Here is a 57,671-nt window from a genome sequence, read left to right as displayed (position 1 = left end):
GCTTGCCCTGCGATATGCGGACGATACGATTCAACACTATCTGGCCTCCTTGCGTCACTTTACGCATCGGCTGAACAAGAACAAGCGGTTGACCCTTGCCGATATCGATGATGCTCTCGTGACGGAGTTTGTCGATGTTCATTTGCCGCATTGCAGATGTCCGCGACCGTGTATGCGCCATGTCAACACGGTACGCGCGGCTCTCCGCCATCTTCTGGCCGTTCTCAAGGAGGAAGGGTTGTGCAGCACCGTACGACCTCAGTTGCATACGCCGGTCGACATCGAACTAGAACTGTACAGGCATTATCTGGTGGATAGTTGCGGTTACGCGCAGACCACTTGCCGTAACCGCCTTTGGCGGATTCGCCGCTTCCTCGACTCTGTCTTCGGTCAGGGTCAGGGGTCCGTGTCTGCCGGTCACCTGACTTCAATGGATATTGAGGACTTCACCGCACGCTGTTTCAAAGGCCGGAGTCACGGGACACGTCGTAGCTACTGCGTTGATCTCGCAAGTTATCTGCGCTTTCGTGGCTTGAACGGAGATGACACTCGTGCTCTCTTCGCTGCGATCCCGAAGATGGCGCCACCAATGCCGGCGCCTCTGCCGATTGCGATGACCGAGAGGGAACTGGATCTCTTTTTCGCAGCGTTCGATTTGACCAAACCGATTGGCATGCGCGATTTCGCAATTGCACGGTTTTTGACCGATTTGGCGCTACGTCGCATGGAAGTCGTGCGACTGCAGTTGGAATCATTCGATTGGCAGAATGGAACGGTGACGCTGACTCATAACAAGGGCGGACGAGAACGCAAGCTACCGCTGCCGGTACAAACGGCCCACGCACTTGTCCGCTATTTACAATACGGACGGCCCGATACGAGTAATCGTGCCGTCTTTGTCCGGCAAATCGCGCCGTACGACATGCCGATTGACGCCGTTGCCATCAATCACCTCATCAGAGGCGCCTTTGTACGTGCAGGCCTCGACGAGCGATTTCATGGCGTCCACGTGTTGCGACGCACGGCAGCAACCCGCCTCATTCAAGGTGGGGCATCGCTAAAAGAAGTTGCCGATGTACTGGGGCACAGACATCTCAACACGACGACGCTTTACACCAGGGTTGATCTTGATCGTCTGCGCAAGGTAGCGCAACCATGGCCGGAGCATCGATCATGAATGCGCCCCGACTTTGGACCGAGCGCATCGAAGACTACCTTGCGTATCGGCGCAACGCTGGATTTAATGTCGTGGGCGACGCGCCCAGACTGCGGCAATTCGGGCGGTTCGCTGATCGGCAGACGCCCCCGCAGTCACACCTTGTCGTCGAACTCGCCGTGGCATGGGCTCAATCGACGAAACGAAGTCAATACTTTACTTGGGCTCGGCGTCTTGAGCTGCTGCGGGGTTTTGCGCGGTACTGGCAGCGTTTCGATCCAGTGACCGAGGTGCCGCCAGGAAGGTTGCTCGGCAGAGCCTATCGCCGATTGACGCCACATATTTTCACTCAACAGGAAGTATCGATGCTGATGGCAGCTACCGCCGGCCTGCAGCCTCGGGATGGCCTGCGTCCTGCGACCTGCAAGACCATGATCGGGCTGCTCGCAGCAAGTGGACTACGCCCGATAGAGGCCACACGCCTGACACGTAATGACGTCGATCTTGATCAGGGACTGCTGTTGGTCCAGGAAGCAAAAGGGCATCGAAGCCGCTTGATTCCATTGCATCCGAGCACCACAGAGGCACTACGCACGTATGCTCAACAGCGTGATCGCCTCGTGCGCCAGCCAGGCAGCGACCGTTTTTTTCTGCTCGACAAAGGTAAGGCAGCCGGCGTACCAACGCTCCAGTGCGCGTTGGAAACCCTATGCCGTCGACTCGGGTGGTTGCCACGAGGCGATTATGCGCATCATCGCTGTTATGACTTCAGACATAGTTTTGTCGCCAACAGTCTGTTGCGCGCCGACCGCCACGGGATCGATGCTGACCACGCAATCCTCGCGCTCTCGACTTATCTCGGCCACGCTTCAGTTGCCCACACTTACTGGTACTGTACGGCGGTGCCGGAACTGATGGCAATCGTTGGAGAGCGCTTTCATCAGTATGCCAAAGGAGAATCGACATGAGCCTTGTCACCAGCCAGCCACAGGAGTTTGCCTCGCTCCTCCAGCGGTTCTTCGTCGAGCGGCTAATGCAGCAGCAGAATGCGAGTGCAAGAACGGTCGAATCATACCGTGACACCTTCCGTATGCTATTGACCTACGCTCAGCAAGTGTTGCATAAGCCGCCCGAGAAGTTAACTCTCGACGAGCTCGACGTCACATTGATCACTGCCTTTCTGGACCACCTCGAAACTGCACGATCCAATAGCATTCGCAGTCGCAATGCCCGGCTTTCCGCAATACGGACCTTCTACCACTATGTCACGATGCGATGTCCGCAAGCACTGCACCTGGCTCAACAAATTCTCTCGATCCCAACGAAACGTTTCGAGAGACCGCTTCTCGGATTTCTCTCACGTGAGGAAGTTCACGCCTTGTTGGGTGCGCCCGATCCGGATACGTGGTTCGGGCAGCGCGACCGTCTATTGCTCGCACTGCTGTACAACACTGGAGCCCGAGTGTCGGAGCTGACAGGAATGCGGGTAGCCGATGTAACGCTCGCTGCGACGCCGTGGGTACGCCTGCATGGCAAGGGGCGGAAGCAGCGTGCCGTACCCCTATGGCGTGAAACTGCGGCAGCGATACGCACCTGGATACGTAACCAGCGTTTACAACCGGAACAGCCGCTGCTGCCAAGTCGCCATGGCGGACCAATGACGCGCGCAAACGTGGCTGAACGATTTTCGCTGGCACTGACGGCAGCAGCGAAGACCTGTCCATCGCTTCTGAAGCGCCATATTACCCCGCATTCCATGAGGCACACGGTTGCCACGCATCTCTTGCAGGCCGGTGTAGGTATCACCGAGGTTGCGCTCTGGCTCGGACATGAAAGCCCCCTGACGACGCACGGCTATGTCGAGGCAGATCAGGCAATGAAGCGCCGAGCACTTGCGGCGGTGAAAGCGCCCAGAGTCAAGGTGCCTTTTTATCGCCCACCCGATTCACTGCTCAAATTTCTGGAAAGCCTTTGAGTTTATTAGGTGAAGCATTCGAGCGAGTGACCTCGCTCCCAAGTTCCCTTCCCGGGCCAGACGATAGCCTCACAACCCCGGGAAGGGCCTCCCCAATCCGCTGCCTCATATTCAACCGAACCTAATTTTCTGACTTACCTAACGAACCTCCGATTGGCCACGGCCTCTCCCGGCAAAAGGCCGGGAGTCTAGCCGATCAATGAAGTTCGAACCCTCGCTGCTCGTCATCTGGGTGGCGCCATTACGCCGCAAAACTACTGGCGCCTTTACGCCGAAAACGCCGTGGCTCCATTACGCCGGAAATCCGGTGGCGCCATTACGCCGAAAACGAAATGGCGCCTATATGCCGGAAATTCACAGCTGTAGAACGCGACGGGCTTGCCATGACGTTCAATGTACGCGCGCGTCGCCTCGAAGTAGCTGAAGGTCGACTCAGTGGCTGTGAAATGCAGCATCATCAGCCGGCTGGTCGCGTCGTCGACGTACACCAGCAGCGAGCAGGCCGGTGCCCGGTCCTCAAACCACCGGTGATCGCTGCCGTCGATCTGGATCAGTTCGCCCAGGCACGCGCGCCGCGCGCGTGGCTGGTAGATCTTTGGCGGCCGCTGCCGCCGGGGCACCCAGAGACCTGCATCCGTCATCAGGCGCCTGACGGTCTCCTTGGCAAGCCGGATGCCGTGAGATTCGACCAGCTTCTCGCAGGCCAGTGTCGGCCCAAAATCGGCATAGCGGTCACGGATGATCGAGAGCGCCTGATCGGCCTTCACTGAATCCAGGCGGTTGTTGCTGGGCTTCGCGCGCCGACGCGACACGAGACCTTCCGGTCCATGCTCGCGCAACCGGCCAACGAGGCGGCGAATCTGCCGCGTCGTCAGCCTGAGCCGTTCTGCCGCGCGCCACGGCTTGAGCCTGCCGTCGGCGACGTCCTGAATGACCTTGAACCTGTCCAGTTCGCGCATCGTCATCGTTATCCGTTCGCTCGCAGCCATCAAAGCCTCCCGCGCCGGAACCCCGGCGGACGGTCAGCTTACGCTGCGGAAAAGCGGACATTTGAACTTGGCTAAAAGCGGACATTACAACTTAGCCTCTACACTGTCGATGGGTGCTCACCAGGTTTTATGTCAATTTCTCAAGACGGCAGTGCCCTTCGAGCCAACCCGAACCTCAGCAGTGTTGGGCATATGTAAGATTGTCTGAAACTGAACCATACATTGCGTTCACCGCGGCGCCAAGCAAGTCTAAAATCTGCCAAGCGCTGACGTGCAGAGGCTCAGAGCGTTTTAAACTCAAACAAGGGTACGGCCATGGATGGTTTGCTGGCGATTCTTCGCGAGGCAATCAAGCAGGTACCGGCGATGAGGTTTGCGCTGGCTGTTGTCGCGCTTGTTGCCGTTGTCGCGATTGTCCTGAAGTTCAACATCGGTACTGCGCAGACAATTGTCGGCGGTGTGGTTGTACTGATCGGCATGGTACTGTTGTTTGTGTTTTCGACGCTCACGTCGTTAGACAAAAGCGCGCTTCGCCTACCCTCCATGGTAATGGTTTGGGCTGTCTTGTTCTTTGTGATCGCAGGGGGAGCCGTAGAGTTCTGGAGCGTGTTTTTCGGGCCAAACAAGATCAATCTTGCAACATTGTTCGACTCTTCTGCCAGCGTCTCCACCTCAGCAGGCGCGGTCGACACAGATAACGCGGGCAGTGCAGCCATTGAGGCAGATCTCGCAAGCGCCGGTTATGCAGCCGCGGTGGCCAAAGCCCAAAATCACAGCGAGGCAACCCAGAAATTCTTCCAAGGCCAAGGCCCTCTTCCAGCGGACGCGGGAGGTGCATCTCAGTGAGGCTACGCCCGTGACGGGCCCATCGTCGGCACGCGCAAGCAGCTGTTCGCAATAAGGGCGCCAATGGTAGGCAACGACCGTCACTATTAGCATGAAAATGCCCGGTGCGAAAAAGTGGGGATTGGACGCCCGACTTTTTCGCGATTTCATTCTGCGCGTACAACACAGGTGTTGGACGTCAGTGTCGTCCTGGGCAGGGATCGCAGAGAGTTGACAGATCTTCAATAGCATCGTCGGGTAGACAAAGTATTGGCTCGTTCAGTCCGCATCGACGTCTTGCTGCAACGGTACGCTTTGCCATGTACCGCGCGCATCCTTCTCCGCTGTTGTACCCAGCCCTTGGCATAAAGGGCCTTCACCGGTTAAGCAACAGTACAAACTGGCACGAACCAGCCGCCCTCGGCGCGCCGGCAGGGCTAACTTAACTAGTACCGTCGCGCTCCGTAGTCTGCGCCGCGCTATTGGCAAGGTCACGGCGAAGTCGCTCGTTCTCGAGTCGAATTCGTTCCATCTCAAGCTTGTCGCGTAAGGCGTCACGTTTGTCTCTCCGCCAGTTCGTCACTGTCGTTATGACCAGACCGATCAAACTGACTAGGACCGCTGCGCCTGAGACCACGATCGTACCGTCAGAACTAGGGCCAGCAGTGCCGATGAACCAAAGGAAGGAGGCAATCGATGCCACAACTGATACAAAAAGCGCGATACGGAAGAACCGCCGGTATTTTCTCAGTTGCTCCGATGTCACTGCCATGATGCCCCTCCAAATTACTCCAGTGTAGGTAGAGGCGCAGACTGAGGAAGGAAGAAAGCCGTTTCGTCTCAGCATACGCAGACCAAATTTATGCTGCGCTGCGAATTGATAGGCTCGAACGGTCTGCATTTCTGACACATGACTTACTTAACACAGGTCGTATGTTAGGAAGCGCACGATACAGTCAGTCTGTACTTTGAAATACCTCAATCTTTCCCTATACCAAATAGTCAAAACGTCAGTTTGACCTCGAGAGTTAAGATAATGGTGTACATACATACCTGAACCGGAACTGGAAAAATGTATCGAGCGGAAATTGGGCGAGTCGTGATCATTCGGCGAAAATCTGACGAGCGGAAAAAACACGGTCCTGAAATTTAATTTAAATACGAATCCCAAAGTTGCCGCTACCCGTGACCGCACGGCATCCGGAGTAATACTGGCCTCAGTTTATAAAACATGCCAGCGACGCGCAAATAACGAACTTAAAATGATTACCAATGAAGCGACTATTTGCAATGTCTATCATTCTGGTTCCAGGGGTAGCATCTGCTGGCAATAGTGATATTTCTCAGGCGTCGTCGTTTGCGGTAGGGTTTGTCATATTCATGACGTATGTCATTTCCTTTTTTGCGATTCTAATTGTCGCCAGAAGTCTGACTAGAGATCCGAGCTGGTCGCTGGCAGCCGCGTTGTCGGAGGAGGCCATTGTCAGCAAACCACCGCCCGAACCAATAACAACGACCACGGTGCAACCGGACGGCACAAGAGAGCAGGTCGTTTCACACGAGCCTGCTGATTATTCCGTATTGGCAGGAAGCACAAGCAGAATAATTGCCGTATTTGGCATGATCGTCATCTTGGCAATGTTTCTGGGCTTTGGGGCGATAGCCATGTGGCGGTACGGTGTTGACGGCGATGCGTCAGAAGCGGCGATGACAGGTATGATGAAGTATTTATTTGGTGGCATTGCATTGTTTGTCCCGTACGCATTTAATCAGATACAGAAATGTTTTTCGGTATTGGGTTTTAGCAATGGAAAATGATTTAGTGCAGTCTCAACGAGGGATGCTCATGTGGTTCAATCACCAGACCTTCTTCCTGGCTTACGGCAAGCAGTTCTCGCCTCTATCGTCGCCCAAGCTATCGGGGCTTGATCGCCTGCTGGGATTCGTGCAACTGGATCCAGATATAAACGATGTTCAATGGGTAGCGTACATGTTTGCCACCGTGAAACACGAGTGCGCTGATTCCTGGCAGCCTATTACGGAGTTTGGTGGTGAATCATATTTTGGAAAATATGATCCGCCGGGCAGCCTCAGTGTGGAATTGGGCAACACCCAGCCAGGCGACGGCGCAAAATTCAAAGGGCGGGGTTATGTACAGCTTACCGGTCGAGGCAACTATGCTCAACTGGGTGATTGCCTTGGCCTCGGCGGAGCTTTGATTGCTGATCCCGAACGAGCCCTCGATCCGCTCACTGCCTATCGCGTAATTTCGATCGGGATGCGCGAGGGCTTGTTCACCGGAAAGGCACTTAAAACATACATTAATGCCAGCGGCGTCGATTACGTTGGCGCTCGCAGGATTATTAACGGTCAGGACCAGGCTGACCTCATCGCTGGATATGCCAAGTCGATCGAGCAGGCATTAAGGGCCGCACTGAATTAGCGGCCTCTGTACACGCTTGCCTCTGCCTAGTGAGATACGCCGCGGCGCACTATTTGTTTTGCTTGGACACTTGTGTCTCACGGAAGAGGTAAGGCGATGGAAGAGCTTGGACTATTCTGTATAGGCGTTTTTGTCGGTTCAATCGCGACGGTAAGCCTGACGTTCATCCAGAACGCAAGTGACTGGCGCATGACCCTTGCTACCGTGTTGCCGGCCGTGTTCTCAGGAGTTGCGCTGGGCTTTGTAAAGCGTTTCAGGACCACTGCGCTTGGCTGTTACCCCCTCGGGCTGGTCATCGCTTTGATGTGGCACTTTATGGGCATCGCAACGACTTACCTTGAAAGTGGCGCTGGAAAAAAGGGGCTGTCGGGCGCGATGGACTTTTTCTTGGGCGGAGCGCAGCTACTCGGTACTGCCGCGCTTACGGCGGCAGCTATTGTGGTCGCGGGTATTCCAGCCTGGCAATATATACGGAATGTGTGGAAATCAAAGTCCAAGGGATAAGCGTCGAAAACTTATGGACGCCGGGGGTTTCAGGTCCTACTGTTTAGCAGCCGAACGACCCTAATTGTCGTTGTCGCAGGTGCCGACGCAACGTCCGCGGCAATCGAAGCGAAAGAGACAAGAAATAAAAGTGTAAAAATGTTGGCGCCCACGCGCGTACTTTAATATGAGCGTTCACGATTACCTCTCCTCATGGAGATCATTCAGCGCAGCTAGGGGAAAGCGCCGGCAAAAGCGAGCGACTATCTGAAGCGTTTTAGAACAGCGGCATACGCAATGCCGAACGCGGCGATGAGTGCCGGGACTTTTGAAATCAGCTTGATGAGATGCTCGATCAGCTTGCGGAGAGCCTCGAGCAGATTGTCACCTTGCGTGACCATTGTCTTCATGATGACCAGATTCGATTTTCCGGCGTCCAGCACCTTGTTGGCGCCGTGTGCACTCAATGGATCGGGAACGTCTGAACCCTTGAATACAAAATATGCGGCTGCGTAGAGCAGGGCAATCGCGAAAATGATAACGACTGGCCATGCGCTCAGGAGCCACGGTCTCCGTGGTGGAGGTGGCGGTATAACGGATGCAGGCGCCTTCAGACCCGCTTCTGTTTTCTGCATCTGGCGTAAGGCCTCAACGGCAGTTCGGAGGTCAGCTTCTATTACAGGGATCGCTTTGGCAACCGCCATGTCCGGATTGCTACCGCCGGTTTTTAGGGTTTCTCGCATCTGCTGGATGTCATTCGGTACGTCCGCATAGTTGTTCCCTGAAAGGGCTTGGATCGCTTTCCCGACAGGCCGATCAAAGACGTCCGGATTATTTACCCCGATCACTTTCAAATCTAAATGAACTTTGGCATCGATTTTCGATATGGCGATATGAGTCTCCCGCAGTTTATTGATCGCACTGTCACGACGGTGCAACGTGGTCGGCAGCTTATCCAGCTGTTTAATGGCGCGGTCCATCGCTGTCGTTGCCTTGTCTCGCTGGGTTGTGATGGCGAGTGCCGCTGCAGCAATGGCCTTTTCTTGCTTGGTTTCTATCGCGTTCATGTCACCGCCGTTGGGATTGCCCAAGGTTGCATCTGTATACGAATCAGGCTGCGGGATTTGTAGGCTGTCTACGCTGTAAGACAATCCTGGGCGGTAAGAGTCCTAACTGCAAGAAATAGTCTTATATATGATAATGTCCTTTATCACATATAGGAGAGACCATGTTTGCCGATGCCCTCGCGCTCACTCTGTTGCCCGGCCCGCCCGAGCTGACGGTGTTCAGCCCACCCTGCCAGGCGGAACTGCACCGGTTCCATGCCCGGCTGCGGGTGGACGGTACGGTGGTCGAGGCGGTCACGTTCCGCACGGCGGACGGCACCGGGCTGACCGGCGAATTCGTGATCCCGCTCGCGCAGGCGCCAGGCCCCGCGCTACCGGAGGTCGCCATCAGCTGGCTAGACGGGGGCGCCGGCCGCACGCTGCGGATCAGGATCGGGGGCGTCGAGGCCGCAGCCCGCACGCCGGAGGCCGTCACGCAGCTCCTGCAGCAGACCCGGACCTTCCAGACCATCCAGACGCGGCCCACGGGTTCGGCGCCGGCGCATGACTGAGACCCTGCTGCCCCGCCGGTCGCCGGACCCGTTGCCCGCACTGGTGACCTGCGCCGGCGAGCGCGCCAGCGTCCGCTTTGTCGAGTTCTTCGCGGCGGCGATCCGCAATCCGCACACGCGCCGCGCGTATGGACGGGCCGCCGCCGACTTCCTCGCATGGTGCGCCAGCGCCGGCGTGCCGTCGATTACTGCCGTGCAGCCGCTGCATGTCGCCGCGTGGATCGAGCGGCAGACGCAGACGTTATCCGCGCCGACCGTCAAGCAGCGCCTCGCGGCGATCCGCCACCTGTTCGACTGGCTCGTCACTGGCCAGATCGTCCCGCACAACCCGGCCGCGTCGGTGCGCGGTCCGAGTCACACCACGAAAAAGGGCAAAACGCCCGTGCTCGATGCGACCGAGGCGCGGCAGCTGCTGGACAGCATTGATGTAACGACGCCGATCGGCCTGCGCGATCGCGCGCTGATCGCGCTGATGGTGTTTTCGTTCGCACGGGTGGGTGCGGCGCTCGCGATGCGCGTCGACGACGTCTATGTGCAGCAGCGGCGGCTGTGGGTCCGTCTGCGCGAAAAGGGCGGCAAGCGGCATGAGATGCCGTGTCATCACACGCTCGAGGCGTACCTGCACGCGTATCTGGAACAGACCGGCCTGCGCGATGAGCCGAAGAGTCCACTGTTCCGCACGATCGCACGCGGTACCGGGCGGCTGAGCACGCGGCCGCTGCCGCAGGCAAACGCGTATGAGATGGTGCGGCGCCGCGCGCTCGCCGCGGGCATCGGCACGGTGATCGGCAACCACACGTTCCGGGCCACCGGCATCACCGCCTATCTGAAAAACGGTGGGACCCTTGAGAATGCTGCGGCGATGGCGAACCACGCGTCGACGCGCACCACGCAGCTGTACGATCGCCGTCGGGACGACGTCAGTCTCGATGAAATCGAGCGCATTCTCGTCTGAAACGCACTGCAGCTCTCTGCATCCACGGCCGAAATTATTCCATACAGAACGATGCCAAACTTCGTTTCGTGTGCGAGCCTGCCAGACTAATTTCGCGCCCGTATCAAATTGCCAGCTGGCAGCTGGTCGGTCGGGATCATCAACCTCGATATATTTCAACCGGAAGCATAAAGTCGCAGCATGCTATGCCGTAATTGCTACTACGAGGTAGCTGGTCCTACCTCGTATGTTTGACGCCGTAGTAAGTTGCGCCAACGCCCAGCCTTGTGGGGCGTTGGTTTTTTTAACCGGAGACGACATGTGAACTGTGTGTCTCATCGCCGGCCAGCGTGATTGCCAGTCTAGAAATGATAGGAATTATGCCGCTTCGCCACTCATGAGAGTCAGGGCAGACGGCCGTCCGGGTTCACGACGCGGCATAATGCCGGAGTCGGCATAACGCCCTCGAGCGTCAGATTCGCCCTATCGCCCTAGGGAGAGCCAATTGGACATTCGCGGGCTCGCCGCGTGGCGCCCTGCCGCCGCTACGATGTATTCGCTGCTCGGCACGGCTCGGCTGAACGACTTCGAGCCGATGCACGGCTCAAGGACACACTTGAGAAGTTGCCGTCGTGTCGATCACGTGCAGGAACTGTTGCCGCCCGCCCGTTAAACGCCTACCCATTCATGGACATTCTCGACTCGCTTCGGCAGGCGCCCAGCGCCGAGTTGTATCGCCTCTATCTCACCATCGGCAAAATGCTGGACGACCCGCGACGCATTCTCGAAGTACGTCAACACTTGCACCTGGGAACGGAGGTCAGTTATATCGGGGGCGATCCGCTCGCACCACCTTCGCACGGCACGGTGGTGGAGCTGAGGCAAACCCAGGCGGTGATCCAGGACAACCAGAGCCGTCAGCGTTGGTCGGTGCTATACGCAGCGGTTATCCCCGACACTGCGCGCGGCCCAACTCCCGCTCCTGCGTCGCCGCCACCGCGAGCACGACGGGAGGAATTTTTCATCGGCGACACCGTCGGCTTCACCGACAAACATCTGAGCGAGCGGGTCGGCATCATCGTCCGGCTCAACGCGAAAACTGCGTCTATCGCCGTTAATGATTCGGAAGGCCATTGGCGGGTCTCTTACGCTTTGCTGCGAAAGATTGTTGACATCTAACCGCGCGACACTGTCAACACGGGTGCCGCTAACGGATAGGTTGATGCAGTCCTGCAGTACCTCAAGACGTTACAGCACGCGAAGGTCACCAGGTCACCGGTCATTTCGACACGGTATTGGCGTTACCCTGGCGTGCATGGACGATGTGGCGTTGCCCGCCGTATATCACTCGGCACTGCTTGAACTCACCCAATGCTATCCTCGCCGCACTGGGGCCGGAATCAGTCACACGCTAATAGCTTTATACGCTTGTTACAGCGCGACGCGCGTCAGGGCATTCGCCAGTCAACTGGGTGTTTGATACAGAGGTAAGGGTTCGGGCAGGATGCAACATTTTTTCATGACACGAGCGAGCGCCGTAGCGTATCTGCTTGGGGTGCGGCGCGCGATGCCAGAGGGGATTGACCATCTGCGGGTTGGCGAGGCTGACGTAAGGCTACAGGAAGTGGATACGCTAAACCGCTTGCTGCTCGATGTCCGCGCGGGCCGGATTCGCGAATTCCGGCTGGACAAGCCCGAGGCAATTGAAGTAATGGTCACAGATTGAACAACCACAATCGCAGAACGGCACCCAGACTAACCGCCGCGCGGCAGGTATCCCCTAAGGCCGCCTGGCAAAAGCCGTATCGGCGATGATCGAGCCGCTGCCGAGATACTCTTCGAACGAACTCCAGAGAAGCTTATCGACCTCCGTGTCGTCGAGATCTTCTGGCTCTACCCCTCGAATCCTGCAGAGGAGTTTCAGGGTTTGTACCGCAGCATCGATGATCGCGGCTTCGGATGGTTTCGGCGTGTTCATGATGACGTTTTCGGCAAAACGCGCGCGGACTTTAGCAAAATCGCGCTTTGAAAAAACCGGTTGAAAATGTGCGCAATGAAGGCGTGAACAGTACTTTCTGTCCGGAGCAACATCCAGCACCGTCGCGAACTGGGAGTTAATGGTTAATATCACCAATCAATACGTTATCTCCGCCACAGAATCCCACAGGCACTCCCAGTAATTCACCAAGACCTCAAACCACCTGAAATGCCACCTGGATTCTCGTTGACATGGGCAGGTCGTAGGCACCAGTTGTTTCTGTGCCAGCGTGACACCTGATCGCTTGAAAAGTGTGCGTGCGGTGCGGTCTTGCGTCAGAATTACTGCGCTTTCGCAACCCGACGCACCAGCCAGTCACTTTACCGATGTTGCATCGTGGCACGAAGACATGATTGGAAAAACAGGATCCAAATATGGCCCCTATTCGTGACTTTGCGCTGGTGGGGGCACTCGGCGGACTAGGCCGCGTGTGGCAAGCCGCCCAGAGACGCGGTACGCCGTAGCGTGGGACGGCTGACCGACGCTGCTGTGAATGGTTATGGCGAAGCTATCGAACGGACCAGGGTGTAACTTTGGTTGAGCGCGTGCGAAAGCAGGTCACGGTTGGCTCGCGGGTACGCAAGCGGACCGCGGAAATCAGGGTTAAATGTGCGTGGCGTTCGGTAAAAACGGTCATCGCGCAGGTGCGCACGCGCCTGACGGAATGGATACTTGCGCCGAAGCGCACGCTGCTGTTCGCACTCGCGCTGGCCAAAGCACGCTGCCGAGATGATGCGCACCGAATCCACCACGTAGTCCATGTCGTCGCTGGATTGACCGCTATCCGTTTCGGCGCAGCCGTCGTCAGGTTTTCTTCATCGCCGTCACGATGCACTGTGCCAGCCAGTCCAGATGCAGAAGCGCAGCGGGCGTGAGTTTGAGCTGCTTGCGCCTGCTGTCCTCGGTGTCGCCCAGCCGAATCCAGCCCTTTTCGCGCATCGATTTCAGACGTGCATGCAGCGTGGCCGGCGAGCCGAGTTCGCTTTTCGCCATCATGTCCCTGACCGACAGACGTTCCCCAGTCTGTCGGGAGAGGGCAACCGCTTGCAGGATGCGTGCCTCCAGCGGATCAAGCGCCGATAAGCCCGGCGACGCGCGCAATGGCTCTGCCGCCAGTTGCAGAAAGCGCATATAGACGTCGGCCGGACGCGTCATTGCTGGCCAGCGCGGCGCGCGTACGCTTCGACGCTGCGCCCGGAGAGCCGTTGAACACGCCGCTGACGGAGCGAGCCCATGTCGGCGTGATCAGCTTGCACCGGCTGGCCCTTCAAGGAGTTTTTCGAGGTCGCTTGCGAGCACCGCTGCGCTCAGGTCACGGATTACCTGGCGCGCGTGCTCCGCTGTCAAAACAAAGCCGTGTTCGCCTGCCGTGACCGAACCGTCCGGGGACCCTTCTGCACAGAAACGCAACGCGACGCGCAGATCTGTCGTGTCAATGTGCCAGTCGTGTACCGGTAATAGCGAAGGAGTGTTCATGTTTGCTTCGTTTGGCGTAAATGGTTCTTTAGGCGCAGCATATTTGCAACTCTCAAAACGGGGCGGCACGGCAGGTGAACGGCGGTTTATCTGACCTTGCCCCCGTCTGGCGAATTTCGTAACCGAGGATGTTATGCAGCGTCGCCTTGCTGTGCTGTGAACCAGGCCTTCTCGAAAGTCGTGGGGCTGACGTAGTCGAGCGTCGAATGAAGTCGATAGCATTGTACAAACCGGTCAACACAACGCCCATATTACCGAGTCAAGGGAAGTTCTATATCGCTGGCACCCGTAAGTCCAGTCCGGGCGGTGCTCACGCAAATCGGCTGCCCATTCGCTGGCGCGGACAGGGCCGAGTGAAACTAGATTAACCAGGCATGTCCGGGTCAGTTGTCCTTCCCATGTAAGCAGTCGCCCCACTCGGCAAGCCGTCGTGGAAGACCGATGAGAGGTTCTCCTGGCCTGCGTCCTCGAACTCGTAGTGGGTCGCTCTCTCGTGGTTTTTCGATTTTGGAATCTGCCATTGTTCGATAATTGTTGTTGTCGGAGATTCTCACCGATCGCACTCGAGGCGTTGACGTAAATACAACGACGTCGTCTCTCGGGCGCTACGTACAGGCACCAATGTGTGCGGCAACTTTCGGCGATTGGGATAGTGCGGGACGTTAGCTAAGCCGTCGAACAATGCGAACCACAAACGCCATTCTTTGTCGGTTCTTCTGAAGGTCGTGGAGCAAGTTGAGGCGATGGTGTACGCGTCAGCTATCGCAGCATGCCTGGTTTTCGAACTTACACTTCCGTCTGCAGCAACCTCTGCTCAGAGGACGTGTTGCCCGCAAGCGACTTCTCCAATATCGAAACGATGCGCGCCGAAGCGTGACCGTCTCCATAGGGCGACGCGCCAGTCGCCATGCGACGATACGCATCCTTGTTCGAAAGCAGGTTCTGCGCTCGCTGGAAGATCCGGTTCGTACCCGTGCCAACCAACTCTGCGACGCCAAAAGAAATAGCTTCAGCACGCTCGGTTTCTTCTCGCAAGACCAGCACTGGCTTTCCGAGCGCGGGCGCTTCCTCCTGAATGCCCCCGGAGTCGCTCATCACGAAGTAAGCCGCGTCCATGGCCGAAATGAATGACAGGTAGTCAAGCGGTTCACACAAGGTGACACGAGGATGGTCCGCGAGCACGGCGCGCACCACCGCCGAGACATTGGGATTCGGGTGAACAGGAAACAGCACATCCAGGTCGGGATTGGTTTCCAGAAGTCGAAGAACAGCAAGGCAGATATTCGCGAGCGGCTCCCCGAAATTTTCACGGCGATGCGCCGTTACCAGAATCATTCTGCGGCCCTGCGCCACCGTGCGCGGCGCCGCCTCCGGCTTTTTACGCGCTTCGAGCAGCGCATCGATAACCGTGTTCCCCGTCATGAACACGGAGTCCGGCCTCACACCTTCCTCGAGCAGATTATCCACAGCCGATCTCGTAGGGGCAAAATGCCAGTCCGCAAGACGCCCCGTCAAAACGCGATTCATCTCTTCGGGAAACGGATTGCGCATGTCGCGGGTCCGCAAGCCGGCTTCTACGTGGCCCACCGGAATACGATGATAGAACGCCACCAACGATGCTGCGAAGACACTTGTTGTATCGCCTTGCACGAGCATCGCATCTGGTTTCACATCCTTCAGGACGTCGTCGAGAGAAAGCGTCAGCCGCGCAGTCAGTTCGCTGAGCCCTTGATTCGGACGCATCAGATCCAGGTCGTAGTCGGGAACGATGTTGAAAATCCCGAGCGTCCGATCCAGCATCTCCCGATGCTGCGCAGTCACGATGACCACCGGGTTCAGATGGCGCGATGCACGGAGCGCATGGACGAGTGGGGCCATTTTCACGGCTTCAGGCCGCGTTCCGAACACGACAGCGACATCCTGTTTCTTCACGATTGTCCTTCCCGGTTGCCTGGTGTTGCATCGAGCTGCATGCGGGTCGACTGCAGCGCAGCTGGAAGCCGGCGGGATCGCATGCGTCCGGCCGCCGCCGGGGCAAAGCCAAGGCGTTCATAGAGCGCTCTGGCTGGCTGATTGCTGATGAGCACATCGAGCACGAGCTGCTTGCCGTTGTCGAGATTGACCATGCCAGTCTCGATGGCATGCTGAAACAGTGCGCTGAACACACCTCTGCTCCTTGCCCTTGCCACTGTCGCGCAATGCGCCATCAGCAGCTGGTTGCGCCGGGGCTTCGGTAACTCGCTTTCGAGGACGACGCCTCGCAGCAACATGCCAACGGCACGTCGCACGCCGAAGAAGCGCACAAGCGCCCACACAATGTGCGGATCGTCCCAGAGGATTGCGCAGCCGTCATGCGCCGCCAGTATCCCGAGAACGGCGCCGCTCGAATCGGCGGCGACGTAATGCCGTCGATACGAGAAGCGTCCCGCCGATGACCGGAACGCCGATTCCAGAAACGCGATACACGCGCCGGGCGGCACGCCGAGAAAGTAATCGAACTCGTGCTCGCCCGATGCGTAGATCAGCGGCGCGCATTGAACGGCATCCTCAATGCGAGCGCGACGGCACCTTAGTCCGCTGATGCCGGAAGCCGGCTTTGACGACTCGACGATCTCGACGGCTTTGTACGCCGCATTCAGCACAGTGCTCATCGTCTCGCGATCCGCGCCAGCGTCGCGATGGTGCGACTGATCTGCTCAGGCTGATGCGTCGAGCAGATGAAGAAGCGCAGGCGCGCAGCCCTTTCTTCGACAGCCGGATAGAAGATCGGCTGCACGTTGATGCCTTCGTCGAACATCGCATTTGCCCACTGCGCCGCCTTCACCGAACTGCCCGTGATGATGGGCACGACGGCAAAACCCGCACCCTCGCCAGTGTCGAAGCCAGCCGCGCGCGCTTCGGTCAGGAACTGCTGCCCGCGCGCCTGGAGTTGCGCGACGCGTTCGGGCTCCGACAGAAGCCGTTCCAGCGCGGCCAGCGACGCCTCGGCAAGGGTCGGCGCGAGCCCAACGCTATACAGGAAGCCAGGCGCGAGGTAGCGCAGCATGTCGGCGAGCGGTTGGCAGCCGGCGATGAAGCCGCCACACCCGGCCAGCGTCTTGCTCATCGTGCCCATCCAGAGATCGACGGATTCGGACGCGACGCCGCAGTGTTCGCGAATCCCCTTGCCCGTCGCGCCGAGCACGCCAAGCGAATGCGCTTCATCGACCATCAGGAACGCGCCATGACGCTCCTTCACTTCGACGAAACGCCGCAGGTCGGGATAATCACCGTCCATGCTGTACAGGCCTTCGATCGCGATGAGCACGTGCCGGTACTCACGTCTCACGCGCGTCAACAGTTCGTCGAGCGCCTGCCAGTCGTTGTGCGCAAAGCCGAGACGTTTCGCGCCGCTCAGTTGCGCGCCCTGCACGATGCTGTTGTGCGCGCGCGCATCGTGAACAATCAGGTCGCCCGGTCCGAACAGCGCGCCGATCACCGTCACGTTCGTCGCATGGCCGCTCACGAACGCGACGCAGTCGTCCGTTTCGTAGAACGATGCCAGCGCCTCTTCGAGCGCACGCTGCACGGGCCGCTCGCCCGCGACGATCCGGCTCGCCGAAGCCGACGTGCCGTAGCGGTCGATCGCGGCTTTTGCGCGCGCCGACACGACAGGATCGCCCGCCAGTCCGAGATAGTTGTAGTTCGCGAAGTTCACGTATTCGCGTCCGCCGATGCAGGTCGTTGCGCCCGCGACGCCTTCGTGCACGCGAAAAAACGGCGAGTCGACGCGCAACTTCTCGCCCATCTCGCGCATGATCTTCACCTGCTGATATTGCGGCATCGATTCGAACCGGCTGCGCGCCGACAGGGTCTGCGCGCCAGGCGCGTCAGGCACACCGGGCGCCGCAGCCTCTTCGGTCGCGCGCTCCAGTTGCCGCTTCAGTGCTTTCGCCGCGAGTTGCTGGCGAAGGTGTTCCCCGATGCTCATGTAATCCCCTTACGACCGGTTTGTCCGGTGCGTTGTGTCACGCGGTCGCGTCGACCCACTCGCACGCACCGGGCGTGTTGAGCAGCTCGGCGAGCAGCCTGTAGTTCATTTCGTGGCTGGGCCGCGTCGCCGATACGCGCCCGAGCAACGGCCCACCCGCCAGCGACAGATCGCCGACGAGATCGAGCACGCGGTGTCTCACAAACTCGTCCGGTTGTCGCAGGCCGCCGACCACGCGCTTGCCGACGATCGCCGCCGTGCAGGAGAGCCGCGCGCCGCGCAGGATCGGCATCCTGGTCAGATAGCCTGCGACGATCGCCGGCACGGCCCATTTGACCTGTCCGTAAGAACGCGACGACGCGATCTCGTCAACGAAGGTGCGTGGCGTGATGCGACCGCTCCAATGCATGTCGCCAAAGCCCGTGAGGTCGTCGTTGTGCACGCTCATTTCGTAGTGCTCTGCAGGTTCGGCGCGCATTTCGCGACGTGCGGCGCCTGTGCCATCGACGACGTTCACCGGCTTCAGCACGCGCAGAAACCGCTTCGGCCGCGGCAACGCGGTGCGGCCGCAGGCCATGATCGCGTCGATCCACGGCTGCGCGCTGCCGTCGAGAATGGGCACCTCTTCCGCGTCGAGCTCGACGATCGCGTGATCGATCTCACAGGCGACCAGCGACGCGAGTAGATGCTCGACCGTGCGCACGCCAATGCCATCGGTCGTGCGCAGCATCGTGCAGAGCGGCTGGCCGTGGCGCAGCGCGGGATCGGCTGGGAGTACGCCGAGTTCGCGCCCGTCGCGGACCCGCCGGAACACGACACCGTGGCGCTCGCCCGATGGCGCGACCGGCAGGATCCGCACGTTCACGCGTCGCCCGGTGTGCAGACCACGCCCCGACAGCGCGAGCGGTTTCGCCAGCGTGCCTTCATCGGCTTGCCAGCCCGGCGGCAATTTCACTCGGCAAACGCCGGCGTCGACTTGCATGGTGCAGCTCCCCGATTCCCTTGATCCTGGTTGCGTTCGAGCAACGTACGCGCGTCGTCGTCGTCGAGCGCGTGTCGTGCGGCGAGCGCCGCGAGTTGTTCCTCCGACCCGGCCGCGCCCTCGCCCGTGCCGCGATCGTCGAGCAAATCGACGATGCGCACGGCAAGCGTATGGACGCTTGCACCTTCCGCGATCGCCATGATCGACAGCTTGACGCCGAATGTTTCCTCGACGGCCATACCGAGCTCCATTCCCATCAACGAGTCCATGCCGAGATCGAGAACGGACCGTTCGGCTTCGACTCGATCCGGGGACATGTGAAGGATGCGCGCGATCTGGCTGCGCAGCGCCGTTTCGACCAGCGCCACTGTTTCCGCGGGCGCGAGCGCGCGCAATTGCTCCAGCAACACGACGTCCTCTCCCGGCGTCTCCGCCGCTCCGCCAGTCTGCAGCGCCAGGTAACGGCGCGCCTGCGCGGCGGGCATGCCGCGCGCGATCGCGTGCCAATCGAGACGCACCACCGCTTCACCGGCATGACCGCTCGCCAGCGTCCGCTCGAGCGCGGGCATTGCCTCATCGGACGTGATCGACGCACCGCCGATCCGTGCCTGCAGCGCGTCGCGCGTCTCGCTGTGATGCGCGAGGAAGCCGACGTCTTCGATCGGCCCCCACGCCATGAAGGTAGCGGGCAGCCCGGCCGCGCGACGATGGGCGACGAGCGCCTCGAGGAAACTGTTTGCAGCGACGTACGCACCCTGCCCCGGATTGCCGAGGTAAGTGGTGGCAGAGGAATACAGCACGAAGAAATCGAGCGAGCGCCGTTGCGTTGCGCGATGCAGGTTCCACGCGCCTGCGACCTTCGGTTCGAGCACGGCCGCAAACCGTGCATCGTCGAAGTTGCGCAGCAGGCCATCGTCGATACGCATCGCCGAATGCAGCACGCCCTTGAGCGGCGTGCCGCGGCGCTCAATCGCATCGATCAGCTGGTCGAGCGCCTCGCCATGGGTAACGTCGCATGCCGCCACGGACACGGTCACGCCGTCTTCGTCGCGCCAGCGTTCGACCTGCGCCTGCTTCTGAGGATCGAGCGCGCCGGCGCGGCTCGCGAGCGTCAGGTGGCGTGCGCCGCGCGCGACCATCCAGCGCGCGGTCGCGAACCCGAGTCCGCCCGTTCCCCCGACAATCAGATAGGCCGCATCCGGATTCAGCGTGAATGTCTTCGGCTGGGCGACGCCGCGCGTCGGCGCAGGCGTGCCCGACGGATACGTCACGAGCACCTTGCCGATCTGACGCGCCTGCTGCATGTAGCGGAACGCCTGCTCCGCGCGAGCCGCGGGAAACGCGCGATACGGCAGTGGATGCAGCACGCCGCTCGCGAATAGCGCCATCACTTCTTTGAACAGACGCGTCGTGAGATCGGGGAGCGCGCCCATCAACTGGTCCGCGTCGATGCCGAAATAGCTGATGTTGTTGCGGAACGGGCGCAAGCCGATCTGACTGTTCTCATAGAAATCGCGCTTGCCCAACTCGAGGAAACGTCCGAACGGCCGTAGCGTCTCGATGCTGCGCACCATCGCCTCGCCGGCGAGCGAATTGAGCACGATATCGACGCCCTGGCCGTGTGTGCAGGCGCGAATTTCATCCGCGAACGCGAGGCTGCGCGAGTCGAACACGTGGTCGGCGCCGAGCAGACGGACGAACTCGCGCTTTTCGTCGCTGCCCGCCGTGACGAACACTTCCGCGCCGAGATTTCGCGCGATCTGGATCGCCGCGATGCCGACGCCGCCGGCGCCGCCGTGCACGAGGACCCGCTCGCCGCGCCGCAGCCGCGCGAGCTCGCACAGTGCGTAGTACGCGGTGAAGAAGGTCGTCGGAATCGTCGCGGCCTCTTCGAACGACATGCCCTCGGGCTTGCGCGCGATCGCCGACGCGCGGGTGTACACGCGCGTCGCGAACGACGCAGGAGCGAAGCCGAGGACCGGGTCGCCCGGTGCCCAGCCTTCGACGTCCGCGCCGACCCGGACGACCCGGCCCGACAGCTCCATGCCGATCGTCGCGCCCGCGAAGCCAGTTTCGACGGCTTCGTCGGAGAGCAGTCCCATCGCGTACATCACATCGCGGAAGTTGAGGCCGGTCGCGACGGGCTCGATCTCCACTTCGTCGCGTCCCGGTTCGCGCGCCGGCAATGCGAACCATTCGAGGTTGCGCAGCGATCCGGGCATGTCGAACGCAAGCACCGCGTGCGGCGGCCTCGATTCGACGCCCCTGCGTCCTTGCGCCTCGGGCGCCGCCAGCATGCGTGGAACGTAGCGGCCGTGCGGCGCGAGCAGCACTTCTTCCTCGCCATCGTCGTCGAGCAGCGTCTGCGCCAGACGCGCCGCGTGCTGTTCGCCGGCAGGACCGACGTCGATCAGGCGCGTCGACAGCGCCGGATGCTCGTTCGCGATCACCCGCCCAAGTCCCCAGAGCGTTGCCTGTTCCGGATGCGACGTTGCACCCTCGGCGAACGGCGCCCCGCCCTGCGTCACGACGCACAGTTGAACGCGCTCTGCCGCGCCAGTTGCATCGATTTCCCGCACGAGCGCCGCAAGCGATATCGCCCCGCCCTCTTGCGCACGCATCACGTCGGCGCCACTGGCGTCGTCGACGTGCGTATACGGCGCAGTGAATACGATATGCGACCGTTGCTGCGCCGGCTGTCGCGCCGACCACGCGGTGGCATCGCGCACGGACGCCGTTTCGACATGGCAGCCGAGACGGGCAAGCTCGCCGGACAACGCGGCGCCGAAGGCATCGTTCTCGTCGTGCACGAGGAGCCAGTGCGCGCCATCGCCATGCCGCCTGGCGACCTGATTCGCGGCGACCGGCTTGCGCGCGACGACGAAAGTCGGTACGCCCTCCATATCGAGGTTGCCTTCAATGTCGCGCACGATATCGGTCAAACCAGCGCACTCACAGAGCGACGCGATCACGGCTGGAGACAATGCGCCATGGGTCGCCGCGGACACTTCGCTACCCGACATGCCGAACACGATGTCCGCGAAACGGCTGCGGCGCGCGTCGGCGATCATGACGATCCCGCCCGGCACGAGCCGTTCGACGATCGCCGTCAGCATCGCGAGCGGGTCTGCCTGTTCGCCGAGCGTCCGGTTGACGACGATTACATCGAACGGCGCCTTGTCGCGGCATCGCGAAAACGGTGGCTCACCGGCTTCAAGCAAAAGCGTCTGCACGTGCGAGCGCCCTTCCGCTTCGAAGCCGGCGAGCTGCTGCTGCGTGCCGGCCAGCGTGTATTCGCAGCGCGCGGCCGGCACGTCGATATCGAGCGGCTGCAGCACGTCGCCGCTCGACGCGCCGATTTCCAGCACGCGCAGACGCCGCGTTTGCGGCCACGCCGCCACTGCCTGTCCGACGCACGCGGCGAGCATCGCGCGCGCATGCGTCCAGGTCGGCGACGAATCGAAAAACTGTTCGACGAGACTGCGTCCCGTCGGCGAAAGCAGCACGGCGGCAACCGGCGACGCGCCGCGCAGCACGCGCGGCAGCGCGGCGCCGAGATGCGCGAGCAACGTCAATTCGGCCACATGCGCGGGTGACGCCACAAGCACGTCGCGCCACAACGCGTCGCGCGCGGGCATCGCCGCGCAAGTCACATCGGCGCGCACGAGGCGCTCGCCGTCGAGATAGGCGAGACCGTCTTCGACGACGATTTCCGCGAGCCGCGCCACGATCCGCTGATTTGAATGCACGGGCAACGCCGGTTGCGCAAACGCATCCAGCGCCTCGAGCGCTTCGAGCGCATGCAGGCCCGCGAGCACGTCGAGAATCGGCAGCATTTCGGTCAGATGACGCGTACGGTTCGCGCCTTCTTCGCCCGACAACACCTGCGCGTTCGCGCGCTCGACGAGCGCGGCCGGCGATGGCAGTCCATCGGCGCTGAAGCCGTCCTGCAACGGTCGTGCTTCCAGCGCATAGGCAAAGCGCGCCGGCGCGACGTGCCGCCGGGCAGTCAGATCGACGCGACGGAAACGGCAATCGGACATGCGCGCGACGATTGCGCCGTTGGCATCGAGGAATGCGAACGATGCGACGATCGAGTGCGGGCTGCGGCGATGGATGCGCGCGAGCACACGCCGCACCGAATCGCCGCGCAGGAAATCGATGCGGCCGATCTGCACGGGAACGAACGCCGCCCGCGCCTCGTCAGGCGCGGCGCCGGTCTTGCCCAGCACGGCAAACAGAGGATGGAAACCGCTGTCCATCAGCGCGGGATGCAGCAGATAGCCGGCGAGCGCGTTTGCATCGTTGAGGATCGGGGGCGCTTCGAGATCGGCCAGCGCGTCGTCGCCCGACACCTGCACGGTCTTCACCCAGCGGAAGGCCGGCCCATAACTCAACCCGATCGCGGTCGTACTCGCGTAGAGCGCGTCGCCGGCCATCACGAAGCACGCCTCGAGACGGGCGATCGCCGATGCATCGGCCGCACTGTCCGCATGGAGCGTGTTGCCGCTCTCGAGCAGCCGCCCCGTCACGTTGAGGTTCCACGAGGCGTCGCTCATGCGGTCGCGCGTCTCGATCGTGAAAGACGCGGTGCGCGCATCGACGATCAGGCGGAACAGTTTCCCTTGCTGCGGCGGGAACACGACCGGCATGCGGATTTCGACATTCTCAACGGCCGCATCCGGCTTGCCGAAGAATACGCGCGCGGCGGCGAGCGCCATCTCGACATAGCCCGCGCCCGGAAACGCGACACCGCCATCGACGACGTGATCGGCCAGCATCGGCACGCGTTGCGGATCGAGCTGGTTCTCCCACGCGAACGCATGCTCATGCAGCCGGTAGCCGAGCAGCGGATGATCGATACGCCGATTCACGAGGTTGTAGCCTTCGGCGCTCGACTCGAGCCAGTATCGTTCGCGCTGCCACGGATATGTCGGCAACGCGGTGCGCGGCCCGTCCGGAACGAAGCGGTCCAGATCGACGCACGCGCCGTGCGCGACCGCCGAAAGAACCGAATGCGCGAGCATCTCCGCGCGGTCGTGCTGACGCTTGAGCGTCGGCACGATGGCGCCCGAAAGCTTCAGTGCATCGAGCGTTTGTTTGACATACATGCGCAGGATCGAATGCGGCGCCACTTCGATGAACACGCGCACACGATCATTGGCGAGACGTGCGATCGCTGCGCCGAAGCGGACCGGCTCGCGAATGTTGCGCCACCAGTAGCCAACGTCGAGCCCGGTCCCGCGCAGGACATCGCCGGTAACCGTCGAGACGAAGCGCGTGCTGCCGTCGCGCGGAGCGAGATCGGAGAGCCCGTCGCGCACGACGGCCTCGATGCCGTCCATGCGGCTGCTGTGGAATGCATAGTCCAGATCGAGCATCTGAAAGAAATGACCGTCGCGGGCAAGCGCCGCGCCGACGGCCTCGAGCCCGACCTGCGAGCCGGCGAGCGTCACGGATTCCGGACTGTTGACCCCGGCCACCTCGACGGCCGACGTCAGATCGAGCCGCGCGATCCGCTCGCGCGCGGCCGCTTCGCCGACGCCGGCCGCGGCCATCCTGCCGGTACCGCGCGTCAGCGCCTGCGCTGCGCTGCGAATGCGGATCACGCGCACGCTCTCCGCGAGCGTCAGCGCACCTGATGCCCACGCCGCCGCGATCTCGCCGACACTATGGCCGACCGTCGCGTCGAAGCGCAGGCCGCGCGCAGTAAGGACGCGCGTTATGCCGACCTGCATCGCGAAAAGAAGCGGTTGCGCGTTTTCCGTCACCGCGAGCCATTCTGCGCTGACGCCTTCGCACATCGCGGCGACGAGCGATGCGGCCCCGTCCGCGCGCCAAAGCACATCGACCTCATCCATCGCAGCGCGGAACACCGCGTCCTGCGCATAGAGTTGCTTGCCCATCCCGGCCCACTGACTGCCGTTGCCCGCATAGACGAACGCGACCTTTGAGTCCGCCTGCGCCGCTTGCGCCTGCGCGACGCACGCCGGCAGCGCGCGATCGGACGGTTCGGCCAAGGCCGACAGTGCCTCACGGCCCTCGTCCAGATTGGCCGGTGCGATGACCGCGCGGTGTTCGAGCCACTGCCGGCGACGCGCCGCGGTGGCCGCGAGCGCGGCCCAATCCGCTCCGGCCTGCAGGCGGGAGAGATAGCGCGCGGCAAGCGCGCCAAGCGCACCAGGCGATCGCGCGGTCAACATGAGCGGCGGCAAGGACTCGCTGTGGGCGTGCGCGCGAGGCGGATGCAGATCGCCCGGGCGTGCCGCTTCGGTCAGGACGACGTGCGCGTTGGTGCCGCCAAATCCGAACGAGTTGACGCCGATCGCAAGCAGTTCATGTTCGCCCCGTTCGAGTGGCGTGAAGCGATCGACCACGCGCAGGCGGCCGCCTTCGAAGTCGATTGCCGGATTGGGCGTTTCGAAATGCAGCGAGCGTGGCACCGCCCGATGCTTCAGACACAGAACGGCCTTCAGCAAGCCGGCCATGCCGGATGCGGTTTCGAGGTGCCCGATGTTGGTCTTGACCGAGCCGATCAACAGCGGATCCGTCGCGGGCCGGCCACCGGATACTGCGTCGATCAGCGCGCGAGCCTCAATGGGATCACCGACCGCGGTTCCCGTGCCGTGCGCCTCCAGATAGGCCAGCGAGCGCGGATCGACACCCGCGCGCCGATAGACCGTGCGCAACAGGTCGGCCTGCGTCGCCGCGGCAGGCACGTTGATACCGCCATGCGAATGCCCGTTCGAGTTCACGCCCGACCCGGCGATGACGGCGTGAATGGTATCGCCGTCCGCCAGCGCCCGATCGAGCGGCTTGAGTAGCACGAACGCGCCGCCTTCGGCGCGGATATAACCGTCGCCGGTCGCGTCGAATGCGCGGCAACGGCCGCGCGGCGCGAGCATCGATGCCTTCGAGAAACTGACGAAGCCGAACGGATGCAGCAGCAGGTTGACGCCGCCGGCGAGCGCCATCTCCGTCTCGCCCGACTGGAGCGCCTGTACGGCCTGATGAAGCGCAACGAGAGACGACGAGCACGCGGTGTCGACCGACATGCTCGGGCCGCGCAGATCGAACAGATAGGAAACACGATTTGACGCGATGCTGAGTGCATTGCCGGTCGCCGAATAAGGATCGATCGAATTCAGATCGTCCATGGTGCGGTTGCCGTAGTCCATCGTCGCGACACCGACGAACACGCCGCAGTCGCGGCCACGCATCGTCGCCGGACGCACGCCGGCATCCTCGAACGCTTCCCAGGCAAGTTCGAGAAGCAGTCGCTGCTGCGGGTCCATCTGGGTCGCCTCGCGGGGCGAGATCCCGAAGAATGCGGCGTCGAAGCCAGCGACGTCATCAAGAACGCCCGCCGCAAACGTGTAGCTCTTTCCCGGCTCACGTTTCGACGGGTGCTGGTAAAACGCCGTGCCAAACCGGTCGGCCGGAACGGCGGTCACTGCATCGCGTTCGTCGCGAAGCAGCTCCCAGAAGTCGTCCGGCCCCTCAACGCCACCGGGAAAGCGGCACGCCATCCCGATAATTGCTATTTTTTTTTCCATCGTCATGCTGGCAACTGCTGCAGTTCTTCTCGCGAGTCGGCGACGGCGCAGCTTTGCCGCTTCATCGCGCGCTGTATCGCAGAACCGAGGTTCTCGACGCGCGCGTCTCGCCGCTCGCCTGAATCCTCCGCGAAGTTGCGCCAAATAAAGTAGTCACTATGGTTCGGCTCGGTCTCGAGAGCATCGAATACCGAAGTCATAGCAGGAACGTGATCGCCGTAGAAACACAGTACGGTGGGCCGTCCTCGTTCTCGAAGGTAATCTGTGATCTTGCCGATCATGTCATCCGCGTGTTCGATATGTCGGAGATAGGCGGTCAGGTCTCGCCAGCGAGCGTCATCACCGAGCGTGTGGCGCGACGTGAATTCGCCAGGGGCGACTGCTTCCAGGTGCAACGGGCCGTGGTTTTCCATCGTGATCGCAAACGCGAACACCGGCTGGTCGCTGCCCGTCTCAAGGAGCGCAAGCAGCGCATCCGCCACCGATTCATCCCCGACGTAGGAGCCTACGCGAATTGCGTCTGCGAAATCCTGAACGTCAAGGAAATGGTCGAAATGCATGAACCGGAATGCCCGGCGTCGACCGAAGAAATCGCTGTAATAGGGATGAACAGCGAACGTCCGATATCCGCCTCGCTTGAACCATCCGGCGAGCGATGCGGTGGCGCGACGCACATACATGTAAGGATAGAAGCGCGCGTAGCCCATCGCGTCCGATGGCAAACCCGTCAACATCGCGAATTCGCTGCGCATCGTATTGGCGCCCCACGCCGGAACCGTCAGGCGACCATGTTCGAATGCTTCCTGCCTGATGCGATCCAAGTTCGCGTACGGAGTCGACGAGACGAAGCCGCCCAGCCGGCGCGCATCGAAATAAGATTCACTCTGGACAACGATGACATCCGGATGCGCGCTTGCTTCCGGGTGACCGTGCGAAAACGGCGTCGACTGGACGACACGAGCGAATGCGTCGCGCTCCGCAGACCGGGTACCGTTGATCAGATAGGCCACGAAAGTAGCAAAGAAACCGAACCGGTGCTGATCCAGCATTGGTTGAAGCGACAGCGGCAGACGACGCGATTGCGAGAAACAGATCGCCAGGCCGCCAATCGCGAGCAGACCTGCGAGGCACCGCTGCGTCGCACCTGTAGGACTTTCGAGCAGGAACCCCACTACCGCGACCGCCAGGCTGGCCACGAGGCCGAGCACCTTGCCGAAACTGAGAAACGGCAAATAAAGACGTGGGTGGGAAAACGCCTGGCTGAACAGGCTCAGGTCGGTGAAGACGAAAGGCTCACGCAGCGACTCGTATTTCGCGTTACTGACGACGGCCAGCACTGCGATCGATACCAGAGCGACGGAGACCGAAAAAAGCGGCCGCGCGGTAAGCGCGAGAGTGCTGCCCGCCACGACCGCGAGTGCAGCCACATGCAGCACGATCGCCGCAAGTGGACGACCAAGCGATGACCGCGGAACCGCGATCGCTTCGATGCCAAAAGAGAATGCGACCGCCGCGGCCGCTATAGCAAATCCGGGCAGCACTTCATATGTTCCGTCGAGGAAGATAGGACATGCGTCCGAGGATGGCATCGGCCAGAGGGGCCGGAAGCAGGCGAAGCAGTTTGATGCCGAACGCCAGGCTGAAGGGGAAGGCAATTTCCACGCGACGCCGTGCCAACCGCTTCCTGATGTACAGCGCGGCTTTTTCCGCACTCCACATTAAGGGCTTGTCGCCGGGGAAGACATCGCTCATCGCGGTCCGGACAAAGCCCGGCATCACGACTGACACGCCAATACCATCTCGGGCGAGGATAGGACGTACGGAGTCGCAGTAGGCGACCAGGGCGGCCTTGCTCATGCAATACGCCGGAGAGATGGCCATTCCGCGCAATGCGGCGAGCGAACTGACGACTGCGAGCTGGCCGCGCTTTCGCGCGCGCATACGCTCGATGACCGGCAGCACCGCGTTCAACGCACCATACAGATTGGTATCAACGACCGCGGCGGTGCGCTCGGCGCCTTCCCAATCGTCAAGGGAACTGAGCGTACTGGCGATACCGGCATTCGCGATCAGCAGATCGATCGGATACCGGTCGTCGAAATTGAATAGCCATTGTCGAACCGCTGGCGAATCACGCACGTCGACACAACCGATCGCGACTTCGGCGCCGCTCGCGCGGCACGCCGACGCAACCGACTGAAGCCGCCCGAGATCCCGGCCAATCAATCCCAGCGTGATATTGGGCGCGGCATAGGATAACGCCAAGGCTCGCCCTAATCCGGCGCTACCGCCCGTAATAACGACCGCTCGCGGCTCGCGTGCGCTCACCTTCCTTCCCCGATTGCGAACAACATTGGTCTCTCATCTTCTAAAAAAAGGAACGGTGTTTTCTTCTGGTTACCAAAACACAACGTCGTACGCCGTCCGATAGCAAAGCACGCAGCGGTCGGATTTAACAAGCTGATTGGACTCAGTTAATGCGCGTAATTAGACGATGAACGTCGAATTCCGGCGTAGATGTGATAAGGGAAACGACGTTCTATGGCGCAATGGGAAGTGCAGACCAGACCGTTGCACGCCATGCGCGGAGCAACGGACAACTTACACAATTTCCTAATTAAGATTATACAGAAAAACTATTAATCTGGCGCTAGATCACCAGCTTTGTGCCATTCTCGCGACGTAACTCGGGTAATTTTGACCGATTTGTTGATGGTTTTGTCAACCAGAAGTTGACTTGTGTAAACGGCTGGTGGCCTCGCGGACTCAGGCGCGTCTGAACCCGTTTCTTTCCTGCCACGCCCAATAGAGAACCATACCGAAGCCCACGCATACCGTGACGTTAAGCGGAATCAGGAAATAATTCGCTCGCTGGAAGGCGACACAGGCCGCAAAAAGAGAATATAAAAAAGTAATGACTTCACCGGCCAGCAACACGGCGTTGATGCGAGGCATGATCTGACGATATGCGTCCTTGCCTTTTGGCGTTCTGTGAAAATCGCTATACACGCCGAACAACGCGCGCACGCCACCCGCGAAGTAATACCAGGCCATGGGCAGGAACATGGCGATATACCGATAGGTATCCCATAAGGTTCCCAGGATGCCTGGCCGGTCGTCAAGCCTCGCGCCCTTGCGCGCCCCGAAAGCATTGGCCAGCGCCCAAATCGCGACTAGCACGAAGAAAATCAGTGCGGCCCAATGTATGCCCGCGCCGTCGAAATGAACGAGGTAGGTCAGCGGCAAACTGAGAACCACCAGCACATGAATCGACGCCAGCAGCACGGACGAGAACATGACAGAAATCGCATGCAGCCTTTTCATTGTCGGCATGCGCTGCGAGAGCATCTGTCCCACATGCTTGAATCCGCTGTGAATCAATCCTCGTCCCCATCGCTCGCGCTGAATTCGAAACGCGCTGATAGTCTCGGGCAATATTGACATGGAGACGACATCGCGAAGATAGGCATATTTCCAGTCGCCGAATTGCGCACGATAACCGAGGTCCACGTCCTCCGTGACCGTCGATGCATTCCAGCCGCCCAATGCATCGACGCACGCCTTGCGCCACACGCAGGAGCTGCCGCTGAGCGACGCCATGTCGCCTTCTTCACTCAAGCCGACCGTGACGTATTGCTGATGGCCCATTTCCATCGCCTGGAATCGCGTCAGGAACGACACATCGCGATTCTCATAGCCGATCCCGGTTTGCAGGAAACCTAGCTTTGGATCTCTGAAACACGGAATGGTTTTCAAGAGAAAGTCAGCAGGAGGAACAAAGTCCGCGTCGAAAATGGCGAAGAATTCACCGGATGACTGTTGGATGCCGTTGACCAGATTGCCCGCCTTGTAGCCCTTGCGCACCGGGCGCCTGATGAGACGGATGCTAACGCCCTGCGCCGCATAATGCTCGACCCTGGCTTGCGCGAGCTTCGAAGTGGCATCCGACGAATCATCGAGCACCAGGATTTCCAGCGCTTCCGATGGATAGCGCAAACGACAGACCGCGTCGATCAGCCGCTCGACCACCTCAGACTCGTTACAGATGGGGAGCAAAACGCTGACTGGCGGATGGATCGCGTCTTCGAATCTGGCTGAAGAGCGGGCGAGCTCGGTCAGCTTGCGCCGCTCCACCTTCCGGGAAATCAGCAGCACGCGCAGCTCGAGCAACACGTACAGCGCGAAATAGAGAACCACCAGCAAGAATACGAGCTGGGCAAGACAGGAAAGCAACGCAAGCATCGTAACCGATTTCCTCAAATCTTCGCGACGGCGCAGATTTCGTCCAACCGATGTGCCCAGGTATGGTTCTGCCGCACGTAGGTCGCCCCTGCTTCAGCGCGTTCCAGATCTTCGTTCGAGGGACCATGTCGAAGGCGCGCGAACAGTTCCCGCGCTTCTTCCTGCGTCCTGACGACGTGGCAGAAGTCGCGGAAATACCGGTCGACGGCACGGCTGGGGTTGGTCACCGCAATGCCCCCGCACGCCAGGATTTCAACCAGACGGCGCGAGAACATCGTCTCGGAACTGGTGACCGAATTCACATTGATCGAGACGACATGCGACTTGTAGACTTGCGCGGTCTGGCGATGCGGCACCTTGCCATGCAGGCGCACATGGTTCTTCTTCGGAAAGCGAAACTCGAAGTGTCGAGAGAGGCGATCGTGATTCCGGTCGAAAACATTCAGCCGCATCTGGCTGTGTTCGCAGGTATCGAACATCATGTCGAGGAACTGCCTGCGATCGTTCAGAATGCGCCTGTAATAGCTGCCGGTGAAGCAGGCTTCGTTGCGGGTGAAGTTGAAACCGGAGAAGTTGTGCGAGGCAGGCTGATACGGCATGACCAGCGTGTTCACCGGCACATGCGCGGACACCTGCTGCCGGTATCGATCGACGCACTCCTTGTCGGTCGTAAAGACATAGTCGAACGACTTCGCTACGTCGATGAAAGCGTCGAAGAACGGGCCGTCATCTTTGTTCCAGAAAACGGTCGGAATGCCGTTGCTTTTGGCGAAGTCGACCAGACGGAAGATCGCCGTGGGCCGGGTCAGGCGCATCAGTCTCGGTTGCTTCGCGAGTTCATAGCGCCAGCTGCCATCCACACCGTGAAAGGCGGATTCGACGAAGACCAGATCCGGCTTCCATTCACGGATGACGCTCCTGTAATTCGTCGGCGTCATGGTGCGCACGCGGCACTCCGCCGACAAGCAATCCGCAGTGAAGTAATCGGAGACGAGCGCGATTTTCAGACGGCCAAAGCGTCCGGCTTGCTCCGCGTCTTCCGCGACCTTCGGATAGTCGTAGACCAGTGAACCCAGTTTTCTGATGACCCTGCCAACCATTCAACCCTCACGCCGCACTTCAGGCAGTGCATTGATCACAAAATCACGCCAGCAGCGCTGCGTGGAAGCGTATTCTCTGGCCCGTACGCCGAGCGCCGACAGCGTCTGACGATCAGCCAGCGCCGTTTCGATCACCTGCGCCAGGTGCACCGGATCGCCGGCCTTGAAGAACCAGCCCGCCGGGTTCGGTCCCATTTCATCGCGAAACACCGGCAGATCCGGGACGATGACCGGCTTGCCCATCGCCAGCGCCTCGACCATCTTTATTGGCGGCACGATTTCGCAAACCTTGAATGGTTTTCGTGGAATACAGACGATCGCGCAGCCGCCGACGGTTTCCCGCGCCCTTTCCGGCGACACGCGTCCGTGAAAGCGGATCCGGTCCGACAAGCCCAGGCGCCGGACCTGAGCCTCAAGCGCCGAACGCGCTTCGCCCTCTCCCACCAGATCCACCTTCACGGGATGACCTTGCCGGACCAGCACGTCGACGGCGTCGATCAGCGTATCCAGCCCCTCATAGGCGAGCAGCGAACCGGCGTAACCGATCGTGTGCGGATCGACGGCCTGAGATTTCAGCGGAACGATGCGCCCCGGGTCCACGCAATTGGGCAGCAGGAAGATCCGCTCCTCGGGAATGCCCCAGCGATCGCGCGCATAACGGCCCAGTTGCTTCGAAATCACGAAGACCTTGTCCGCGTGGCGCGCAACCAGTCCTTCCAGCTGCAGCCCTTGTTTGAACCCCTGCCGCCGCTCGTACTGAGGCGTGCGCGAGATCCGGGTCAGCTCCCATAAGCCACGCATCTCGTACTGGAACGGAATGCCCTCTCGCCTGGCCGCTAGAAGGGCCGGCAAGGCATTGACGTGATTGGAAGCGGCATGAATCACGGAGACCTTGTGCCGCCGTGCCCATTGGGCCACGACAGGCGCCGCATGCATCGCATAGAACAGCACTGGACGATTGTTGAATGGCGCCGCCGCATGCAGATAGCGCACGTTTCCGACCTGCGTTTCGTGCGCCTCGGCATTGCTCAGGCGATCGTGACGGTCGTTGGGATAACCCGGCCTCGTCAACGCATGCACGCGCCCCCCCACCGACGCGATGGCCTGAATGACCTCATGCGTGCGGGTGGTATAGCCGCTCGTGTGATACGGCAATGCACTCGCGGCCACGTAGAGCATGCTTTTGGGGTCGCCCGCGAACGGCATCACGCCTGCGCGCTGCTTCGCCTTGTGGTCCAGCGCGCGCACGGTCAGCCAGCGGCTCAATGCCAGATAAGGTTCGCTCGCCAGCGTCGACAAGGATTCGAGCAACCCGCTCATGACGAGGCGCTCCCCGCCGGCTGCAGTTCCGTGCGGGCGATATCGGCCGTATGCGTCGTCTTGATCTTGCCTTGTGCGTGCAGATCGAGAAATTCGGCCGTCGTGATCACGTCGTAGTCTCTGGTGAGGCGCGCCAGCAGTTTCCGGTAGCCTTCCAGGCGTTGGTCGTCCCGATAGGTCGCGTGCCCGTTCTCGTCCCAGTAGAGCAAGGACCAGGAATGCAGCAGGAAGATGGACATCGTCGGGCTGCCGCTGAAGACGTCGAACAGCAACTTGCCCCACCACGGACGAAACCTGAAATAAGGTGACTCCGGATAGGTGAGGCGCGCCCACCATTCGTCCTTGCCGACTTTCGGCAGGATTTTCTTTTCCGTCATCGGCACTTCGATGACGCCGTTCGACCATGCGAAGGGTAGATTCGTCGGCTCGCTCCAGATGCACTGCCTGGCATGCACCGCGCACATGGAGTTATTGAACGACAGCGGCACACCAGCGGATTTCAGCGCGCGAATCGTATTGGCATTCCATCGAAACGAACCTGCCCGATGCGCGAGCACGGGCTTGCCGGTTTCCTTCGAGATCAGCTCACCGAAATGCCGGATGACGAATTCGGCGCGCGCCTCGTCGGTATATTGATTCATGTACTGCGGACGCCGTGCGAGACCATGTTCGGCCCAGAAGGAATCAGGCAGATATTCCGGATGTGTGTGAAGCTGGACATCCTGCCCGGCGGCGTTCAGCCAGCGGACGACCTCCGACGTTTCATCCATGTACGAATAGGCTCCGCACTGGTCGACGAAATAGACGTGTCTGGCGCCGAATTCGTCGCCGATCGAAGCCATCTCTGCGATGCCCGCACGGCCTTTTTCGTGCACGCCCCACATCAGCCGCTTGACGTGATCCTGCGTTGCGCGCTTGGGCAACGCCTCGGTGTCCACGGTCAACATGGCATAGCGATTCTTTTGCATCATTTCCGCTTCAGCTCCAGCACTGCGTTCCACTCCGTATCGCTTGCCAGCCCGGCGCTCAGTGGCACCGTGCGTGCATCGCGATAGCGCCAGGCAAGATAGGCACGCTTTCTTTCCGGGTAAGAGTGGCCTTCGCCGCTCACGTCCGGAACGTATTCGACGAGCCAGCCCAGCCGCGAAAAGTACGCGAAGTCGGCGACCTCGGTCACGAGGACTGGTGCGAGACCGCCGTTGCACTTCAGTCGATTTGAAAAGCCCTCGCATGCGCGACGCAGGTCATCGCGCGAGGCGCCGAGCGCCCAGATCAGCACGGTCTCTGCATCCGTGTTCACGGGCGCATGCTTGAGGGTCGGCCGCCACGGATAATCCGTGACGTGCGGCGACATCAAACCCAATGCCGCCAGTACGCCTCGTACGCGGCGCCACGCGCGATCCCTGGCAGACGACGGCGGCTTCTTGCTCAGCAAGTCGTGGCGCGTCAGTAGATCCCATTCGGGCCTGGCAGCCAGCGCCTGCAATTCGCGCCGAAGCGTCTTGGTTTCAGTGACGATGCTCAACGGTTCCGCTCCCCATCAGCTACCAGGGCGAAAATCTCTTCCGCGGCCAGCGATGCTCCGTTCAGCGGAATCCACGGCCCTTGCGCCTTTTCCTCGCTCAGCATCGCGAGCAGTTCGTCGACGGCAGTCTTGCGGTCGTGATCCGTCTCGCACGCCGAGACAACCGCGGGAATCACCTCTGCCACCATCCGCGCGCGACGCGGCTGGTCATCGGCCAGTTGCGCATTGGGCACCAGCAGCGCGGGAATGCGCGACTGAACCAGTTCGCAACAGGTGTTGTATCCGGCGGCGCCGACAAAGGCGTCGAATGCGCGCAAATAGCGGGCCAACGGATACACCGAGACGGGACGTACGCCCGACGGCAGTTTGACGTCCCGCACGGAGATCGGCGCACGCGCCCAGACAATCTCGAATCCGGCAGCCCGGAATACGTCGATCAGACCATGACCGATTCCGGCGACATCCTTCAGATTCCCCGGTCCGAGCGAGAAGAGCACGAAGCGACCGTTGGCAGGCAGACCGAGCGCTTTTCGTGCCGCCGCCCGATCCATGAGTTCATCGTCTTCGAGCAGACACACGGGCGGCACGACCACGCGCTTGCCGCTGCCGGCCAGTTTCGACTCGCACCTGGTGGCGCCCAGTTCGCCGGGCTGAATGACGAGATCAAACATCGATTCGTCGACCGGCACTGATTTGCCGTCTGCCTTGAGCAAGCCACGATTGGACCAGACGCGCGCCGGAGAGCCATAGGCCTCGCAAGCCGCGAGGAAGCCCTGAAACGGCCAGGTTCCGTCGAACACGATCATGTGCGGCCGGACCCGCTCGAGCATCATGCCGAACCGGATCGCGAGCTCGCTGTTCCATGCGAAGCTCGAACTTTCGGACCAGTAGTGGGAGACGAAGTAATCCGCTTCGAATCCCATTCCTTCGATGATCTCGACAGCGGACGCGAGAGAAAAGAAAAACGGTCGGGCGCGTCCACGCAGGCGCCGCGCATACGCGAGGCACCGGTTCAAATGGCCCATTCCGGAGCCATTCACGTTAAAGAACAGGATGCGCGGAGTTGCGGCGTCTGATTGCGCCTCGAGCCCCGACTTCGGACCGGTCATGCGTCCCCGCCGAACAGATCGCGCGTGTAGACCTTGTCGGCCACATCGGTGAGATCGCTGGTGATACGGTTTGCCACGATGACATCCGCGCTGCGCTTGAATTCGACGAGATTGTTCACAACGCTGGAATTGAAAAACTCTACTTCGTGCATAGCCGGCTCGTAGACGATAACTTCGACACCCTTCGCCTTGATCCGCTTCATCACCCCCTGAATGCTCGAGGCGCGGAAATTGTCCGAACCCGCCTTCATCACGAGGCGGTAGATTCCGACGACTTTCGGCTTGCGCTTGAGTACGCTCTCAGCAATGAAATCCTTGCGCGTGCTGTTCGATTCGACGACTGCATGGATCAGGTTCTGCGGAACGTCGCGATAATTGGCCAGAAGCTGCTTCGTATCCTTCGGCAGACAGTAGCCACCATAACCGAAGCTCGGGTTGTTGTAATGGCCGCCGATGCGCGGATCGAGGCAAACGCCGTTGATGATCTGGTGCGTATCCAGAGCATGCTGGGCGGCGTAGGTATCGAGCTCGTTGAAGTACGCCACCCGCATGGCGAGGTAGGTATTGGCGAACAGCTTGATCGCCTCGGCTTCCGTGCTGCCCGTGAACAGCGTCGGAATGTCCTCTTTTTCCGCGCCTTGCTTGAGCAGGTTCGCGAAGGTTCTGGCGCGCTCGGAGTTCTCTCCCACGACGATCCGTGACGGATGCAGATTGTCGTGCAGCGCTTTGCCTTCGCGGAGAAACTCGGGCGAGAAGATCAGCTTATCGGTGTCGAATGCGGCGCGCGTGCGTTCCGTGTAGCCGACCGGAATGGTCGACTTGATCACCATCACGGCCTTGCGGTTGATGCGCACTACGTCGCGGATCACCGCCTCGATCGAGCGCGTGTTGAAGTAATTTGTCTCCGGATCGTAGTCGGTCGGCGTCGCGATGATGACGTAGTCGGCGTTGGCGTATGCGTCTTCCTTGTCCAGCGTGGCGCGGAAGTTCAATGGCTTATGGCGCAGGAAGTCCTCGATCTCGACGTCTTCGATCGGGGATTGCCTGTGGTTGAGCATCGCCACTTTCTCAGGGACGATGTCAAGAGCGACGACCTCGTGATGTTGAGCGAGTAGGGCTGCGAGGGAAAGGCCGACGTAGCCGGTGCCTGCGATTGCGATTTTCATGCGAGAGTCTCACAAATGCGTGAGGAAATTATCGATAGCCTTGTGGCCGGTTCGAGCGGCCCTTGTACGCGTTCAGGTTCCAGAGCCCACTTCATTTCGTAACATCGAACTAGCGACCTGGAGAATCTACGGAAATCAGTGTTCAGGCGCATTTGGCAACACATGCAGGACCAAGTCAGACACGGAATTGCAGGAGACTTCCGAAGACTCGCACTCCCTAGGTTTGTCCCGATTATCCGCGGGAAGACTGAACCAGGAGATTGCATAGTGACGATTAACATCATGCGCCACCGCGTTCCCATCTCTTACGGCACGAACATTGATCGCAGCGCCGTTGGGTGGTATGCGGTCTTTGATTGAGATTGTCGGAGCCCATATATCAGGACTAGATATCTCGCGCACCTTGAGCGAATCATCATCGTAAGCCAAGGTCTTCGTCCCGATTTCCCGTTGATGAACCTGCTCAATCAGACGTCCGTTGCTTACCCTCACCCCTGAGAAGCTGATTTCGCCCGGAATCGTACCGCCGCCCCTCGGATCCCATCGATAGGTCCAATTGGTTGCGGGTACCGACTTCCAACCGCCATTTTCACGGCGAGCGTGAAACAATTGCGTCGCTCCGGTCGCGTCGAACTTCAGGTAAGAGATGACCGGTCGACCAGCCCTGTCGAATCCCAAACGAACATTGTTGAGCAGGCCATGACGTTCCGGAACGGGATCGACTACCTCGGCAGACGACGGAGTTATGGGTAGCGAGACCGGGTCGCCCTCGCTGTTCTCCCATTTCTTCAAGTCCTTGCTCTTCGCATAATTGACACTGAAGTTAGTCTCGACGAAATAGTTTTCACGCCAAACCCAGGCAACGTGAAAGAAGCCATCCGGCCCACGAACGAAGTCCGAATGATAGGCGTTTACCGTATTCTTACCTGAATTCGGCGCGAATATGGGTCGATCGCTCCAGCGGACCCACTTCTGCCCTTGCAGCCGATTGATCAGTTCGATGCCGTCTCCGCTATGTCCCGACCGGTACGAGAACCCCAATGCGCCATCCGGAAAACGAAAGAAATAAGGATAGGTTGTTTGCGATTCGTCTTTTCCCACCATTGACCGTGTTGAACCGAGCCCTTCCAACTGATCCTGCGCATCCATGCGTGCGTATACGAGCGGGGACACGTGCATATTGCCCGAAACATGCAGACGATTCGAATCATCGAGCGCCAGGACAATCACGTTATGGGCATCCCACCCGACAAAGCGCGTGGGAACTCTCTTCTTCTCCTGCGCTCCAGTACATTTATTCACCTTTACGACAGACAGCCAACGATCAGCATCGTAATAAGCGATATAAACGAAACCCTTGTCGTCCAATGCGTCGAAACCAAGGCGCGTACCTCCCCAGACGCGATCGATCTTCACTTCAGGTGCCATGGCTGTGCACCGTGAGGTATCGTTGGATTCCGTAGCCCTTGAGGCGGAACAAAACACGGAGCTCAGGAGAAGTAGGCATGTGGCAAGATAGTTCGGTATTTTCAACATGAATCTCATAACGTTTTCATCGATGAGCGCTCTCCACTCGCGTCATGCGCCCTCGTCTCACATTTCACACTGCTGGTCCCATAGAAAGGCTGGGCTGAGAGATGAATCTCTCCCAAATCTGCCTTGAAGAAAATACCGGCTGCCCTGCATCCATAAGCCACTCTAACGACTATCCTTCAGGGCTTGATTGCTTGTGCCGCCGCGTCCCGCAATTTCATCATCTCTGTGCTGGCGAAACTCGTCTTTACCAACTGCGCATAATCCGGATAGCGCTTCGTGACAACGTCGACGCCCGCCTTGACCAAAGCGGGTTTTTCGCCCTTAAAGCTAGCTGTCCGAACGTGATAAACGAACGACCACGGGGAGATCAGATTACGCCAGCCCGTTCTGTAGGCACGCATACAGAAATCATTCTCTTCCCCGTAACCACGCGGAAAGCTTTCTTCGTCAAATATCCCGCACTCTTCCATGAAAGCCCGACGAATATACAGGCAGAACCCTGAACCTGTAGGTACCTCTGGCGCCTCGCATGCATAGGTTGCCTGAGTGACGAGCAAGGCGTATTCCTCATGACTCAGGTGCGCCGGTCGCGGGCAGTGCTCATTGAACCTTGGAAAGGAAAAGGCTCCGGCGTTGTCACTCATCGCCGTCACGGTTGCAATCTTCGCACGACGATAGGCAGCGGCACGCAGGCCTTCCAGCCAACGAGGCGTGACGACGGTATCAGAGTTCAATAGCACTACATCGTCGCTTCCTGCTTCTCGAATGCCCCGATTCACAGTTTTCGTGTAGCCGATATTCGTCCGGTTCTTGAGGATCGTAACCCCCGCGATCCCTTCGAACTCGGTGAGCATGGGTGAGATATTCGCGTCTGGACTGCCGTCATCTATGACAATGAGTCGATCACGGACCAGATCGGTATGCTTCAAGACGGATGTCAGACAATCGCGCACTACCGAAGCGGCGTTGTACACCGGCACGATGATCGTGGTCCGCGGTGCACATCCGACCGTGCGGGCAGCAGGCGATTTGGAAATCGTGGTCGACTCCGCCGAATTCTTACTGCCAAGAATCTGTCCGTACGCGTCCAAAACGGCTGCCCGCAAAGACGCTTGCGCGAAATGGCGACCAACGAAGTCGCGTCCTGCCTCCCCCATACGGGGAATCAGACTTTCATCTTCGCAGAATCGGACCACGGCCTCAACAACACCATCGATATCCCGAAAAGGCACGAGATAGCCGGTTTTTCCGTGCTGCACCAACTCGCCGAGGGCACCCCAGTCATACGCAATAACGGGCCGACGTGCCGCCATTCCTTCGGCCACCGTTCGGCCAAAACTTTCAGCAAAATGAGACAGATTCAACAAGACATTCAGTTCCGACATCGCCTTTCGCGGATGCTCTGCATACCCCGCAACGATAAGGTTATTCGGACGTACTCCTTGCTCTACTTCCTCCTGCCACTGCTTTGCCTGATCAGTCACCGGGCCGACGATCACGAAACGAGCTCTTGAAGCGCGGCTGGCGACACGACGGGCAACCTCCACAAAGTCCACGACCCCCTTCTTCGGGATATTGGAACTAACGATGCCGAACTTGATCGTGCTGCCGAATTTGTTTCCGAGATCGAAGTCAGCCATCGTGACGGCGTTCGGGATGTAGAGGGTTCTCCCCGGGCGCGAGAATAGCTGACAAGTGGCACGGCTGTTTCCGATTACCCAGTCCGAACGATCGAAGACCCGAGCGATGATCTCGCTAGCGTTGAGTCCAATCTGCTCGCGCAGCGGATCGTCGAGCGAGACCAACTCACGCGCATGAATCACACGCGTTCGGTGCATACGAGCAGCAGCTTCCAGCGGTTCGAGCAGCACGATCGTATTGGCATGAACGACATCGACCGCGTGGCGGGCGATGATGTCGGCGAAGGTCACTGTTAGCCAGGCATAACTATCGCGGTCTTTTCTCCATTGCGGATAGAAAAACGCATAAACCCCCAGACTGCGCACACATATTTCGCGGACGTAGTGCGGATTCCCGCCCGAGGGAAGCGTCATTACCACATTGACAGGTTGATCAGCCAAGGCAGACAAAACATCCAGCAGACTCCGTTCGCCACCGAAGAGGTGATGCCCGGAGATGTGAGCGCAAAGCAATATGGTCGGCCAATCCGGATTGTGCTCCCTTTCCCCCTTACTCCATCTGGGTCGAGCAAACGAGCCACCATCAGTCAACGAATTGCCCAATTGCTCGCGCATTGCCCCACCGCGAACTTGAGACGCGACACCCTCGGGCAGAACAGGCATTGTCACTCCTGGAGTGGATTCCGCAGCTGAAGCGATCGCTCTGAGGTAAGAACGTCCCCAACGCTGGTCCGGTTCGAGATAGGTGCCCTCGGCCCACTCATTCCAGGCATTGACGAAAATCAGAGACTCATTGTTCTTGTTAAACTTTTGCTCCTGCTCGAGAATCCCCTTCATCCAGTGGCGGAAGCCATAAGGAGTGGCGCCATGGAAAATTCTCGCATCCGTCAGTCGACGGGCGGTATTGTCCCATCCCAGCATCGCGCCACGATGAACCGGCCAAGCATAATCATCGTTGTGCTTGGCGAGGTCGCCATCGACCACTGCGGTGTAGTCAAACAATTGACCGCCAAAGTCCTTATGAAGATCCTGCGCCTTGTCGCGCAAGTCTACGCGCTCTGCCTCATGCGGCGGAAACAGCACGTAACTGTCAATCCCGTGATCTTCAGGAGATCCGTGCAAGGTTTCAAGACCAAATCGCACCGCGCAAAGATGAATCTCACCAAGACCCGCCTTTCTACATTCGTCACGCCAGGCTGCGGCCGTCTCGAGCCAGTTCGGTATAATTGAAATGCGATACACCATCATCACCGGTTTTCCATTGTGGCGAATCCAGCGCGGATCCTTCATCATCGGGATCAGTTCCAGAATTAGCGCGATATTGCTCTCGAGCGTATACGATTGCTCCATCAGGACGTGACGATTCTGTCCATCCCAGTTGCGCGACCAATTCTCATTAGCCCAACAAACGCAGAAGCCGGTATCAATGTTCTTCGATCGCGCCATCTGCTCGATCGGTTGGTTGAGAAGCTTCTTGCCGTCGAACCAATAGTAGTAGTAGCAAAACCCGTGAACTCCGTATTCGCGCGCCAGTCGTGCCTGAGCGACTTGAGTATCCTCAAGTCGAAGATCGTAATATCCGAGGTCGGTTGGCACGCGAGGTTGATAGTGATTTCTGAACAACTGGCGAGCTCGCGTCACGTTGGTCCATTCCGTAAACCCCTTTCCCCACCACAAGTCATTTTCCGGAATCGGGTGATATTGAGGCAGGTAGAAGGCGATTGTTTTCACCTCGCGCCGACGAATATCAGTTCCCTCGGACATCTTCTCGACTGGCTTGCTGCGAACATCGAGGCGCGATGATCGGGCCAGAGACGACATGACTCCCAGAACCATGTTCCGTCCCGGAAGACCTTCGCTGTTCGTCCGGCCAACTAGCTCGCTCGGCCACACTGCGGCCGCAAGACCTCGCAATAGGAACGGCTTCAGCCAGACCCCCGCACCTTCGGGCACCGACAACGCTTCCGACGAAGCGCTCAATCCCAAGCGAGACAGTGCGGTCTTGACCCTGTTCATGAGGTGCCGATTAGCAACGTCACTCGGGATCGTCAGAACGCTTTCTGCTCGAATACCCCAATCAGGATCTGCGATGAATTCCGAAACCATCCCGGCGCCTTCCGCAAGTTTGTCATCGCGCCCTTCTCCTGGCGCTAGCCAGAAGACCGCCTGATACTCGTCGAAGACATGAGAGCTCGCCAGTCTCAAGAAACTTTGAGCATTGCCTTCGCCGTCAGCTCCGCTCACTTTCGTAACCGAGGCCGTCAGATCGCTGAAGGACGCGTGCTCCACGTCGATAGAACTGAGCATGAACAAGTCATGGCGTTGTCTCAGGCAAGGCAGAACGCACAAGGCTTGATTCCAGCTTTCCTCGTTCATAGCATTTACGACGACAGCGATCCGCGACATGGGTCGCAATACGCGCAGCATGAACGCATCGTTACCCGACCTGAACTCGGGCTTGCGTCCTTGATTCGAATGTTGTTCGCTCAATGTCGCGCTGTCGGTATGCGCAGCGCGCTCTGCCAATCCTCCAGAGACGGTCGCACGCGCATTGCCGGTCGAAGAGAGCAACGCTTCGAGAATCCGAGCCGGCTGATCCTTATTCGAGCAAGGTAACTGCTCAAGCCAGCGCCTCAGCTTCTTGGCGCACGCCGTGACCGAAAGGAGATCGGAAAACACGGAAAATCCTGCCGCTACCTGCCCGCTTCGTTCTGCCGATGATCTGAGCACGTTTTCGAGCCGGTCTTTCAGATTTTGAGCCGATACCTTTTCGATTGCACCAAGCCGAAGCAGGTCCTCGATCGCCGGCGAGGCGCTCGCCAATACCGGGACACCCATTCCCAGCGCATCCGATAGCTTTGCCGGCACCTGGAATCGCGCAGCCAGTCCGCCGTCGTGCAGAAAAATGCAGGCGTCAGCCATTGCGACGATCTGCGGAATGTCGGCGAACGGCTGATTCGGCAGGAACGTTGTCATGCAGCCTTTAATTTTCTGCAGCTTGCTCTTTAGCGCTTGATCAGAAAAATCACCCGCGACCACAAACAGCACGTCATCCCGATTTAGAGAGCCGATAATTTCAGCGATATCGACCAATCCTTTGTGAGCTCTCGGAGTCCCGAAGAACAGAACTATCTTCTTGTCCTGTGGCAGACCGTACTTCGATCTGCTGAGTTTTTTGAGTTCAGGCGACGGCTTGAAAACATGCTCATCACGAGCATGTCGAACAATCTCACCGCCGTAGCGGCTTTGCAAGGCAGGGTTTGAGACCGTAATGCCATCGAAGCCATCAACCGCGCCAACAGCAATTCGCGTCCAATCCGGGCCAGCCAGATTCGTAAGTGCGGGCAATTGATCATATTGCCTCAGATACTCATCCAGACTAATGGGCGAATCTGCCTGAACGAAGGCGAGTTCTTCATCATCAATATCCAAGATGACTTTGGCGCCCCAAAACAACTTGTACAATGCGCCAAAAAGGATGTTGGGAGCGCGAGGCTTGGAAAGGTGAACGATGTCGTATGGATGTTCGGAAACCAGCCGAATAGCTTGTTCCAAGAATTGCGTTCCATCTTCGACCACAAAACTGTGTTTGACCATCTGCGTCTTGCGGATCGGTTCCCAGACCTCCCGGCCAAATTGAGGGAACAGACTGCCAATGATTTCGACATCGGCAAAAGTCTCGTACAACGTGGCCAACGTATATACTCGTCCGGCCGCATTGTGAGCTAGCTCCCAGCCGCACACCCCAGCTTTCAGCTTGCTTGCACCTCGTCTACTCTTGACATATCTCTGCCTTGTCATAATAAGGTTAGCTGAAATACTCTTGGCCAGCTCCGGAGTCCTGATCAACACTTCAGCGTAGTGGCGAATGGCGTGTTCGTAATTCCCTGCGCGCATGAAAGCGTTGCCAAGCGAAAGCGGCGTGTTGGTTTTGTTCTGCATTTAGTACTCAGCGTTTCGGAAGAAATTGGATGTCAAGCAATGTGACCGGGCGAAGCATCGACTGATGACCAATGTCATGATCCGGTTGTTGATTGTGCTGCAGCAACAAACTGAGTACATATTCTTGTTCCCAGCGTACTCGGTCGATGACTGGCTCGGCGAACGCGAGATCCTCATCCCAGATGATTTTCGTGTTTTCGGTGGACCACATGTAATCCGGCGCCGGCAGCATCGTCACAGTCATTCGCCCCTGGCTGTGATCTCCGCGGGTAATCAGGTAGGCATTGTCATGTCCATCAAGGACAATCTCCGGGCGACTTATCGGAATCTGTAGAGTCCCCGCTCCTTTAAGCGTGAAGGGATCAGTACGTTGCAACACCGTCTTATGATGCCACTGTTTTCCGTCGAAGCGCAGGTGCTGATATTGTGGAATACCGTCCGGGTCATCAGCGTAAAAGACGATATGCGGTCGATTCTGGCTGTCGAGCGCCATACTGCACTGGTTAATGAGATTGCTGCCAGGCGAGACCGGATGCACTGTCTCGACATTCACCTGCGTGATAGGAAGCTGGTAGCTGCGGCCTTTCGAGGTTAACCAACTAATCCCATTATCCGTGGAGAAGGCATAGCCGACATTGACGTTGTTGATGCGTTGTTCATCACCCAGCGGACTGGTGCGCCAGACGAAACTCAGATGCAGACTGCCATCGTGACCGATGGCCGGATGGTTCCAATAGGCGTTACTGGTCCAAGGATTCGAGTCGCTGCCGCTAAGAATTGGCGACGGACGGTCCGTCCAACTTCTGGACGCTTCGTCATAGGTTTTGAAGTGTGCGTTACCCTTGTTGTGTACGCCATCGCGATAAAGCAACGTAAGCGGAAAATTGTGATGCGGCTGAATGAACGTCGGATACGTCACCTTCTCTTCCAGCTTCCCCGTCATAGGCGATTCATCGGCCCAGCCCGTAATATCGTTCGGCCGAAGACTACGGCGATATCGAAGTTGGGTTGCGTGATGGTCGTAGCAGATGTGCAGATGGTTTGCGCGATCGAACGCGAGACTTATGCTGTTGTGGGCATCGTAAAGGTTGTACTCGCCGATGATGTCATGAACGCGGACATCATTAGTCTCCAGGTTGCGTTGCACCACGCGCAGGGTATTTGCGTCCACATAGAAAGCAGTGGTCTGCTTCCCTTGATGAGTGACAATGCCGTGGTGACGGAAGATGACTGTATTGATCGTGTTGCCAGCCCATGCGTCGCCAAGCTTGACTTCTGCGAGTTGCACAACACCAAAGCCCCGGTGCGAATCTCGAGATGCCTTCACAGGACGAGCGCGATCAAGCCCACTTTCGAAAGGAACGGGCGGCATGCCGAGCTCGCTACACTGCTGATTGATGCGCGCCTGGGCTAACAGCCTCCTGTCGGTATCCGGCATCCCGATATCTATGGCAGATTCGAAGTGTTCGAGCGCTCGCGGTACGTTGCCAGCAAGCAACGCGGCGCGACCCAGGCTGTTATAAACGCCTGCGACGAGGATCTGGCAAACCAGCTTCGTACTAACGCCCCAATTACTGGCGTATCGGATGAATTGCGTGGCTTCCTCAATATGGCCGATTTGTAGTCGACCGGCCGCAGCCAGTAGAGCGAGGTTGGCGCGTTCCGGGTGATATTGCAAGACGCCGTGCTCGAGTTGTGCGAGGCTTCGCCAGTCACCGAACTGCCATTGCGTGCGCGCTTGATCGAGCAAGCTCTCGTCGTAGGGGACAACGGAAGGCTCGGATGCGATCTCGACGACAGTCACAGGCTGAACGAGTCTATTAGACGATGCCTCGTGACGAAACTTCGCCCGCACCTTTCTCATAGTTCTGGTTCTCGAAGCATCATGCCCTTAATCATGTCGAGTTGAGCCTCGGCTCGAACCATTTCCTCTTGCACTAGTTGCTGGCGCTGCTCCATTTCAGCATCGCAGACCTGAAGGCTCTGAATCTGTTGTTGCAACGCATCGACTTTCTGGAGATGCTCTGCCGCCCGCTTGCTGGACTCGTCATGCCACCCTTGGAGCGTCAGCTTTTCGTCTTCGACTTGCGCCTTTGCCTGCGTGAGGTTCTGAATTTCGTGAGTACGTGCGACCACTTGCCTGGTCGCTTCGGCATACCGACCAGCGAGCGCCAGCTTTTCCTCGCTCAGTTTCGCCTTGGCCTGATTCAGAACCAGCAAGTCTTGAGTGCGCTCAGTCAAGCGCTTTGCAACTTCCTCACACCGTCCCATCAGCGCGAGCTTTTCCTCTTCCAGTTTCGCGTTGCTCTGCTTCAGAACTTGTGCGCCCTGCGCATGCTCAGCGAGAAGCTTGACGGCTTCGTCGTACCGGGCCGCCATCGCCAACTGATGTTGTTCCAGTTGAGTCGTCGTAAGCTTCAGCGTTTCGAACTCTTGTGTGCGTTCCGTCAACCGCTTGGCGGCGTCATCGTTCTGCCTCGTCAGCAACCGCTTCTCCTGCTCCAGATGCACTTTTGCCTGCGTCAGCGCTTCGATTTCACGCAAGCATTCGTCCGTCCGTTCGGCTGCTTCTTCGCACTGCGCTACAAGGGCCAGATTGTGTTGTTCCAGTTGAGAATTGGCCTGACTCAGGGCCTCCACCTGTTGCGCCCCTTCTTGCATCTGCCTGGCGACCTTCTCACCCCACCCAGCGAGTTCAAGCTTTTCCTGTTCCAGCCGGTCTGTCACCCGCTGCAGATCTTCAAGTTCTCGCGTTAGTTCGGTGATGCTCATCGTAGCGCCGTCCTGGCGATCCACCAGCACTAGATTCGCCTGCTCCAACTGCGCCTTATCCTGCTTCAATTCCTCAATTTCACGGAGACGCTCCGCCGTCTCCCGGGTAGCTTCATCACTCCGCCCTGTCAGCACCAACGTCTTCTGTTCCAATTGGGCATTGGCCCGCTTCAGGGATTCGATCGTCCGGCAATGTTCGATCACAAGCTGCGATTGCTGATTGCATTCTTGCGCCAACCGGCTCAACTGGCTCTCAACCTCCGCACGACGCTCGGAGAAACTCGTTTCCCGCTTGGCTTCGCGCTGACGTGCCTCCTTCGCCTGACGGCTCAACTGACCGACCTGTCGACTTTCTGAGTCGCTGAACTGTGTACTCGACGGCAAGACCGCGAGTATGGCTTCTGCCTCAACAACATCGCCAGCCTCATGAAGTCGGAACGCAAGCCACTTCAATCGATATGGCTTCGGATCCAATGCGAGAGCTCGGCGCGCCGCTTCAGCCGCATTGGCGCGATCACTCTTCATCAAATGTCTGGCCAGAGCCGTGTAGCAGTTTGCCTGCATAACGGGAGAGATCGCACCTGCGGCCATCAACTTCCTTACCGCATCGAAGCCGCCATCGCTGTACGCTGCAATTGCCTTTCCAAATTCCTTGCCGCCCAGTGAATCGGGTGGGGTCTGATGCCTGTAGGTTCGCCAGATTTTCCAGATCTTCCCAAACACGGCTAAGACCGTTTTTGGCGAATCCACCGCTTGAATCAGGAGATTTCCCAGCTTGGCGTTCAGCGCGTTCTGCGCTTCGAGCCGATGGACGCGTCGCTGAATGTCCACCAAAGCGCGCAAGCGTCGGTTCTCCGCCAGAACGTTAGGCAACTCGTCATCCATCCACCCTTTGGCTAGCGCAAGACTATTGTGCGAGCGTACTGACAGAGCCCTTTCACCCGTCAGGTTTTGCAGATAGCGATACTCAAGTTCTTCCTGAACTTGATGGAGGTGATGGAGCAGCAGTTCGTTTTCTTCTCCCAACTCCTGGAGACTCAACTCAAGCTCAGGGTGGTTATTCAGGTCCTTTGTCATTTCGTTCTTTTCCAGATCCCGCGGGTGTCGATGAGCGTTTGTCTGCTGCTGAGCTCGGGCTTCACATTCTTGAATTCGGCATGGTCAACAAGCAGGACTAAAACGTGCGCTTGAGCGATTGCCTCGTCGAGCGCAACAAGCGTCGCAGGGCCGCCCTCCATGTCATCAGGCCAAGCCCGAAGATTAGGCTCGACAGCGATGACCTTTCCTGCATGGCGCTTCGCGAGGCTTGTCGTGATCTTGAGTGCGGGACTTTCGCGCAGATCGTCGACATCCGCTTTGTATGTTGTTCCCAGACAAGCAACGCATATATCTGCGATTGCAACATCCGACTTGGATATTTCTACTATGGCCTGCTCGACCTTGCGAATGACCCAGTCAGACTTCGTATCGTTGACATTGCGCGCCGCACGGATCAGCTTTGCGTCCTCCGGTGACCTCTCCACGATGAACCAGGGATCGACGGCAATACAGTGTCCTCCCACCCCACAGCTTGGCTGGAGGATTTCCACGCGGGGATGCCGGTTAGCTAGCCTGATCAGTTCCCAGACATCGATCCCTTCCTGATCGCAAATCATGGAAAGTTCGTTGGCGAACGCGATATTGACGTCGCGAAAACTGTTCTCAGCCAACTTGCACATTTCAGCGGTGCGTACATCTGTGACGACGCAGTTCCCCTGCACGAAGAGCTTGTAGAGCGCAGCCGCAGCCTCAGAACACCGTCGAGTCAGCCCGCCAATGACGCGATCATTGACGACGAGCTCGTGCACGATCCGCCCTGGAAGAACGCGTTCTGGACAGTGAGCAATCCGGATATCGGCGGCATCGCCAACCTGATGCGGAAAGCTAAGATCTGGCCGAATCGCAGCCAGCCAGTCCTCCATCATCTCGGTTGTGCCGACAGGAGAGGTAGATTCCAGAATGACCAGATTGCCCTTCTTCAACACGGGAGCAATCGCCTTGGCTGCCGATTCGATGCAACTCAGATCGGGCCTATTCTCGGACGTCAACGGCGTCGGTACTGCAATGATGAAGGCGTCGGCCGGTTCGACACATGTCGTCGCTCGCAAATATCCGGCCCCGACCGCTGCATGCACCAGGATATCCAGTTCGGGTTCGACAATATGGATATCCCCACAATTAATGATATCGACGACATGCGGCGAAACGTCCACGCCAATCACTCGCAACTTGCGCGAAGCGAAGAGTGCGGCAGTAGGCAAACCTATGTACCCGAGACCTACGATTGAAATCGTATTGAACATTCGCTCACCAAATATCGCCCCTATTGAGAAGGGCAACCTCGTCTTCACCAAGATTTTGCAATCCGTGCCGTACTATCCGGATCGTGAACAAAAGGCAGGTGAGAAAATCCAGGCATCGAGTCGAGCACCTGCTGCCTTTATGCCATCGCCCAGACTTCCGATCCAATCCCATCTTCCCACTACAGCACACTCGCGAACGGAACCGTTCTTATCGGCCCCACACGCGTGCCGACCACAATCAACGCCCCTTTTTTTTCCTTTGATCTCAGTCCACGTGATCAAGAATGATACTTTCCAGCAGTTTCACCACGCCTATCAATGCGAGAGCCATGAGTAGGGTGACGAAGGCGTTATAGGACCGCGCCGGCTCTTGCGGATAGTCAGGTTTCGTGGGCGTCTGCAGGGCTGAAACAATCTTGAGGGTGCGGGCAGCGTCCATCCGACCTTGTTCCAGAGCGGAAAGCGCTGTCTTGTACAAGTCCTGCGCGAACGTGACCTGCAGTTGCAGGCGTTGAAACTCGTCGACCGTGTAGTTGAGCGTCCTTCTATTTGGGGACGCCAATTCAGCGCGTTTCTGAGCAATTTGCTGTACTAGTGCGTTGAGATTCTTTCGCAGCATCGCAACCGTGGGCTGAGTGGGGCTCAGATTGGGAGGCAGAGACGCGAGTTGAGTCTGCACGTCGGTTTTCTGCGTCTCGAGCTTGTCTATCAGAGTATTGATACTTTCCGCCGTCGCCTGCGGTGCAGCCAGACCTTTATCGTTCTGGAAAGCAATCAACCTTTGAGTTGTTTCCAAGAAGCGATCATGCGCGAACGTTACTTGCTTCGACAGGAAGTCCACCTGCGACTGGGCTAGCTTGTGACCGATCTCGTTCATATGCGCCTCACCTTTCTGAACCATCAGATTGACGATCGCCTGCGCGATTTTCGGATCATAGGCTTGAGCGCGAATACGCAGTACGCCACTGTAGTCATCGTATTCGACGTCGATGCGAGAGAGCCAATATTGGTAAAACCATTCCATTGGCGCGTTCTTGAACCACATGCGCGAAATGGGATCCCGGTGCCGGTCGCTGTAATGCGAGCGCAGGTCCAGTGCGGCATCGAGTTCCCCGAGCATGTCCTCTGAAAGAAGATACTCACGCAGTAAAAGCTGGTCGGCACCGTTGGCTCCGCCGGCAGCAGAAACCATCGCCGGCAGCATCACGCTCGCACCGTTCACCTGGTCCGTCCTCTGAATGATGACGGTTGCCTGCGACACATAGCGGTCGGAAGCCACCACCAACCAATACGGTATAGAAAGGATTGCATAGATGACGATTAGACGGACGATAAGCCTGAAGACTCGAACCGAAAGGAGCGTCTTCTTTGCGTTCTCGTAAGCCGAGACAAGCCTGTTAGCTGTGCGCCAGCTTTGAATTGACGATGGTTCTTTCATGAGAAAAGTTTGTTCTTGTATGCCTTCAACGCTTCGTCGAGATCATCGAACCAACGCGCCTGGCCGTCGTCGATCCAGATTGCCGACTGACAGAATTGCTTCAGCGTGCCTTCGTCATGGGACACCATGATTACACTGGCTTGACTTGCCATACCTTTGAATGAGTCAGCCGCCTTTTTCCTGAATTTCGCATCACCTGCGGCGGTCAATTCATCAGAGATATAGACGTCAAAATCGAATGCCAACGACAAGGCGAATTGCAAACGCGATCTCATCCCGGAAGAGTATGTCTGCACCGGCTCGTCGAACGCGTCGCCGAGCTCAGCGAAGTCTTGAATAAAAGACAGGCGATCCAGCAGTTCATCTTGGTGGCCATGCACTCGGCAAACAAACTTTGCGTTTTGTCGCCCGGTCAGCGTGCCTTCCAGACCACCTCCGCCCATAGGCCAAGAAACGCGGCATCGTCTCTCTACGTTGCCTTTTGTCGGAAAATCAATGCCACCGATGATCCGCAACAGAGTGGATTTTCCCGCACCGTTGTGTCCTATGAGGGCGACACTTCGCCTTGTCGGAATAGTCATCGTTATGCCGCGAAGCACCCACTTTCCCGCTCCGTGCTCTGTCGTGTAGCGTTTATGCACGTTCTCAATAAGTATCACCGCATCACCAGTTTTCGGGAGAAGCGCCTGTACAGTGTCAGACCAACGAGTATCAGTCCCAACGCCCACGCGTATAGGTAACCAAGGCTCACCCCCTCGAGGGCGTGATAAGACGGCAAGAACCCTTGCCTCATCAGTTCAAGCCCATTGACGACGGGGTTGGCCACAAAGAAATATTGGTACGGCGCAGGCACATAGAGTGCAATTGGGAGTAATGCTCCCGATACGTAATAGAGCGGCAGATAAAGGAGCTTGAAAACATGGTCCAGTTCGGGGACGAAATGCATTGCCGCCGAAGTAACGAGTCCCAGCCCTAGTCCGAGCAACCACAGGCCAACGGTAGTCGCCATCACAAGCAGAGGGTCCGCTGGAAGCCATGCCGGATTCAGCAGGTCCCGCGTCATCGCATGGCCAGCGAGGATGGCAAGCGCAACGATAATGATGGATATCGGAAGCATCAGGAACAACTCAAGGACTGCTCTTACGATGGCAACATCGAATGGCTTGACCTGCCGATAGGCGAAAAACGCCCGGTTGCAGTCAATTCCATGCAATACCTGTGTCCAGGTGCGGCGCCAGAGCAGGAACCCAACGAATCCCGCGATGATCCACATGTTTATCGACATTCCACCAACCTGATGGACGTGGAACGTCTCCAATCCAAACGCGTGAACCGAGATGTAAATAATTGGTTCGACCAATAGCCACAGCCATGCGGCCCGCGCTTCGAACAACCGATCGAGCGCCTCACGCAAGAACATGGCGCGCCACACTGAAACCGTGACTTCAAGCGGTGTACGAACGCTCTCCGTCATGGTCAATTACTTAGTTCACGATTGATTGTCGCAGTCGGCGACGCCACCATCACGACGAAGGACAAGAACTTCTTGAATTCAGCTCCCGGCGAGTTCGTGACATAGATCACGTCATGATTCTGAATCGGGAAATTCTGCGTCACGAAGAACGCGGCGGGATCGCGCAGGTCAATCTCGTACACAACAGGAACGGTCCCGTTCGTCGACATGACGGGCTGATCCTTGCCATCGAACAGCTTGGCATCTTCGAACCGGAATACGAATACGCCTCGCGCATCCGCACGGCTATCGTTGAGTCCGCCCGAACGGGCAAGCGCCTGAGCGAGTGAAATACCTTGAGCCTCGAACGGGATCTCGTCATTCTTACCCGTCGCACCGAGAACCGAAAAACTCAACGGCTGGAAAAGCGCCGTCACCACATCGCCCGGCTTCAGCATGACGTTTTGCCGCGGATCACGAATTACGGAGTCGAGCGGCATGGTGGCGGTGACATCGCCGCGTGAAAGCTGAACCGCCATACGACTGACAGGCTGCTTCAGGCCGCCAGCGAATGCAACGCCATCCAGCAGGCGCTCGCCTTTCGGCGTCAGCGGCATCATGGCGCTCGTATTCACCTCGCCCACAATGGTGACATTCGATGCATTGTTCTTGGCAACGCGAACGAGGACTTGAGGCTGATTCGCCTTTCCCTTGAGATGGCTGACGATGCTCGCCTCGATCTGCTCCGTCGTGCGCCCCTTCACCACAACCCTGTTGGCAAAGGGAATAGCAATCGAGCCATCCGCCGCCACCATTTGCGCCGGCAGGGTGACGCCATTAGATGGATTAGCTGTAAAGCCCGAAGCCGGTGCCAGGCTGCTGAACAACATGGCGGGCGGGGCCTCCCAGATCGTCACCTCCAGAACATCGCCCGGACCGATCAAATAATTGTTGGAAGCAGCACTCGGAAAAACGCGTGCGAATTGCTCAGGCTTCTTGTTTTCCGCCAACCTCTTTACCAGAGCATCATTGACGTCCACCAGCTGGATGCCTTCGATCCGTCCGGTATCGGGCTTCTCCTGCACCTGCTCACGGCTGGCTCCGGACCCAGGCAACCACTCCGGATATGTCGCACACCCCGAAAGACACAAAACTGCAAGAACGCAGGCCACTGAAACTTTCTTCTTCATCGAGCTTGACATCAAGTTCATCTGCTATCAATTCTGCCGGCTTTGTTTGCGTGCCCAGAGGCTCGATCAACGACGTCCTAGACGCCCACTCGCTGGTTCAAAAACGGAATCATTCGTCGCGCCGGCCGCATAGGCACGGGTACTCCGCGCCTTACATCGACGACATGAAGAATTCTCAAACGCCCGACATCACGTTCAAATGGAACAAAGGATGAGTGCGCATCGACCTGATACAAAAGACTGGATCGACTTCCGTGAGATTTTCGGAATAATGTCGGCGACGCCGGACTCCGAGACTTATTCCCCGAGACCCAGCGAATCAACGACAGCCCTATCCATAATGGCGACGCTGGTCTCCGCCCCTCAGACAACTCGGCACGTCGCATCTGCGAAAGTAGCCTTCGCTACGGAGCGGACACCCGTCGAGATCAGATTCGTGCGCGTATTTATCGCCGAAAAACGGTGCGGAACCGAACACGTTATCTTAAAAAAGCAAATCATTATGACATGGATTAAGCGCCTGCTGGATGTTGTTGCTCAATGCACAGCAGGACTTTATGACCTACGGAAAATTTTGCCGAGACTGGACCCGATTAGGACAGAACGCGACGCTTGCCCTCCGGTCACTTTGGTCAGGGCCACCTGAGGATCTGCGAACTTCTGCCGCGCGACGCAGCCTGCGATGCAGGACGCTCGCTTTCGTCAATCGAATCGACAGATTACGGCGCGCCTCTTGGAAATCTGCGTGAAATCGGGAGCAAAGCAGTGACTGCGGCGCCGCAACATAGGCGGACTCAAATGAATCCGACGCCCGGCGGCCAAAAAACAGTGCGGCACCACATCGAGGTCGACCATCTCGTGCGCGCGTACCACCAGACTTACGGGCCTGTCAGTTCTGACCGCCAACTACTCTAACAACACGGGCACACACCCAGAATGCCAACGTGCCTTGACTTCCGCGACTCGTAACCTCAATTCGCCGGCCGGCTCTTAATCAGCCATGTCGATGGCCAGCCGTCGCTGCGGATTTTCGATAAACCGGAATTCGAGCGAATGGACTGCCCGGCCGCGCTTGATGCCTTTCCAGTTAATCACCAGGTCGGCCTTCTCGTTCAGTTCACTGACCGCCATGTCGATCACTCGTCGCTTGATGTCGGCAAAGCGATAGGTCGGGGGCACGTCCAGCGCCGCGCGTAAATCATCGACGGTGATCAGAAGCACGCCGCGGTCCTTTTCCCTCATCAGGAGCTCCAGAAGCCGCCAAGAATAGATTGACTGCAAACCACGTGCAAAATCGAGCTGATAGCTCACGAACTTTCGCTGCAGCAGAAAGATATGAGGCGTCAGATCCGGCGAAAAACAGATCTCGGCCCATGCTTCGCCATCGTGATATGTTGCTTTCCACACCCACCGCAGTTGCACCCTCTTCTTTCCATCCATGTAGCTCAGCTTCCGCTCCAGCAGACTGGCGCAAGCCTCTTTCATGCCCTGATACGCAGCGGCGGCCTGTTTCTCCCCACTGCGAGGTGCCAACGCAGCAACCGCGGCAAACTCTTCAGCCCTGATCCTCACAGAGACATATCCATCCGCCTTGCCGTGCTGATAAGGTGACTTGCGGCTGTCAATGCTGCGCAACGCAGTCATCATCAGGCGCTTTTCGTTCAACGACAGGCCGTGCTGTGCATTAACCAATGCCCTGCTCATTGCCACCGTCCCCTTGATCCGGCCGTCAACCTCGAGTATCTCGTCGGGAGACGTGCCGAGCTCAATTGCCATGGATTCAATCAGTTCCGCGGCCTCCAACGGGATGTCCTTGCCCAACGGCCGGACGGCCTGCAGCTGGTTAGTCAAGTTCTCTTCTCCTGCTTGCCGCACGAAAATATCGATGCCTAATGAAGTCATGATTGTAGAAAGATGACGCGAGCCCCGCAAGTCACCGTTGTGGATAACGGTCGGAAAATGTCACCTCTCGGCCGGATTTCGTCCACTCTGGGCCGGAATTTGTCCACTTCAGGCCGGAATTTGTCACCGCCGGACCGTAATCTGTCACCTTTCGCGAAAGACGACCGGCTTGAAAGCCTTGCCAGGTAAGACCCACAGACCTATCGTCATGCGTTTACAAAAGGTTTTACAAAGGTTATACAAACTGTATTACTAAAGGTTTTATAAAGAAACTTAAGAAATATTTGGTTCCCAAAAGCCACTCCTGACGACTCCCCGCAAAGCAAGCGCTGAAATTAAGGTTCGATGGGTTTGAACATGAGGCGTTCAGCAGAACGTTACCGGCGAGCTGCCCCGTTTCTGGCAAGCTGAACCAGATTCCTGATGGGTCGCAATCCGTCACCTTTCGCCGGCTCTCGGGATACCAGGCTTCCGTTCGTGAAGTCGAAAGTACTTGTCCAAAGTTTGGACGAGAGGAACAGATAACACCTCCACGTGCATATCTGTCCCTTTGGTGGTTTACAAATATCCGGGCTAAACACTATCTCCCTCCTTCCAAAAGTTACCCGGAAATTGTCCCCGCGCTAGCGACATTTCAAAGTAGGACACGATTGGCGAGTAACATTTGGGAAGCCAGAATGAAATTGTGTGGTGTTTGGTCGTGTCATCCAAGACTGCAACGTCGCGAGGGGACATCGAGCCGGACCAGATGTCCGGTTTTAAGGAGAACGTCCGTCCAAAGGACGAACCCCTGCCGGGACGGACCGGATGCCGGACGGGTCGCAATCCGTCACCTTTCGTTTTGGAGGCCACATTGACAAGCGTTTGGCGCCCGTCCCGTAGCTAGCGAACGGTCGGAGCAGCCGGCCCAATGGCCGTAATCTGTCACTTTTAATATACACGGGCCAGCAGGGAGCGCCACGACCACCGCTCATGCATTCCGGGTCGCAATCCGTCACCTTTCGTATGCAAGTGACATCGAAAAGCGTTTGGCACCGTCCCGTAGCCGCCGAACAGTCGAAGCAGCCGGCCAATGGGCTGTAATCTGTCACTTTTATATACATGGGCCGTCAGGGAGCGCCACGCCCCTTCGCTCATGCACTCTGGGTCGCAATCCGTCACCTTTCGTATGCAAGTGACATCGAAAAGCGTTTGGCATCCGTCCCGTAGCTGCCGAACAGTCGGAGCAGCCGGCCGGTGGGCCGCAATCTGTCACTTTTAATATTCATGGGCAGGGAACGATACGGCCCTCCCCGCCCATGCTATCCGGGTCGCAATCTGTCACCTTTCGATAAGCGTCGTACTGCGACAATGTATCGATGCGCCTCGTCGCAGGCGATCTGTCAAAGACTGGACGAATGGATCACCGGATGCACCACCTACGCGCAAACAGGCTAGATCTGTTGCTGCTTGTCTCAGAGTGTCGACCAACGGCACGCGTCACGCTGCAATGCCTCATGGGGTCGCCATCCGTCACCTTTCACGAGCCGTTGGACCTCCCTGCATCGTTTCGCGCCAGCCTAGAGTAGCGAACGTCCGGAATTTTCAGGCAAGGAAGAGGCGGCTCTTGGCCGTTGCGGCGTCGTAATCGGCCAGTTTTCTTGGGTGCAGAGCGCTTGGCTGTTCCCACGTGTCCAGGTCGCCGTCCCTCACCTGTGCTCAGGTCGTCTGCACCTGCGCGGGACGCCCCACGTTCGTGCCGTCAGGAGGTCCCAGCGAATTGCCCGGTGTGTCTCGGGTCGCAATCTGTCACCTTTCGCAGGCTGCGCGCAATTAGTGCCGACTCACGTCTAGGCTATCGGACGCAAACTGTCCAAAGATTGGACGCGGACGCCAGTTGTTGTGGCATTCCAAGATGGCAATCGATAACATCTTCGCGGTCCAATCAAGCGGCTTGCCTGCTATTGGCGGTATCAATGCGTGCCGCGGATCGGGAGCCGTCACCTTTCCAGCGATTGCGAGGGGGTTTTATCCCGGTTTCCATAGCGGGCATCCATTGCGAAGGAGATGAAAGTCCTGCGAGGCTGGCGAAAACGCTGCAGGTATTCGCCGCTTTCGCGTAGGAGCTGATCCTGTGCGACTCTCATGCGGTGTCAAATCATCCGCCCGCATACCATCACATGAGCCTCATATCGACGACGACGGCCGGGTTTGTCACTGATTACAACGGTGGCCTTTACAGCGGCACTCACCACGCGTATCGTGCACGAAAAACGCATATACCGGACACAATGAGCAGCTTTGATCATACAAAAGTAATCGCAATCGCCAATCACAAAGGAGGGTGCGGCAAGACAACCACCGTCATTAACCTGGCGGCTGAATTCGGACGTCTTGGCCTCAAGGTACTGGTCGTCGACATGGATCCCCAGGCGAATGCGAGCCTTCATATTGGCAAGACGCATCCGAGCCGGGTTGATTTCACCAGTGCAGAACTACTGCTGTCCAACGTAGCGAGCTTGCCTGGGGCTATCCATGAAGAGACAAACATAGAAGGTGTTTCGCTGATC

At 58.6% G+C, this 57,671-nt stretch carries 41 protein-coding genes and 2 pseudogenes (2 of these 43 cut by a window edge); 13 read left to right on the top strand and 30 right to left on the bottom strand.

The annotated features are described in order from the left end of the window. The 3 genes in view from BLW71_RS38125 to BLW71_RS38115 are tightly spaced (each overlapping or abutting the next) and all read left to right on the top strand, a layout consistent with a single transcriptional unit that may run on beyond the window. Positions 1 to 1,177, top strand: partial view of a tyrosine-type recombinase/integrase gene (locus tag BLW71_RS38125; RefSeq protein WP_177204981.1) — the 3' portion only. Its footprint begins 95 nt before the window's first position; the window shows 1,177 of its 1,272 coding nt (coding positions 96–1,272); its start codon lies beyond the left edge, outside the window; the stop codon is at positions 1,175 to 1,177. Then, a complete protein-coding gene (locus BLW71_RS38120; RefSeq protein ID WP_091794123.1) occupies positions 1,174 to 2,124 on the top strand; it encodes a tyrosine-type recombinase/integrase in 951 nt (316 codons plus the stop codon). The genes BLW71_RS38125 and BLW71_RS38120 overlap by 4 nt, the downstream gene beginning before the upstream one ends. Further along, positions 2,121 to 3,131 carry a tyrosine-type recombinase/integrase gene (locus BLW71_RS38115; protein ID WP_091794125.1) on the top strand — a complete coding sequence of 337 codons (1,011 nt, stop codon included), beginning with the start codon at positions 2,121 to 2,123 and terminating at the stop codon, positions 3,129 to 3,131. The genes BLW71_RS38120 and BLW71_RS38115 overlap by 4 nt, the downstream gene beginning before the upstream one ends. A 338-nt stretch (positions 3,132 to 3,469) precedes the next feature. On the opposite strand, the pseudogene BLW71_RS38110 reads toward BLW71_RS38115, so the two are convergent. Continuing rightward, positions 3,470 to 4,120 (bottom strand): annotated as a pseudogene (locus tag BLW71_RS38110) (ISNCY family transposase); the annotation flags it as partial. 315 nt (positions 4,121 to 4,435) lie between these two features. On the opposite strand from BLW71_RS38110, the gene BLW71_RS38105 reads away from it, so the two are divergent. Continuing rightward, positions 4,436 to 4,966 (top strand): hypothetical protein, encoded by a 531-nt coding sequence (locus tag BLW71_RS38105; protein WP_091809640.1) that lies wholly within the window; start codon positions 4,436 to 4,438, stop codon positions 4,964 to 4,966. 421 nt (positions 4,967 to 5,387) lie between these two features. Here the strand turns inward: BLW71_RS38105 and BLW71_RS38100 are convergent, their stop codons facing one another. Next, complete coding sequence (locus tag BLW71_RS38100; RefSeq protein ID WP_091809638.1) at positions 5,388 to 5,717, bottom strand: hypothetical protein; 330 nt, start codon at positions 5,715 to 5,717, stop codon at positions 5,388 to 5,390. Between the two features lie 518 nt (positions 5,718 to 6,235). Between BLW71_RS38100 and BLW71_RS38095 the strand changes: the two genes are divergently transcribed. The 3 genes from BLW71_RS38095 to BLW71_RS38085 all read left to right on the top strand — a co-directional run bounded on the left by BLW71_RS38095 (position 6,236) and on the right by BLW71_RS38085 (position 7,892). Further along, positions 6,236 to 6,763, top strand: coding sequence for a hypothetical protein (locus tag BLW71_RS38095; protein ID WP_177205223.1), 528 nt, complete (start codon positions 6,236 to 6,238; stop codon positions 6,761 to 6,763). Between the two features lie 28 nt (positions 6,764 to 6,791). Beyond that, a complete protein-coding gene (locus BLW71_RS38090) occupies positions 6,792 to 7,388 on the top strand; it encodes a hypothetical protein (protein WP_143048441.1) in 597 nt (198 codons plus the stop codon). A 96-nt stretch (positions 7,389 to 7,484) separates the two neighbouring features. Beyond that, complete coding sequence (locus BLW71_RS38085; RefSeq protein ID WP_091809631.1) at positions 7,485 to 7,892, top strand: hypothetical protein; 408 nt, start codon at positions 7,485 to 7,487, stop codon at positions 7,890 to 7,892. A gap of 242 nt (positions 7,893 to 8,134) precedes the next feature. Here BLW71_RS38085 and BLW71_RS38080 read toward each other — a convergent pair whose 3' ends face one another. Next, positions 8,135 to 8,938, bottom strand: a complete 804-nt coding sequence (locus BLW71_RS38080; protein ID WP_091809629.1) for a hypothetical protein — start codon at positions 8,936 to 8,938, stop codon at positions 8,135 to 8,137. Positions 8,939 to 9,099: 161 nt separating this feature from the next. Here BLW71_RS38080 and BLW71_RS38075 point away from each other — a divergent pair, with 161 nt between their 5' ends. The 5 genes and pseudogenes from BLW71_RS38075 (at position 9,100) to BLW71_RS38060 (ending at position 12,149) form a co-directional block, all read left to right on the top strand. After that, positions 9,100 to 9,489, top strand: coding sequence for a hypothetical protein (locus tag BLW71_RS38075; protein WP_091809627.1), 390 nt, complete (start codon positions 9,100 to 9,102; stop codon positions 9,487 to 9,489). Continuing rightward, positions 9,482 to 10,444: a tyrosine-type recombinase/integrase gene (locus BLW71_RS38070; RefSeq protein WP_091809625.1), complete on the top strand. Its 963-nt coding sequence runs from the start codon at positions 9,482 to 9,484 to the stop codon at positions 10,442 to 10,444. The genes BLW71_RS38075 and BLW71_RS38070 overlap by 8 nt, the downstream gene beginning before the upstream one ends. Before the next feature lie 449 nt (positions 10,445 to 10,893). Then, positions 10,894 to 11,004, top strand: a pseudogene (locus BLW71_RS42845) (hypothetical protein); the annotation flags it as partial. Positions 11,005 to 11,110: 106 nt separating this feature from the next. Further along, entirely contained in the window at positions 11,111 to 11,602 is a 492-nt protein-coding gene (locus BLW71_RS38065; RefSeq protein ID WP_091809623.1) for a hypothetical protein, read from the top strand. 325 nt (positions 11,603 to 11,927) lie between these two features. Further along, positions 11,928 to 12,149, top strand: coding sequence for a hypothetical protein (locus tag BLW71_RS38060; RefSeq protein ID WP_143048440.1), 222 nt, complete (start codon positions 11,928 to 11,930; stop codon positions 12,147 to 12,149). 54 nt (positions 12,150 to 12,203) lie between these two features. Here the strand turns inward: BLW71_RS38060 and BLW71_RS41325 are convergent, their stop codons facing one another. The 27 genes from BLW71_RS41325 to BLW71_RS37915 all read right to left on the bottom strand — a co-directional run bounded on the left by BLW71_RS41325 (position 12,204) and on the right by BLW71_RS37915 (position 55,071). Continuing rightward, a complete protein-coding gene (locus BLW71_RS41325) occupies positions 12,204 to 12,557 on the bottom strand; it encodes a hypothetical protein (protein WP_143048439.1) in 354 nt (117 codons plus the stop codon). Positions 12,558 to 12,958: 401 nt separating this feature from the next. Beyond that, positions 12,959 to 13,222, bottom strand: a complete 264-nt coding sequence (locus BLW71_RS38050; protein WP_091809616.1) for a hypothetical protein — start codon at positions 13,220 to 13,222, stop codon at positions 12,959 to 12,961. 43 nt (positions 13,223 to 13,265) lie between these two features. Then, a complete protein-coding gene (locus tag BLW71_RS38045) occupies positions 13,266 to 13,616 on the bottom strand; it encodes a MarR family transcriptional regulator (RefSeq protein WP_091809613.1) in 351 nt (116 codons plus the stop codon). Between the two features lie 1,107 nt (positions 13,617 to 14,723). Then, on the bottom strand, positions 14,724 to 15,869 hold the full coding sequence (gene wecB, locus BLW71_RS38035; RefSeq protein WP_091809609.1) for a non-hydrolyzing UDP-N-acetylglucosamine 2-epimerase: 1,146 nt from the start codon (positions 15,867 to 15,869) through the stop codon (positions 14,724 to 14,726). Further along, the gene (locus tag BLW71_RS38030) at positions 15,866 to 16,588 is read right to left on the bottom strand and encodes a GNAT family N-acetyltransferase (protein WP_091809607.1); all 723 of its coding nucleotides are present in this window, start codon (positions 16,586 to 16,588) and stop codon (positions 15,866 to 15,868) included. The genes wecB and BLW71_RS38030 overlap by 4 nt, the downstream gene beginning before the upstream one ends. Then, positions 16,585 to 17,907 carry an aminotransferase class I/II-fold pyridoxal phosphate-dependent enzyme gene (locus BLW71_RS38025; RefSeq protein ID WP_091809605.1) on the bottom strand — a complete coding sequence of 441 codons (1,323 nt, stop codon included), beginning with the start codon at positions 17,905 to 17,907 and terminating at the stop codon, positions 16,585 to 16,587. The genes BLW71_RS38030 and BLW71_RS38025 overlap by 4 nt, the downstream gene beginning before the upstream one ends. Before the next feature lie 37 nt (positions 17,908 to 17,944). After that, positions 17,945 to 18,862, bottom strand: a complete 918-nt coding sequence (locus BLW71_RS38020) for a UDP-3-O-acyl N-acetylglycosamine deacetylase (RefSeq protein ID WP_177205228.1) — start codon at positions 18,860 to 18,862, stop codon at positions 17,945 to 17,947. After that, positions 18,859 to 26,445: a type I polyketide synthase gene (locus BLW71_RS38015; RefSeq protein WP_091809601.1), complete on the bottom strand. Its 7,587-nt coding sequence runs from the start codon at positions 26,443 to 26,445 to the stop codon at positions 18,859 to 18,861. The genes BLW71_RS38020 and BLW71_RS38015 overlap by 4 nt, the downstream gene beginning before the upstream one ends. Positions 26,446 to 26,447: 2 nt before the next feature. Further along, entirely contained in the window at positions 26,448 to 27,986 is a 1,539-nt protein-coding gene (locus tag BLW71_RS38010) for an LTA synthase family protein (RefSeq protein WP_091809599.1), read from the bottom strand. Between the two features lies 1 nt (position 27,987). Then, positions 27,988 to 28,773 (bottom strand): SDR family NAD(P)-dependent oxidoreductase, encoded by a 786-nt coding sequence (locus BLW71_RS38005; protein ID WP_091809597.1) that lies wholly within the window; start codon positions 28,771 to 28,773, stop codon positions 27,988 to 27,990. A 438-nt stretch (positions 28,774 to 29,211) separates the two neighbouring features. Next, the gene (locus BLW71_RS38000) at positions 29,212 to 30,687 is read right to left on the bottom strand and encodes a glycosyltransferase (RefSeq protein ID WP_091809595.1); all 1,476 of its coding nucleotides are present in this window, start codon (positions 30,685 to 30,687) and stop codon (positions 29,212 to 29,214) included. 14 nt (positions 30,688 to 30,701) lie between these two features. Continuing rightward, complete coding sequence (locus tag BLW71_RS37995) at positions 30,702 to 31,787, bottom strand: CgeB family protein (protein WP_091809593.1); 1,086 nt, start codon at positions 31,785 to 31,787, stop codon at positions 30,702 to 30,704. Continuing rightward, positions 31,788 to 33,107, bottom strand: a complete 1,320-nt coding sequence (locus tag BLW71_RS37990) for a glycosyltransferase family 4 protein (RefSeq protein WP_091809591.1) — start codon at positions 33,105 to 33,107, stop codon at positions 31,788 to 31,790. Next, complete coding sequence (locus BLW71_RS37985; RefSeq protein WP_353615912.1) at positions 33,104 to 34,078, bottom strand: polysaccharide deacetylase family protein; 975 nt, start codon at positions 34,076 to 34,078, stop codon at positions 33,104 to 33,106. Before BLW71_RS37985 ends, BLW71_RS37990 begins: the two co-directional genes overlap by 4 nt. Further along, a complete protein-coding gene (locus tag BLW71_RS37980) occupies positions 34,075 to 34,632 on the bottom strand; it encodes a hypothetical protein (RefSeq protein WP_091809588.1) in 558 nt (185 codons plus the stop codon). Before BLW71_RS37980 ends, BLW71_RS37985 begins: the two co-directional genes overlap by 4 nt. Then, complete coding sequence (locus BLW71_RS37975) at positions 34,629 to 35,741, bottom strand: glycosyltransferase (protein WP_091809586.1); 1,113 nt, start codon at positions 35,739 to 35,741, stop codon at positions 34,629 to 34,631. The genes BLW71_RS37980 and BLW71_RS37975 overlap by 4 nt, the downstream gene beginning before the upstream one ends. Further along, positions 35,738 to 36,907 carry a nucleotide sugar dehydrogenase gene (locus BLW71_RS37970; protein ID WP_091809584.1) on the bottom strand — a complete coding sequence of 390 codons (1,170 nt, stop codon included), beginning with the start codon at positions 36,905 to 36,907 and terminating at the stop codon, positions 35,738 to 35,740. The genes BLW71_RS37975 and BLW71_RS37970 overlap by 4 nt, the downstream gene beginning before the upstream one ends. Positions 36,908 to 37,042: 135 nt before the next feature. Further along, positions 37,043 to 38,335 carry a BNR repeat-containing protein gene (locus tag BLW71_RS37965; protein WP_177205221.1) on the bottom strand — a complete coding sequence of 431 codons (1,293 nt, stop codon included), beginning with the start codon at positions 38,333 to 38,335 and terminating at the stop codon, positions 37,043 to 37,045. A 284-nt stretch (positions 38,336 to 38,619) separates the two neighbouring features. Beyond that, positions 38,620 to 44,025 (bottom strand): glycoside hydrolase family 99-like domain-containing protein, encoded by a 5,406-nt coding sequence (locus tag BLW71_RS37960; RefSeq protein ID WP_091809580.1) that lies wholly within the window; start codon positions 44,023 to 44,025, stop codon positions 38,620 to 38,622. 7 nt (positions 44,026 to 44,032) lie between these two features. Then, positions 44,033 to 45,829, bottom strand: a complete 1,797-nt coding sequence (locus BLW71_RS37955) for a BNR repeat-containing protein (protein WP_177205220.1) — start codon at positions 45,827 to 45,829, stop codon at positions 44,033 to 44,035. Positions 45,830 to 45,885: 56 nt separating this feature from the next. Continuing rightward, positions 45,886 to 47,874 (bottom strand): coiled-coil domain-containing protein, encoded by a 1,989-nt coding sequence (locus BLW71_RS37950; RefSeq protein WP_091809576.1) that lies wholly within the window; start codon positions 47,872 to 47,874, stop codon positions 45,886 to 45,888. Further along, positions 47,871 to 49,139: a UDP-N-acetyl-D-mannosamine dehydrogenase gene (gene wecC / locus BLW71_RS37945; protein ID WP_091809697.1), complete on the bottom strand. Its 1,269-nt coding sequence runs from the start codon at positions 49,137 to 49,139 to the stop codon at positions 47,871 to 47,873. Before wecC ends, BLW71_RS37950 begins: the two co-directional genes overlap by 4 nt. Before the next feature lie 265 nt (positions 49,140 to 49,404). Beyond that, positions 49,405 to 50,577 (bottom strand): KpsE/RkpR family capsule polysaccharide export protein, encoded by a 1,173-nt coding sequence (locus BLW71_RS37940; RefSeq protein ID WP_286162254.1) that lies wholly within the window; start codon positions 50,575 to 50,577, stop codon positions 49,405 to 49,407. Beyond that, complete coding sequence (locus BLW71_RS37935) at positions 50,574 to 51,236, bottom strand: ABC transporter ATP-binding protein (protein WP_091809574.1); 663 nt, start codon at positions 51,234 to 51,236, stop codon at positions 50,574 to 50,576. Before BLW71_RS37935 ends, BLW71_RS37940 begins: the two co-directional genes overlap by 4 nt. Beyond that, on the bottom strand, positions 51,233 to 52,051 hold the full coding sequence (locus BLW71_RS37930; RefSeq protein WP_091809572.1) for an ABC transporter permease: 819 nt from the start codon (positions 52,049 to 52,051) through the stop codon (positions 51,233 to 51,235). The genes BLW71_RS37935 and BLW71_RS37930 overlap by 4 nt, the downstream gene beginning before the upstream one ends. A 2-nt stretch (positions 52,052 to 52,053) precedes the next feature. Next, entirely contained in the window at positions 52,054 to 53,220 is a 1,167-nt protein-coding gene (locus BLW71_RS37925; protein ID WP_286162253.1) for a polysaccharide biosynthesis/export family protein, read from the bottom strand. Positions 53,221 to 54,210: 990 nt separating this feature from the next. After that, positions 54,211 to 55,071, bottom strand: coding sequence for a replication initiation protein (locus BLW71_RS37915; RefSeq protein WP_286162252.1), 861 nt, complete (start codon positions 55,069 to 55,071; stop codon positions 54,211 to 54,213). Positions 55,072 to 57,281: 2,210 nt separating this feature from the next. On the opposite strand from BLW71_RS37915, the gene BLW71_RS37910 reads away from it, so the two are divergent. Continuing rightward, a protein-coding gene (locus tag BLW71_RS37910) for a ParA family protein (RefSeq protein WP_218157157.1) crosses the window boundary here: on the top strand, positions 57,282 to 57,671 show its beginning. It continues 543 nt past the right edge of the window; only the first 390 of its 933 coding nucleotides appear in the window; the start codon lies at positions 57,282 to 57,284; its stop codon lies beyond the right edge, outside the window.

The sequence above is a fragment of the Burkholderia sp. WP9 genome (assembly GCF_900104795.1).
In the GTDB taxonomy this organism is placed as follows: domain Bacteria; phylum Pseudomonadota; class Gammaproteobacteria; order Burkholderiales; family Burkholderiaceae; genus Paraburkholderia.
This window is presented reverse-complemented; position numbering and strand designations above follow the sequence as displayed.

Bases quoted from the DNA above. Each gene is read 5' to 3' on its own strand.
- BLW71_RS37950 (WP_091809576.1), bottom strand. From the start codon at position 47,874: ATGACAAAGGACCTGAATAACCACCCTGAGCTTGAGTTGAGTCTCCAG.
- BLW71_RS37940 (WP_286162254.1), bottom strand. From the start codon at position 50,577: ATGAAAGAACCATCGTCAATTCAAAGCTGGCGCACAGCTAACAGGCTT.
- BLW71_RS38050 (WP_091809616.1), bottom strand. From the start codon at position 13,222: ATGGACTACGTGGTGGATTCGGTGCGCATCATCTCGGCAGCGTGCTTT.
- BLW71_RS38105 (WP_091809640.1), top strand. From the start codon at position 4,436: ATGGATGGTTTGCTGGCGATTCTTCGCGAGGCAATCAAGCAGGTACCG.
- BLW71_RS38065 (WP_091809623.1), top strand. From the start codon at position 11,111: ATGGACATTCTCGACTCGCTTCGGCAGGCGCCCAGCGCCGAGTTGTAT.
- BLW71_RS38030 (WP_091809607.1), bottom strand. From the start codon at position 16,588: ATGAGCACTGTGCTGAATGCGGCGTACAAAGCCGTCGAGATCGTCGAG.
- BLW71_RS38090 (WP_143048441.1), top strand. From the start codon at position 6,792: ATGTGGTTCAATCACCAGACCTTCTTCCTGGCTTACGGCAAGCAGTTC.
- BLW71_RS38000 (WP_091809595.1), bottom strand. From the start codon at position 30,687: ATGCTTGCGTTGCTTTCCTGTCTTGCCCAGCTCGTATTCTTGCTGGTG.
- BLW71_RS38075 (WP_091809627.1), top strand. From the start codon at position 9,100: ATGTTTGCCGATGCCCTCGCGCTCACTCTGTTGCCCGGCCCGCCCGAG.
- BLW71_RS38085 (WP_091809631.1), top strand. From the start codon at position 7,485: ATGGAAGAGCTTGGACTATTCTGTATAGGCGTTTTTGTCGGTTCAATC.
- BLW71_RS38100 (WP_091809638.1), bottom strand. From the start codon at position 5,717: ATGGCAGTGACATCGGAGCAACTGAGAAAATACCGGCGGTTCTTCCGT.
- BLW71_RS38120 (WP_091794123.1), top strand. From the start codon at position 1,174: ATGAATGCGCCCCGACTTTGGACCGAGCGCATCGAAGACTACCTTGCG.
- BLW71_RS38045 (WP_091809613.1), bottom strand. From the start codon at position 13,616: ATGACGCGTCCGGCCGACGTCTATATGCGCTTTCTGCAACTGGCGGCA.
- BLW71_RS37970 (WP_091809584.1), bottom strand. From the start codon at position 36,907: ATGAAAATCGCAATCGCAGGCACCGGCTACGTCGGCCTTTCCCTCGCA.
- BLW71_RS37930 (WP_091809572.1), bottom strand. From the start codon at position 52,051: ATGACGGAGAGCGTTCGTACACCGCTTGAAGTCACGGTTTCAGTGTGG.
- BLW71_RS37985 (WP_353615912.1), bottom strand. From the start codon at position 34,078: ATGATGCAAAAGAATCGCTATGCCATGTTGACCGTGGACACCGAGGCG.
- BLW71_RS37975 (WP_091809586.1), bottom strand. From the start codon at position 35,741: ATGACCGGTCCGAAGTCGGGGCTCGAGGCGCAATCAGACGCCGCAACT.
- wecC (WP_091809697.1), bottom strand. From the start codon at position 49,139: ATGTTCAATACGATTTCAATCGTAGGTCTCGGGTACATAGGTTTGCCT.
- BLW71_RS38115 (WP_091794125.1), top strand. From the start codon at position 2,121: ATGAGCCTTGTCACCAGCCAGCCACAGGAGTTTGCCTCGCTCCTCCAG.
- BLW71_RS38025 (WP_091809605.1), bottom strand. From the start codon at position 17,907: ATGAGCATCGGGGAACACCTTCGCCAGCAACTCGCGGCGAAAGCACTG.
- BLW71_RS37965 (WP_177205221.1), bottom strand. From the start codon at position 38,335: ATGGCACCTGAAGTGAAGATCGATCGCGTCTGGGGAGGTACGCGCCTT.
- BLW71_RS38015 (WP_091809601.1), bottom strand. From the start codon at position 26,445: ATGGAAAAAAAAATAGCAATTATCGGGATGGCGTGCCGCTTTCCCGGT.
- BLW71_RS37990 (WP_091809591.1), bottom strand. From the start codon at position 33,107: ATGAGCGGGTTGCTCGAATCCTTGTCGACGCTGGCGAGCGAACCTTAT.
- BLW71_RS37995 (WP_091809593.1), bottom strand. From the start codon at position 31,787: ATGGTTGGCAGGGTCATCAGAAAACTGGGTTCACTGGTCTACGACTAT.
- BLW71_RS37960 (WP_091809580.1), bottom strand. From the start codon at position 44,025: ATGCAGAACAAAACCAACACGCCGCTTTCGCTTGGCAACGCTTTCATG.
- BLW71_RS38060 (WP_143048440.1), top strand. From the start codon at position 11,928: ATGCAACATTTTTTCATGACACGAGCGAGCGCCGTAGCGTATCTGCTT.
- BLW71_RS37925 (WP_286162253.1), bottom strand. From the start codon at position 53,220: ATGAAGAAGAAAGTTTCAGTGGCCTGCGTTCTTGCAGTTTTGTGTCTT.
- BLW71_RS38080 (WP_091809629.1), bottom strand. From the start codon at position 8,938: ATGAACGCGATAGAAACCAAGCAAGAAAAGGCCATTGCTGCAGCGGCA.
- BLW71_RS38095 (WP_177205223.1), top strand. From the start codon at position 6,236: ATGTCTATCATTCTGGTTCCAGGGGTAGCATCTGCTGGCAATAGTGAT.
- BLW71_RS38070 (WP_091809625.1), top strand. From the start codon at position 9,482: ATGACTGAGACCCTGCTGCCCCGCCGGTCGCCGGACCCGTTGCCCGCA.